This window comes from Aedoeadaptatus ivorii (assembly GCF_030815095.1).
GTDB lineage: Bacteria > Bacillota > Clostridia > Tissierellales > Peptoniphilaceae > Aedoeadaptatus > Aedoeadaptatus ivorii.
Genome location: NZ_JAUSWF010000002.1, coordinates 114,401 through 172,071 on the forward strand (window position 1 = coordinate 114,401; position 57,671 = coordinate 172,071).

A 57,671-nucleotide genomic window follows, 5' to 3' on the forward strand; every position below is an offset into this window, starting at 1 on the left:
TTTTTGTGGAGCTCGGCGCTTTCGAACACGCCGCCGCCGGGGGAATTCACCTCCAAGAGTACGCCTTTTACCGTATCGTCTTCGAGGATGTCATCCAATTCGGCGAGCGTCAACCGGTGGTCATAGGCCATGGTGCCGGCAAAGGGCGTAGAGGGAATATCCATAATGGGACCTTCTACGGCGATCTTTGCGATCTTTGCGTCTGCATTTTCGCCTTCTAAGACCGTGCGGTCGAAACTGCCGATGGAATTGCGGATGGATTCTTCGACTTTCTTCATTTGCTCCTCGCGGTTGATCAGGGAACTGAGACCACTGGAAAGCGCGGAAAGGCCGAGAATCAAAACGGCGATGCCCACGGCGATCCACCGCTTCGTATTCATTTTTTCGAGCATAAATCCTCCTGTTCGGTACAATTGTTTTTTGGGATATAGTATGATACATCTATCGGGAGTAAAACTCTCTTTCTTGATGATAACATAGGAGACGGGAATGAAACAACGCAATTGGAAAAAAGCATTTGGGATCCTGGCGGCATTGAATTTGCTGATACTCGCCGCCGTCCTGTTCCTCGCGCGGCCTACGGGCGAGGTAAAGACCGAAGAAACCATACCCAAAAAGGGAAATATTCAGATCGCGATGGAAGCGGACGCACTTCGAAGCGTCATTGATCGAGGGCTTTCGGAGGCGGGAATCGAAGGAACGGTAGAGGCGGGCGATGGCATTCGCCTGTCGATGCCGGTGGAAGCCTACGGCATCTCCAGCGCGCTTTCGGTGCGCACCGAACCCCGCGCGACAAAAGACGGCCGCATCGAGCTCGCCGTAAAAGAGGCGAAGCTGGGACAAATTCCCCTGCCGCCGGCGGAGACCGTGGCGGTGGCGAGCCGGCTGTTTCAAAAAGACGGCGTAGCATTCGATTCCGCGCGCCGATCAATCGTCACCGACCCCGCTATGTGGGCGATCGGCGGTATTCGAGATCTAAAGGCCATAGAGATGAATGCGGCAGAAGGTCGCTATATTTTTGAGGGAACATTGGGAGAATAAAGCATGGATTCAATCGGCATATACGGCGTAGTTATCGTACTCTTAACCGCCGCCTCGGCATTCTTTTCCTCGTCCGAGACGGCGCTCTTATCGGCAAATCAGATCCGCCTGCGCCAGGCGGCGACCGAAGGCGACAAGAGCAGTCTGATGGTGCTCCGGCTCCTGGAAAAACCCCAGGACATGATCTCGAGCATTTTGATCGGAAACAATATCGTAAATATCGCATCGTCCGCCGTGGCGACGGTGCTCTTTACCCGCCTACTCGGTGCCAGCGGACCCGTGGTGGCGACGGCGGTGATGACGGTGGTCGTCTTGGTCTTCGGCGAGGTGATGCCGAAGACCGTGGCGCAGGAACAGCCGGAACTGGTCAGCAAAAAGATCGCCAAGCCGATCTCTGTGATCTCGGTCATTCTAAAACCCGCGGTGTTCTTGTTGGGCGCCTTCACCACTTGGGTCAATCGCCTGCTCTTTCCCGACGTGGGCGATAAGCCGACCATAACCGAGGAAGAATTTAAGACCCTGGTCGAGGTGGGAGAGGAAGAAGGGGTGCTTGAGAGCGCCGAACGCACGTATATCGACAATGTCCTCGACTTTTCTTCCGCCACCGCATCGGATATGATGAAGCCCCGCACCTCGGTGGTCGCCCTCGACGTAGAGGCGGAGCAGGACGAGATCCTCGCGCTTTTGCGCGAAAACCGGTATAGCCGCGTGCCCGTCTACCGCGATTCCATCGACAATATCATCGGCATCCTCTATATGAAAGACGTGGTGCGCACCCTCGCCACCGGCTCGAAACTCGAACTCGAAGAAATGCTTCGGGATCCATATTTTATCGGAGAGAGCGCCGTGGCGGATCGGATCTTTCGCGAAATGAAGGCGCGCAATCTTTCTATCGCCGTGGTGGTGGACGAATACGCCGGCACCAGCGGCATAATCACCATGGAAGACATCCTCGAGGAACTGGTCGGCAATATCGATGACGAGTATGACCTCGAAAACCGCGCCATGATTCTCTTGGACGCGGGGGTATTTTTGATCGATCCGGAGCTTCGGATCGACGAAGTGAACGACCACTTCCGATTGGATTTGGAAAGCGAAAAATCCGACTCCATCGGCGGCTTTGTGATCGAGCAGTTGGACCGCATTCCCAAAGTGGGCGAGGTGATTCGCTACGGGGACATCGTCTTTACCGTTAACGAAATGCAGGGTCTCAAGCTTACCAAACTGAAGATGGACCTACGAGAGCGCTTGTAGGTAAGCGAAGAAAGGAGCGTGAGCGCGATGTTTGAACGATATATGCAGAGAAAGCTCCCCGACGCGCGAGATGCGGCGGCGCGCAGTCGCATGGGGCGAGAGGCGTCTTTGATCGGGATCGGGACCAATCTCGCCCTGGCGGCATCGAAGATTGTGGTAGGCACGCTTTCCGGCGCCATTTCGATGGTCGCCGACGGGCTTAACAACTCCATGGACCTGTTGAGCTCCCTGATTTCTTTGGGGGGCTTTCATTTCGCCGCCATGCCCGCCGATCGCCGCCATCCCTACGGCCATGCGCGCATGGAGTACTTGGCGTCCTTTGTGGTGAGCCTGATCATCCTCTGGACGGGGGCGAGCCTGTTTTGGGAATCGGGAAAAAGCATACTGCATCCCAAGGCGATGGAGGTACTGCCTGTCGCCTTTGTGGTGCTGTTGCTTTCGATCGGGGCAAAATTTCTCCTCTTCGCCTACAATCTCGCCCTGGGAAAGCGCATGGGCTCCGATCTTTTGATCGCCACCGCCTATGACGCCCGGGGTGATGTGCTCGCCACCTCGACGGTGGTGCTTTCGGTGGGCGTACAAAAGCTGTTCGGCCTCAATATCGACGGCTTTGTGGGCCTGCTCGTGGCAGGAGTGATCCTAAAGAGCGGCTGGGAGAGCCTGACCGATACGGTGGATTCTCTTTTGGGCGAAAAGACCGACCCCGCCCTCATCGAAGAGCTCCTCGCCTTTATCGAGAGCTTTCCCGTCGCCATCGGCGTACACGATTTGATCTACCACGACTACGGCGCACAGAAGCGCTTTTTGACCGTCCACGTGGAGGTCAACAGCGAATGGGACGTGCTCAAGATCCACGAGGACATCGACGAGATCGAGCGGCGACTGGCGGAGGAATTTCAGCTGGATGCCACCATACACATCGACCCCATCCGCATCGACGACCCCCGCAGCAATGCGCTCTATGACTATCTGAAGGGGACCTTGCGAGAAATTCACCCCAAACTCGACCTACACGATTTTCGCATCGTCGACCGAAAGGACGGGTTGAATCTCGTATTTGACGTACTCGTTCCCATGGCGATGGAAGGAAAAGAAGAAGAGATCGACAGAAGGCTGCGTCAAAAGGTCGCCGAAAAGCACCCCGAATACGCGCTGATCACCACCTACGATCCCGACTATCAGGATCTGTTGGGGGCACAGGAATGAACGCGCTTTACAATCCCGACGAGAAAAAGCGGCTCTTGGCGATTTGGTCGAAAGAGGGCGGCCTCAGCGGCAACGCACTGAAATTTTTTGCTTGCCTCTTTATGTTCTTCGACCATATGGCCCAGGGCGGCGTGCTGCGCGATTCCCTGGGGATCGAGGTGGGGGGCCTTTTGCCCTTTCAGTATTACGATTCCCCGGGCCTGTTGGCGGGCAATCTTATGGTGCTCTTCGGGCGCATCGCCTTTCCCATATTCTGCTTCTTTTTGGTGCAGGGTCTCTTTCTCACCCGCGACTATAAAAAACAGCTGATTCGGCTCTTTCTCTTCGGCGTTCTTTCCGAGATCCCCTTCGATTTGGTTGCAAACGGCGGCCTAGAATGGGGACATCAGAATGTGTATTTTACCCTGGTGGCGGGGGCGGCGCTCGTCGTGCTCCTAGAAAGAATTCGGCACACGGATTGGAAACGGCTGCCGAAGATCGTCGCATCGACGGCCGTTTTTTTGGCCATCGCCGCTCTTTCCGCGGTTTGCGGCTTCGACTACGGCGCCTTCGGCATCGGCGCCATACTGCTGTATTACCTGGCGCGTGAAGATCGATTCCGCACCCTCTCGGCGACGCTCTTCGGCTTTTGGTTCGAGGCGCCCCTATTCGGTACGGTATATCTTTCGCTGCCTTTTCTTTGGCTCTATAACGGAAAGCGCGGGCGCGGGCATAAATACGCATTTTATGCCTTTTACCCCCTGCACTTGCTCTTTTTATACCTGCTTTCGTTGATTTTCTAGAAAGGAGATCTATGACTTTTCTCGATCGCTTGCGGGCCATTCGCCCGTACTTTACGCCTTATCGGGGCATTCTCTTTACCGACCTGCTCTGCGCGGGGCTCACCACGGTGTCGGAGATTGCGCTTCCGATCATACTCCGCCACTTGACCAATCTCGGCGTCAAAGACATTGGGCTCATTACGCCGGATTTGATCCTGAGGCTCGCGGGAATCTTTCTGGTCATCAAAATCATAGAGATCGTCGCCGCCTACTATATGACCAATATCGGCCATATGATGGGGGCGAATATCGAAAAGGATATGCGCAGAGACGTCTACAACCATTTGCAGACCCTGAGTGCCTCCTTCTACAACGATATGAAGGTGGGCCAGATTATGAGCCGCATCACCAACGACCTCTTCGACATCACCGAATTTTCGCACCACGCGCCGGAGGAATATTCCATCGGCGTCTTAAAAGTCGTCGCGACCTTCCTAGTCCTCGCCTCGGTGCATTTGCCACTTACCGTATTTTTATACCTTATGATTCCGATCATGCTCATCGCCGCCCGCAAATTCCGGTTGCAGATGCTTTCGGCACAGAGAAAACAGCGGCAGATGATGGGGAATTTGAACGCCACCATCGAAGACTCCATTTCGGGGATTCGCGTCACCAAGAGCTTTGCCAACGAAGGGATCGAACAAGAGCGCTTCGAAAACGAAAATATGCGCTTTTTAGAGACCAAGCGGGAATTCTACAAATCCATGGCGGGCTTTAATGCCGTCACCCGCAACTTCGACGGCATTATGTATTTGATCGTCATCATCGGCGGCGGCTTCTTTATGATGGCCGGCGAGATCCTACCCGGCGATATGGTCGCCTATATTATGTATGTTTCGACCATGGTACAGACCGTGCGCCGGCTGATCGACTTTACCGAGACCTTCCAAAAAGGACTCACCGGCATCGAGCGCTTTCAAGAGATTATGTCCATCGAAAGCGACGTCGTCGATCCGGCGGACGGCGTGGTACTCAAAGACCCCGAAGGCGCCATCGAGTTTCGGGATGTCGACTTCGCCTACGAGGGGAAATTCCCCGTATTGGAGGACTTTTCGCTTTCCATCCGCCCCGGCGAAAACGTGGCACTGGTGGGCCCCAGCGGATCGGGCAAGACCACCATCTGCAATCTGATTCCGCGGTTTTACGACGTGGATGCGGGGGCCGTCACCGTCGACGGCATCGACGTGCGCGAGATTACCCTCAACAGCCTTCGGCGCAATATCGGCATGGTGCAGCAGGATGTGTACCTCTTTAATACCAATATTATGGAAAACATCCGCTACGGCCGGCCCGAAGCCACCGACGCCGAGGTAAGGGAGGCGGCCAAACTCGCCAACGCCTACGACTTTATTATGAACCTCGCCGAGGGATTTGAGACCTTTGTGGGCGAGCGCGGCGTCAAACTGTCCGGCGGGCAGAAACAGCGCATTTCCATCGCGCGGGTATTTTTGAAAAACCCGTCGATCTTGATCCTCGACGAGGCGACCAGCGCACTGGATAACGAGAGCGAGATGATCATTCAAAACTCCCTCGAAGAACTCACTGCCGGGCGCACCACCATCACCATCGCCCACCGCCTCTCGACCGTCGAAAACGCCGACACCATCCTCGTGCTTCAAAAAGACGCGGGCATCGTAGAACAGGGCAACCACCGAGAGCTGATGGCAAAGCAGGGCCTGTATCATCACCTCTACACCAAGGGCGGCGATTTGGAAGCAGGTTTCGAAAATCGGTAAATTTGACAAATATACAATCGTCGGGTATCATAAGTAGATACCCATGGGGACGAAATGGCTTCGACGGGGATTCGGAAGCCGGAGTAGCAAGCCGTTGATGAGTCAGGCAACGTTAAAATGGCTCAAAACTTTAAATGCTAACGACAACAACGTAGCACTGGCAGCGTAAACACGCTACCCACGGAACCGAGAGGTCCACGGCTCGGGGAAGTGTCAATTCAGTGGAGAAACGCGCTCGGTCAAGCTTTGCCCCGAGAACGGAATCTATGAAGCTACCTTATAGACGAGTTTTGTTTTTCCCTCGTGTATAGGGGAAATTTCAGGAAAAACTGAGCTTGGAGAAACTCCGGTGGAAGGATTTTCGGACGCGGGTTCGACCCCCGCCGTCTCCACCAAATCAAAAAGGCCGTGTGGCAATATACTGTCACGCGGCCTTTTTCTATGCTCTCGGTTTCGCTATGCGTTTCGATTTGATATACTGCGCTCTATAAGGAGGTACTTTATGACGGAAGATATGAAAAGAGAATCCAGCTATTCGGTCGCATCTGGCCAAGACTTGCCGTATGTGGTCTTACAGGTGACGCTGAAAGAAAAGTTTATCGGCACCGGATCCGGCAATCTGGTCGAATTGGAAGAGGTCATCAACGAACAGGCGGCAAAAGGCTACCGGCTGCATACCATGACCACCAGCCACGGCGGCAGTACCGGCTTGCTCGGCGGCGATCGAATCCAGGCGACACTGGTGTTCGAGGCGATCCGATAAAGGATGCGCCGCAATCTATAAAAGATATACATTTCGATTGGCGGGATCGCAGATTTGCGGTCTCGTTTTTTTGTGCAGAAAGACAAAAAATTATCATTCCGAAATTTACCGAAAAATAACTGTACCTTAACTTTTGAATGATGGGGATAAAACAAGGAGCAGATACACTGGGAGCCGATGTATAAAGTTGCGGTATACGCAAAATCGGATCCACGCGCGGCGCGATACGACGCGGGGGCATATGAGGAGGAATTATGAAAAACTGGAAGCGAAGCCTCGCGGTAGGCGGATTGGGAATGATGATGTTGTTGACGGCGTGCGGTGGAAGCGGCGCAAAAGAGGCCGAGAAACCGGTGGATCTCTCTTCGATCAGCGTGGAAGAGCTCGAAAAGAAGGCGAAGGAAGAAGGGGAAATCCAATCCATCGGCATGCCCGATGCATGGGCTAACTGGAAGGACACCTGGGATCAGATTTCCGAGAAGTATGCCCTGAAACACACCGATACGGATATGAGTTCCGCCGAAGAGATCGCCTTGTTTGAGCAAGAAAAATCCAATCCCACCAAGGATATCGGCGACGTGGGCCAAAGTTTCGGGCCCGTCGCCGAAGAAAAGGGCGTCTCCGCCAAGTACAAGACCTCGTACTGGGACAAGGTACCCGATTGGGCAAAAGACGACGACGGCGACTGGATTATCGCGTACTACGGCACCATCGCCATCATTACGAATACCACCAAAGTGGCGAATCCGCCCAAATCCTTTGCCGACGTACTGGAAGGGGACTATAAGGTCTCGATCGGCGATGTCAACGCCGCTACCCAGGCACAAAACGCCCTCCTTTCCGCGGCCATCGCCAATGGCGGAGACGAGAAGAATCTGCAACCGGGCTTCGATTATTTCGCCAAGCTCGCAGAGCAGGGCCGTTTGGACCTCTCCGATCCCTCCGTGCAGCGACTGGAGAAGGGCGAGGTGGAAGTCGCCTTCGTATGGGACTTTAACGGTCTAAACTACGCCAAACAAGTGGAAGAAAGCAATCCGAATCTAAAATTCGAAGTCACCATCCCCTCCGACGGGGCGGTGCAATCCGGGTATTCCACGATCATTAACGCCAGGGCGCCCCACCCCCATGCGGCGGCATTGGCGCGGGAATACATTCTTTCCGACCAGGGACAGATCAATTTGGCAAAGGGGTACGCCCGTCCCATTCGCGACGATGTGGAATTGCCGGCGGATGTCAAGGACATGCTCCTGGACGATTCGCTGTATGCCAAGGCACAACCCATTAAGGATATGAAGGCATGGGATGAGGCGGCGAAGGGACTCGGCCAAAAATGGCAGGCCGAAGTCCTTACCAAGGCAAAGAAGTAATGGAGAAACTGATTCTAATCGTACTGGACGGGCTAAATGCACAGACCGCTTTTCGCCATATGGGCTATTTGGAATCCCTCGCCGAGGCGGGTTTGTGTGCCACCTACCGGGTGATCTCCGAGCTGCCGGCGATGTCGCGTCCTCTGTATGAGACCATTCAGACCGGCCTCGCGCCGCGCGAGCACGGCATTACCAACAACGGCATTCCCAAGAGAAGCGGCGAAGAAAATATATTTTCCATTGTGAGACAGGCAGGCGGTGTAACGGCTGCCTGTGCCTATTCGTGGGTCAGCGAGTTGTATCACCATACGCCCTTTCGACCGAGCGAAGATCGATTTTTTGCAGATGGCGAGGGGGAGATCGCATTGGGTTCGTTCTATTGGAACGACAAATATCCCGACGACCATCTCTTTGCCGACGCGCATTATTTTATCAAAACATATGCACCCGAATATCTCCTGCTGCACCCCATGAATGTAGACGATGCGGGCCACGCCTACGGATCGGACGCGGCGGAATATGCCTTTGCGGCGGCAAATGTCGACGTGGCACTCAGCGATTATTTGCCGCTGTGGCGGGAGGCGGGCTATCAGGTCGTCGTGACCGCCGATCACGGCATGAATCCGCTCCGCTTTCACAACGGCGCATCGGATGCGGAGCGGATTGTCCCGCTCTATATCTTTTCGGAAAAAATACTGCCCGGCGATTTTCGCGATCAACAGCGGTCGCAACGGGAGGTGGCGCCCCTCTGCCTGTATCTGTTGGGGCTTTCCCCTTCGAAAAAGATGATCCCCATGGGGTTTGCCCGCCGTTCTATGTAAAAGGAAAGGATCGAAAATGAGAACCGACGCAAAACTTCCGCTCCTATTGTTCCTCCCCTTCGGGGTGTTGGCCCTCTTTTATATTCTCCTGCCTCTATTTTCTATTCTGTGGAAAAGCTTTTTCGACAATGGCGGTGCCTTTATCGGGATGTCCAATTATGGAGAGATTTTTTCGAATCCCTACTATTTTATGGGCATCGCCAATTCCCTGAAAGTATCGTTCTTTAGTGCGCTTATCGGCCTGATTCTCGATTTTATGGGCGCCTATGTGATTTATAACAACGAAGGCGTCTTAAAAAAGGTATTTTTGAATGTCCTCAATATGACGTCGAATTTTCAGGGCATTCAGCTCGCCTTCGCCTTTATGATCATCCTGGGCAATTCCGGCGTGCTGGTGCTCTTGGGCCAGGCTTTGGGTTGGAGCTTTCTCGCCGATTTCGACCTCTACGGCACCAATGGCCTGCTCCTCACCTTTATCCACTTTCAGATTCCTTTGGGCACGCTGCTCTTGTACCCGGCATTCGCCATGATCCAGGACGAATACAAGGAAGCGGCGCAGCTTTTAAAGACCGGTACCCTTCGTTTTTGGCTGTATATCGGCATTCCCATTCTATCGCCGGTGCTCTTCGGCACCTTCTCGATTCTGTTTGCCAACGCATTGGCGGCCTACGCCACCCCCTATGCGCTGTTGGGGAACAACTACCCCCTTATGCCGATTCAAATCTCCTCTATGTTTACGGGGGATATCGTGCAGCAGCCGGGAACCGGGAGTGCCCTTTCGGTGATTATGATATTGATCATGCTCTTGGTAAATGGCTTGGGATTGCTCGCCGGTAGCAATCGAGAGGGGAGGGAAGTCCGTGAAGAAAAACAGTAAACTGCTCGATATCCTCGCCTTTGTGGTGATCGGCTTATTTTTGATACTGCCGCTCTTTATGACCGTGGTGTATAGCTTTTTCAGGGATTTTACCAAGATCATACCACGGGAATTTACCTTCGATTTTTATCGGGAACTGTTTACCGCCACAGAGATATGGCCGGTGTTGATCCGCACCGTCTTGATCTCCGTCCTCCCCGTCTTGATTACCGTAATGATTATGCTCCTCGCCCTATATGCGGCCCGGGTTTACTATCCCAAAGCGGAAGTCATCATGGATGCGGTCTCCAAAATCCCGTACGGGATCCAGGGCGTAATTATGGCGGTTTCCTTGATCGTCTTATACGGCAATTCCGAGAACTTTTACGGCAATCGGATCTTTCTGCTCGTCTGCTCCTACTGCGTGTTAATCTGCCCGTATATGTATCAGGGCGTCAAAAACACCCTGACCGCCATCGATATGACGCCTATGCTCGAGGCGGCGGAAATCCTCGGCGCCTCTTCTCTCCGCACCTTTGTGACCATTATTGTACCCGCCGCCTATCGGGGACTCTTGGCGACGATGCTCCTCTCGGCGGGACTGTTGTTTGCGGACTTTGTGCTCGTAAATATATTGGCGGGTTCCTATTATGAGACCCTGGGCATCTTCCTCAATCGCATGCTCAGCGTTTCCGGTCCCACCGCCGCCGCCATTTCTACGATTATGAGTGTGGTAATGCTGGCGCTTTCCGCCCTGGTCAACCACTTGAACGCACGACAATCGTCCCCGCAAAACGGGAGTAAGGAGAACTAAGATGAGTTATATCGCATTTGAAAACATACAGAAGAGCTATGACGGCACCCACTATGTGCTCAAAGACATCAATCTCGAAATCCAAAAAGGGGAGCTCCTCACCCTCTTGGGCCCCTCCGGTTGCGGAAAATCCACATTGCTGCGTTGTTTGGCGGGATTTAACCGCGTCGATCACGGTACCATCCGCATCGGCGATAAGATCGTCAACGATCTCGCGCCCGGGGAGCGAAATGTGGGGATGGTATTTCAGTCTTATTCGCTCTTTCCCAATATGAACGTAGAAAACAATATCGGCTTCGGGCTGAAAATGCAGAAGATGCCCAAGGAAACCATACGAAAAAAAGTCGCCGAAATGATCGAAATCGTCGGCCTTAAGGGGCGGGAACATTATGCGCCGTCCCAACTTTCCGGCGGGCAAAAACAGAGAGTCGCCCTGGCGCGGGCGCTGGTCACCGAGCCCCGCGTGCTCCTATTGGACGAGCCGCTTTCCGCCATCGATGCGCAGCTGCGAAAGAGCCTGCAAAAATCCATCCGAAACATTCAACAGCAACTGAACATCACCACCATATTCGTCACCCACGACCAGAACGAAGCCATGCTGATGAGCGACCATATCACCATCTTAAACGACGGGAGAATCGAGCAGATCGCCACACCCATCGACCTCTACACGCGGCCCCGTACGGAATTTGTCGCCAACTTCGTCGGCAACTACAATGTCCTGCAGCCACAGGCGTTCGAAACCATGACCGGCGAGACGAGGACGGGCGCCGTCGCCATTCGTCCCGAGGCGATCCAAATCGTGGGCGAAGACACGCCCCAAAAGGACGACTACATTCGCCTGGTGGGGCGGGTGCGCGACCGCATTCCCAAGGGAAATCTGTTGGAGTATTTGGTAGAAAGCAACGGAATCGTCCTGAAAATCGATACCCTCTTTCGCACCCACAATCTCTACGAGCCGGGCGAAGCGGTCGGCGTCGAGTTCGAACGGAGAAATGTGCTGGATCTGGAATAAGTAGGCGACAGAATCCCGAAAAGACCAATGCCGGCCCTACGAGAACTTAACCCGAACACCGCATGGGCATAACAAAACCGAATCCATATGACGGAATTGTAAAATAGTGCTTGCAATCTGTCGGCGACCTTGGTAAACTATATTGTGCTACGGAGAGTTAGCTCAGTTGGTAGAGCGCTACGTTGACATCGTAGAGGTCGCTGGTTCAAGCCCAGTACTGTCCACCATTTGTATAAACGGCTAGTTGCTGCTAACGTTGCAATTTAGCCGTTTTTTCGCGTTTTCATAACTTTGGTTTTTGTTATTTGCGGCTGCTTTTTGCTGGTTTTGCATCGTCTCAGAACATCATGGCGCGCACATCAACGCCGTACAAAAGCAAATGCAGAAAGTGCACCGAGATCAGTTGCGGCGACGATGTGGCCAACGAACCGGGAAAGGACAAAAAGCATGCGGCGCGCACACTACATCACACGGAAACGACCTATTTGAAAGCATAGCTGACCTGCTTATGTAAAAAAAGCTGGGCATTAAGGAATATGAATTTTTGGCCACCCTAGATATGAAGACCAGTGCAATATGCCGTTCTATGGACGGCAAGCACTTTCCTATTGACGAAGCTATGCCGGGCGTAAACTATCCGCCTATGCATCCGAGATGCCGATCGACTACGATCACCTACAGGGAGAACAAAGACGGAAAGACGAGGACAGCGAGAAGCGAAGACGGGAAGAGCTATGATGTGCCTCTCGATATGAATTACGAAGAGTGGCATAAGACCTATGTAGAGAACGATCCGGAATATTTGGCTAAGGAAAAAGCATGGAAGAACCGTCATGGTGACAGAAAGCAATATGAGAATTACATTGAAGCGATAGGAAAAAAGAACGTACCCTCTAGCTTTGATAGCTTCCAAAAATTAAAGTATAATAATACGAAAGAGTGGGAGCAATTAAAGCATTATAAACGTTCAATAAAAAGTGGTGAGTTGACGTCATTTGCAGATTTTAAGTTATATAAAGATGTATCTAAAGAGATAGACGAAAAACTGATAGGGCTAAAGACATCAGATGGTGTTGTGATAAATAAGAAATCTAAGCATTTCATCAATAGGGTGATTGGTTCTGTAGAACAAAAGAGAAATGGAGTGGATATTGAACACGCGATACGAATATTGTCAACCCCCGATGACATTAAGAGGCTCAAACATAGTACGAGGTATAGCATAATGGGTGTTGGGTCTGTGTCTGTTAATCCGAAAACTGGTAAATTGATTCAAGTAAATCCATTAGGAGGTCGCAAGAAAAATGATTAACATCACTGAGCTTCAAAAGAATGAATTGAGTAAGGATATTAACAACCTTGAAGAATTATTGAATAACGGCGACTTGGATAAGTTATTGTTAGCGATTGATGAGTTATTTTTGTCAAATCTCGATGAAAATGACGAGCCCACAGAAAAGGCTATGAAATACCAACGGCTATATGATCAAATATACAACCAAAACTAAAAGCACATCTTACGGTATAGCTGGTGTGCTTTTTTGATGCAGTAAAACAAGGTTGCAACTTACAGGCGTGCACTGTAAGGGGCGAAAGGAGCAGAAAGATGAAGAAGAATTGGAACAAACTGAAGTGATTTTATGACTTAAGAGAAGAAAAGAGCCGGAAAGTGGGCAACGCCTTTGAGCAAGTAGTAATTGTATAGAGGCGAGGCACGTCAATGCAAAATCCTGGGTAAACAGGAACCGGCCGAAGTGCCTCGTTTATGGTTGTAAAAATTATCCAAATCCTCAATCAATTACTTAAAATGGTTGCATAATCATAACACGCGTGTCATAATTCATATAGAAAGTGAGGTGAGAAAGTGATAGAAATCGCTTAGGGGTATGGATCCCAAAAGCAATTAACGGGTGCCAACAAATACAAGTTAAAAGCTTGCGATCATAAAGCTAGAATTGAAATGGCTTAAGGGTGGGGGTTAATTCCCTACCCATAAGAAAGTTCTATCACATGGAAAATGTTAAATCACTTACTCAATCTATTGCTCTTCGTCTCGATTTTGGTGTGCATCGCTTTATTCATTAAAAATGGAAAGTTGCAGGAAGAAAAGAAAAGACTAGAAAAGGAGCTTGAGCGTGAACAACGAAAGAAAGACAAGTGATGCTCAAATTCGAGCGTCAAGAAGATGGGAAGAAGAAAATCCGGAGAAGAAAAGGTATCAGCGCGTCAGGAGCAACGCCCGTACGTTTGCTCGGAAATATGCCAGGTCTCGCGAAGAAGTAGAGGAGCTACTTGGTATTTTTGATGAAGAAAATTCGAACGCCACAAAATAAGAGTCCGGAGGTGCGTCCGGATTTCAAAAAGTACATCCTATCGTCCCTATCAGCCCCCAGTTTAGAGGGGTGCTCGATTATAAACGGCTTCACTAGTGATTTATAGGGGTTTAATGATTGGTTCAGTTTCAGTACTGTCCACCATATTTGAAACGGCGTAAGGTGTGTTCTATGTCGTTTAAGGCGTCCCTTATTCGAAGTGCAGAGGATGCGCCCAAATAAGCGCACAAAAAAACGCCTCCGAAGAGGCGTTTTTGTCGCGTTTACAGTACTTTTTAGTACGGTGCGAAGTTTTGCATATTCCACCATTCTTGTTGGTAGATTTCATATTGGGTACGCAGGGTTTCCAAGTGGGATTGTTCCCATTTTACGAGGATGTCGAAGAGGTGCTTGGATTCTTCGCTTTCGACTTTTGCCTTTGCGTCTTCGTAGAAGGTCACGGAGTCTTTTTCCATGTTCATGCCTACGGAGAATACGGTTACGGCCAAGCGTACCATGTCTTCATCCAATTTGTCCCATTTGAAGATACCGGGAGAAGGAACTTCTTCTTTTAATTTTTCCGGATCGTAGTTGATTGCCTTGCTGTCGTCGATGATTTTTTCGGACAGGGAACGAAGGTATTCGATGTGCTCTTCTTCTTGTCTTGCGAGGTCCAACAGCGCGTCCTTCGTAGAGGAGGAAGCGAATTTGTCGGCTGCGAGTTTGTAGAATTCTGCACCTTCGACTTCGTTCAGCATTGCCTGTCTGAGGATTTCAACTTCATTTCGCATTTACAATCTCCTTCATTTTTTCTCCACCAAACTTCAAGGCTTCCAAGTTGGATTTCATAACTTTTTCGCCCTTCTTACCGTAGAGTTTGTCTACCGCTTTTTCCAAAGCGCCTTGGCTGACCATGCCGGTGATTTCGTTGAATGCGCCGATCATGATCATGTTGAGAACGCGAGGGTTACCGAATTTTTCGGTTAGACCGTTGACCGGGAGCAAGTGCGAGTTGATGTCGCCTCTGGTCGTGTCTTTGTTGACCAGGGAGCTGTTGATGAAAATGTGTCCGTCGGGAACGACATAGGACTCGAATTTGTCCAAGGAAGGTTCGTTCATGGCGATGACGGCGTCGGCTTGTGCGATGTTGGGCGCGCCGATGGGATCATCGGAAAGAATGACGGAGCAGTTTGCCTTACCGCCGCGCATTTCGGGGCCGTAAGAGGGCAACCAGGATACGTTTTTGTCGTCGAACATGCCGGCATAGGTCAACAGTTGGCCGATGCCCATAACACCTTGTCCACCGAAACCGGATACGATAACTCTTTTCGTAGTCATTATAGATCCTCCCCGTTGCGCAGATTTCCTAAGGGATAGTAGGGAATCATGTTGTCTTCTAACCATTTCAATGCTTCTGTCGGAGGCAGACCCCAGTTGGTCGGGCAGGTAGAAAGAACTTCTACGATGCCGAATCCCGTGCCTTCGAGTTGCAGTTTGAAGCATTCCATAATCGCCTTTTTGGCCTTGCGGATGTTTGCGGGCGTGTTGACGGCAACGCGTTCGACGAATTTAGCGCCGTTGATGGTTGCGAGCATTTCGGCGATGCGGATGGGACGTCCGGCCCAAGCTTCGTCGCGGCCGTAGGGGCTGGTGGTAGTCTTTTGGCCGACCAAGGTGGTGGGCGCCATTTGACCGCCGGTCATGCCGTAGATGGCGTTGTTGACGAAGATGGTGGAAATGTGTTCGCCTCTGTGGGCGGCTTGTACGATTTCGCCCGAGCCGATGGAGGCCAAGTCCCCGTCACCTTGGTAGGTGAAGACGAATTTGTCGGGGGTGGAGCGCTTGATACCCGTAGCGACTGCCGGTGCACGGCCGTGTGCAGCTTCGAACATGTCGCAGTTAAAGTATTTGTAAGCGAGTACGGAACATCCTACCGGTGCGATACCGATGGCATTGCCCGTCAGGCCGAGTTCTTCCAGACATTCAGCGACCAATTTGTGCACTACGCCGTGGGTACAACCGGGGCAGTAGTGGGTCGGCATATCGGTGAGTGCTTTGCTTCTGGTGTAGAGTAGTTTTTCCATTTTACGCCTCCAATAGCTTTAAGGCCACTTCTGCGATTTCTTCCGCGGAAGGAATCATACCGCCTTGGCGACCATAGAATTCTACGGGCAGTTTACCGTTAACGGCGAGACGTACGTCTTCGACCATTTGACCTTGGTTCAATTCCACGTCGAGGATGACCTTACAGTCTTTGTTGATCTTTTCGTACGCTTCGCTGGGGAAGGGCCACAGAGTAATGGGGCGGATGAATCCGACTTTGTAGCCTTTTTCCTTGAGGATGTCTCCGGCGGAACGGCAGATACGGCTGGTGGTACCGAAAGCGGTAAATACGATGTCCGCATCTTCTACGTCGATGACTTCGACGCGTTTTTCCTTGTCGGAGATTTCTTTATATTTTGCGATCAGCTTCTTGTTGTGGGCTTCGAGCTCTTCGGGAGAGAGGTAGAGGGAGTTGATGATGTGGGGCTCTCTTTCGCCCTTGGTTCCCATTGCCGCCCAGTCGGAGTGATCGTAGGTGGTGACTTCGTGTTCTTCGAATTCAACCGGTTCCATCATTTGTCCGAGCATACCGTCGCCACAGAGGATAACCGGGGTGCGGTATTTGTCGGCGAGGTCGAAACCGAGGTGAATCAGATTTACCATTTCCTGAATGGATGCCGGTGCGAGGGTGATGGTGCGGTAGTCACCGTTTCCGCCGCCGCGGGTGGATTGGAAATAGTCCGTTTGCGAAGGTTGAATGGATCCGAGACCCGGGCCCCCACGCATCATGTTGACGATCATGCAGGGCAGTTCGGATGCGGCGATATAGCTGATTCCTTCTTGCATCAGAGAAACCCCGGGAGAAGAGGAACTGGTTGCCACGCGGGTTCCGGTACCGGCGGAACCGTAGAGCATATTGATCGCGGCGACTTCGGATTCGGCTTGTAAGAAAGTACCGCCGATCTTCGGCAACTCTCTCGCTAAGTACTCGGGAACTTCGGATTGCGGGGTGATGGGGTATGCAAAGAACGTTTTGCATCCTGCGGCGATCATAGCCGCGCCGACTGCTTCGTTACCTTTGATTAAAACTTTTTCAGACATTCTATGACTCCTTTCACTCTTCTATGCGGTAGACGCTGATTACAGAGTCAGGGCAGATGATCGCACAGCTTTGGCATGCGATACAATCTTCCGGATTTTTCGCATAGGCGGGTCTGTAGCCCTTCGGGTTCAATTCATCGGTTTTGAGAGCCAAAACATCTTTCGGGCAGACCGATACGCAAAGACTGCAGCCTTTGCAGTAATCTTGATCGAAAGTGACTTTTCCTTTTGCCATATTTTTCCTCCTTATAGCATCCATTGATCCCTAAAATAGAGATCGATGGGAAGAATATAGAGATCGGGGAAATGTGCCTGTACTTCGGGCACCAACTCGCGCTTGCAGACCGTACCCAATAGGGGCAGGCCCGTAATGTCGCTGACCTGTTCGGCGAGGTCTAAGCCGCCGATGACGTCTTCGGCCGTGGTGTCTTTGAGGAAATGCGAGGTATTGAACAAGCCGGTAATTTGGGTATGGCTCGTCGCCTGGGTCATTTCCATAAATTCGATCACCTGTTCCGGCGTCTTGGTCTCCGGACGGTTGGAGTTGATGACGAAGATCTGTTCGTATCCCGTTTCCTCCAAGGTGGGGTAGTAGCGGGCGAGGGCACGTGCACCGGAAGGATTGCCGCCGACGTCGATAATGACGCGACCGTGACCGCTAGCGATGGCGGCATCGATGGCCGGGTCCAACGCGGGGATGTCCAAGGTCTTTGCCTTTGTCGCGGTGTAGAGGGCCTTGATGCCGTGTTCCTCGAGAAACGTATCCTTATCCCGAATTCGGAAGTACGTATTGATGATATCGAGGTCGACGATCGTCACCTGTTCTCCCTGTTCTGCGAGCTGTAAGCCTAAGTTGATGGACATTTCTGTCTTACCGCTGCCGAAGTGACCGGTAATGATAAGAATCCTGTGATGCTTCTTCCAATCCATATTTTCTTCCTTTCTTAAAAGAATCGCAGCAAGAAAACGTTTACACTACGGTACAATGTTTTCCGGCTAAGATCAATATACCATAGAATCGGAAAATGGGAAAGCCTTACTAAAGTTTTTTCACTGCAAGGCGCGAAAGTTTGAGGATTCGACAAAATGGATATGAACTAAATTGTCGGAAAGTATATTGGGAAAGGGTTGGACGATGAATCGCAATAAACGAGAATATAACAGAGCTACACGAGAATTATACAGTTTTCCCCGCGGGAAAACCGCCACTAAGGACGAAGGGGAATCCATACAAGCGGTACGCGCCTACCGCCGCCGTCGTCGTTCGGTGACGCTGTGGTTGCCGGCGGCGCAGATGCCGCTTACGATCGGCAGTCTCGTGCTGAAAAGTGCGGTATACGGGACGAAAAAAAGCTTTTCCGTCGCAAAATACGTGCAAAGGATGCACGGGGCCTTTCGCAGACCCGCCCTTGAGGTGAAAGACCTGGATCTTGCGATCCAAAGGACCAATGCGTCGCTCAGAAAACAGCGGAAGGAAACCGATATTGACGGCAGATAGCATGCTTTTTCGCGGCATCGACGACTCGAAGCGCGAACGCCTATTGCGGGAACTGGGCGCCGAACGCAGGCATTACGCCGCAGACAGCTATATTTTTCACCAGGAAGAGGAGAGCGCGGGGGCCTATATTTTGCTCGCGGGCTCGGTGGAGGTGGAGCGGATCTCGGCATCGGGACGGCGGCAGATGATCAACCGCTTTACCGAGCCGGGCACGGTGTTCGGCGAGGTATATACCTTTTTGGAGGATCATCCCTACGATTTCGGCTGCGTAAGCCGCAAGGAATCGGAGGTGTTGTTTTTGCCCAAGACCGCCTTTGACCGGAGAAACGGCGAAATCGCCGACCGATTGGTGCGCAATATGCTCGCAATTATGTCGCAAAAGGCGTATTTTTTGAATCTGAAGATGCTGGTACACAGCGCCGGGAGCATTCGGAAGAAGATTATCCTCTATGTATTGCACGAAAATCCGGAGGGCGAGGGGATGCTTCCCTTAAATCGAGAGGAACTCGCGGAGTATTTGGCGGTGCCGCGGCCGAGCCTTTCCCGCGAACTCGGAAAGATGCAGCGGGAGGGACTGATTCGGACGGAAGGAAAGTATGTGCGGTTCGATCCCGAGGTGTTGGAAGAATTTTTGTAAAAGAGGACAAAGGGTAACATTAGTTACGGTACAGAAAGAAGATTGGTTGTATAATCGAAGCATCGAATGGAGCTATGCAACAAAAGAAACCGGGAGGTAGTATATGTTTTGTTATCAATGCCAAGAGACCGTAAGAAACAAGGGTTGTACCGTAAAGGGCGTCTGTGGAAAGACCGCCGAGGTGGCCGATCTGCAAGACGTTTTGATCTATGTAACCAAGGGATTAGCGCAGGTGTATAATCGCCTGGGCGAAAAGAATGTCGAAGTCGAGGACCGCATCGCCGACAATTTGTTTACGACGATTACCAATGCGAATTTCAACCCCGAAAAGGTAGAGGAATTTATCGTAGATACTTTGGATATGAAAAAGTCGCTCCTCGCTTCTATCGACGATCTCGAAAGCCTGCCGAAAGAGGCCGGATTCGATATGCGCGACGGATTGAGTGAAGCGGCGAAGGCGGAATACATCGGCGTGCTCGCCACCGAAGACGAGGACGTGCGTTCCCTGCGCGAGCTGATTACTTACGGCCTGAAGGGCATGGCGGCCTATATCCGCCACGCCAATGTGCTGGGGTATCGAGACGACGACGTCCACGCCTTTATGGCGGATGCCCTCGAAAAGATCACCGACGACAGCCTAAACGTCGAGGATTTGGTGAATTTGACCCTCCAAACCGGCGAACACGGCGTCAAGGCCATGGCGCTCTTGGACGCAGCCAACACCGGCCGTTACGGCCATCCGGAGATTACCGAGGTCTCGCTCGAACCCAGAGACAATCCGGGCATTTTGATTTCGGGCCACGACCTGGGGGATATGGAAGCGCTGCTGCAACAGACCGAAGGCACCGGCGTAGATGTATACACCCACTCGGAAATGTTGCCCGCGAATTACTACCCCGCCTTTAAGAAGTACGACCACTTCGTCGGCAATTACGGCGGCAGCTGGTGGCACCAACGGGAGGAGTTTAAGAGCTTTAACGGCCCGATTTTGATGACGACCAACTGTATCGTTCCCCCGAAGGACGACAGTTATATCGACCGCTTATATACCACCGGCGTCGCCAGCTATCCCGGCGCGACCTTTATCGAAGGCGAGCTCGGAAAGGACAAGGACTTCTCGGCGCTGATCGAGCAGGCAAAGAACTGCCCGGCGCCCGAAAAGATCGAAGAAGGCACCATCGTCGGCGGCTTTGCCCACAACCAGGTATTTGCCCTGGCGGATAAGGTGGTGGATGCGATCAAAAGCGGCGCTATCTCGAAATTCGTCGTCATGGGCGGCTGCGACGGCCGCCAAAGCGATCGCCTGTACTACGAAGAATTTGCCAAGGCGCTCCCCGATGATACGGTGATCCTCACCGCGGGCTGTGCGAAGTATCGCTACAACAAGTTCCACCTCGGCGACATCGACGGCATTCCCCGCGTATTGGACGCCGGTCAGTGCAACGACTCCTATTCCTTGGCGGTAATCGCCCTAAAGCTCAAGGAGATCTTCGGGCTCGAAGACATCAACGAGCTGCCCATCGTCTATAATATCGCCTGGTACGAACAAAAAGCGGTGATCGTATTCTTGTCGCTGTTGGCTTTGGGCGTAAAGAATATCCACCTCGGACCGACACTGCCGGCATTTTTGAGCGAAAATGTGGTCAAGGTTTTGGTAGAAAACTTCCAAGTTTCCCCCATTACGACGGTAGAAGAAGACATTAAAAAACTCATTACGGCATAAACGCGATTTCAAAAGGCAAGGCGCAAAAGCGCCTTGCCTTTTTTGTGTGCAGGCTATATGCGTGTAAGCACGCCTTCGATATAGGTTTCGATCGTCTGTCGGATCGCATCCTCGCGGCCCGAGGCGTCGACGATCAGATCGCAGCGGCGATTGTCGATGCGCTCCGGCAGAAAACGGCCATTTTCTTTTCGGGCGAGGAGGCGCTGTGTACGCGCCTTCTCTTCGATGACAAAACAGATGCGCTTCGCCCCCATCGCCTGCACTTCCTTTGCGCCCGTATCGTCCAATACGACGACGGCGTGCCTGTTTTTGTCTTGAACCAGCGCATCGAGATCGGTCTTGGGAATGCCGTAGCAGGCGCCGTGGATTTCGGTGGTGGCGAGGAGGGCGCCGGCGCATTTTTTCTTAGAAAAGGCTTCGGCGGAGAGAAAATAATAATCCGCGCCGTCGATCTCGCCCGGGCGCGGCGGCCTCGTGGTGGCGGTGATCAATCGGAAGAAATCCGGTCGTTCGGCGAGGAATTCCGCCTGGGTGGTTTTTCCGGAGCCGGAGGGCCCCTGTATGACAAATAGCATAATCACTTCCTATCTTTCGGTTCCGTATCGCATAGATACCCTCTTTCTGATATGATGGAAACGTCGGCTCATCGTGTACTTTTTCCCGAGATGGGTATACTAGTACAGAACTTTATAAATACAGAAAACATAAGGAGGATACAATGACGATTCGTGTAGGGGTGAACGGTTTCGGCCGCATCGGAAGAGACGTAATTCGAGGTATTCTGTTGCGCGAGGAACTTCCCTTTGAGCTGGTGGCACTCAATGCCAGCGGAGACTGGACGCTGATGGCCCACTTATTCAAATACGACACGGTATATCGCAAATATCCCGGCGACATTCAGGTTGTCGACAAGGGATTCGAAATCGACGGCAAGCTGATTACGATTACGGACCAACGCGATCCCGCGCAAATCCCCTGGAAGGATATGGGCGTGGATTTGGTGATCGACACCACCGGCGCTTTTAAGGACAAAGAAGGCGTACAAAAGCACTTCGACGCCGGCGCGAAAAAGGTCATCGTCACCGCACCCACCAAGGGCGAAGACATTACCATCGTAATGGGCGTAAACCACGATCAATATGATCCCGAAAAGCACCACTTCCTTTCCAATGCTTCTTGCACCACCAACTGCATGGCACCGGTGACCAAGATCATTATGGACAACTTCGGCATCGAAAAGGGCATGATGACTACGGTACACGCCTATACCAACGACCAAAACATCCACGACGCAAAGCATAAAAAAGACTGGAGACGCGCCCGCGCCGCAGCGGAAAATATCATTCCCACCTCCACCGGCGCCGCCAAGGCGGTGGCACAGGTGTTGCCCGAGCTCGAAGGCAAATTGAACGGCTATGCGCTCCGCGTGCCCGTTCCCACCGGCTCCATCACCGATATGGTATTCGAACTCTCCAAGCCCGCGACGGCAGAAGAGATCAACGCCAAAGTGAAAGAAGCGGCGGAAGGTCCCATGAAGGGCTATTTGGAATACACCGAAGATCCCATCGTATCCAGCGACATCATCGCCAATCCCCACGCTTCGATCTTCGATGCGTCCCTGACTTTGGCACAGGACAATTTCGTTAAGGTATTTTCCTGGTATGACAACGAATGGGGATACAGTCAAAGAGTCATCGACTTGGCAAGCTTGGTTGCAGAGAAGATGTAATACGGGTCGAGCTCTTACGGGCTCGATTTTTCTTGGAGGAATCATGAATTTAAAATCTATGGACGTAAAGGGAAAGCGCGTACTCTTGCGGGTGGACTTTAACGTCCCCGTAAAGGACGGAAAAGTAACCGACACCACCCGTATCGAAGCGGCAAAACCCACCATCGACCATCTGCTGAAAGCGGGCGCGGCGGTGATCCTGATGAGCCACCGCGGACGACCCAAGGGAGAATACAAAGAAGAATTCTCGATGGAACCGGTGCGCAAGGCCGCCGAGGAGATTCTCGGACAAACGATCGCGCCGTTTTTCTCGGGGGTCGTGGTAGACGACAATGTGCGCAAGATGGCAAAAGAACTCGCACCCGGCGAGCTCGCCATGCTGGAAAACCTCCGCTTTCGAAAAGAAGAGGAAGCCAACGACGCATCCTTTGCTGAAGAGCTGGCATCCATCGCCGATTTGTATGTAAACGACGCATTCGGCACCGCCCATCGCGCCCATGCGTCCAATGTGGGCATCGCCTCGAAGCTCCCCTCCGCCTTGGGCTTTTTGATGGGAAAAGAAGTGGAAGTGCTTTCGAATCTCGTCGAAAACCCCGAGCGTCCGTTTGTCGCGATCCTGGGCGGCGCCAAGGTATCGGATAAGATCGGCGTCATCGAGAACTTGATCGAAATCGTCGATTCCGTGCTAATCGTCGGCGCCATGGCGAACACCTTTTTGTTGAGCCAAGGCTACGATATGGGCGCCTCTTTGGTAGAAAAAGAGCAGACCGAACTCGCCGAGCGCCTGATGAAAAAGGCGCGAGAAAAGGGCGTGGACCTGCTCCTCCCCGTGGATCTCGTGGTGGCGAAGGGGATCGATCGTCCCGATACGGCTCGCGCGGTAAAGCCGGGGGACATCGCCCCCGACGAAATGGCATTGGACATCGGAGAAGAGACCGTCAAGGCATACGGCATGATCCTCGACGGGGCGAAGAGCGTGGTGTGGAACGGTCCCGCCGGCGTATTCGAAACCGAGCCCTTTGACGCGGGGACCTTCGCTTTGGCGAAGATCCTCGGCGATTTGGACGCCAATGTGGTGATCGGCGGCGGCGATTCCGCGGCGGCGATCACTCGATCCGGGCTGGAAGAGAAGATGAGCCATATTTCCTCCGGCGGCGGGGCGAGCCTGGAATTTTTGGAAGGCAAGAAATTGCCGGGCATCGCCGCCATTGAAGAGGTGTAAGATGAGAAAACTTTTGATCGCAGGAAACTGGAAAATGAACACCACCGTTTCGGAGGGAGAGGCGCTCGCCAAAGCTCTCAGCGCCTACGATTCCGATGCGGTAGAGATGATGGTCGCACCGCCCTTTACCCATTTGGACCGAGTGGGTGCGGTCTTAAAAGACAGCAAAATCGCCATGGGCGCCCAAAATATATCCGCCGACGGATTCGGCGCGCACACCGGGGAGATCGCCGGCGAAATGCTCGCCGATCTGGGCATGCGCTATGTCATCGTGGGCCACAGCGAAGCCAGAGGACGGGGAGAAGACGACGCCCTGATCCGCGAAAAGGCGAAGCGCGCTCTGGAATGCGGCCTCGTGGCGGTGATTTGCTTCGGCGAAAGCGCGGAGATTTACGCCACCGACGAGCGGGTTGCGTTTTTGAAGCGTCAGGTCGCCGAAGCGCTCAAGGGCGCGGATGCCAATGCGGAAGTCGTCCTCGCCTATGAACCCATTTGGGCGATCGGCACCGGAAAGACCGCCGACGGCGACGACGCCGATGCGGTGATCGGAGAAATCCGCGCTTCTCTACCCGAAGGCATGCGCGATTCGGTGCGCATCCTCTACGGCGGGAGCGTAAAGGCCGCCAATGTGGCGTCTTTTGTATCGAAAGAAAATATCGACGGCGTATTGGTGGGTGGCGCGAGCTTAAAGGCCGACGAATTTATGAAGATCGCAGACGAGGCGAGCCATGTCTAAACCGTTTCTGCTCGCCATCTTAGACGGTTACGGCCTCAGCGAACCGGGCCCGTATAATGCCTGTACGACGGCAAAGACCCCGTGCCTCGACGCCTTAATGCAAAATGGCTTTGCCACGCTGGATCCTTCCGGCGAGGCGGTGGGCCTGCCGGCCGGGCAGATGGGAAACTCCGAGGTGGGGCACACCAATATCGGCGCTGGTCGCATCGTCTATCAGGAGCTGACCCGCATTTCGAAAGAGGCGCGGGAAGGAAAGCTCGCCCTGAACCCCGTGGTAGGAGAGGCCATGCGGCGGGCAAAAAAAAGCGCCCTGCATTTGGTGGGACTGGTGAGCACCGGCGGGGTGCATTCCCATAAGGACCACCTGTATGCGCTTTTGCAAATCGCCAAGGACGCGGGCGTAGAAAAAATCTATATCCACGGCATTTTGGACGGTCGCGACGTGGCGCCCACTTCCGCCAAAGAAGAGATCGACGCTTTGCGCGCTTATACCGAACAAATCGGCGCCGGGGAATTGGTGAGCCTGGTGGGCCGCTTTTACGCCATGGACCGCGACAATCGATGGGAGCGGGTACAAAAGGCATACGATCTCTTTGTAAAAGGCGAGGGCGTCGGCTTTACCGACACCGATGTGCTCTTCGATGCGGCCTATGCACGGGGCAATACCGACGAATTCTTCGAACCGGCGGTAAAACTTTCCGGCGGTTTGCCCGTGGGACGCATCGAGGACGACGATGTGTTTTTGTTCTTCAACTTCCGTCCCGACCGGGCGCGGGAGATCGTGCGCGCCTTTGCCGATCCGGATTTCGTAAGCTTTCCGCGGGATCCGAACCCCTCGGTCTATGTGGTCACGATGACCCGCTACGACGAGAGCATTCCCAATACCCATGTCATCTACCCGAAAGAAGTCTTGTCGGACACCTTGGGCGAGGTGCTGGCGAAAAACGGCCTGCGGCAGATGCGCATCGCCGAGACCGAAAAATACGCCCACGTCACCTTCTTTTTAAGCGGCGGCAGAGAGACGCCCTTTCCCGGTGAGACGCGGATTCTGATCCCTTCGCCGAAGGTGGCGACTTATGATCTACAGCCCGAGATGCGGGCGAAGGAAGTGGCGGATCTTTTGATCGAAGGCATCCAAAAGGATTTGGCGGATGTATATGTCGTCAACTTCGCCAATCCCGATATGGTCGGCCACACCGGCATTATGGAAGCGGCCACCAAGGCGGTAGAGGCGGTGGATGCGGCCCTTGCGCGCGTGCTCGAAGCCCTCGAAGAAAAGGGCGGCGAGGCGCTCATTACCGCCGATCATGGCAACTGCGAAGTGATGCGCGATGAAACCGGAAACCCCGTCACCTCCCACTCTACCAATCGCGTAGCGCTCCTGCATGTGGGTAGCGACCGCGCATTGAACGACGGGATTCTCGCCGACATTGCGCCTACGATTTTGGCGGCATTGCACATTCAAAAACCCGAGGCGATGTCGGGACATAGTTTATGGAAATAAGGAGAAGATATGAGCAGTATCATTGAAGTCTACGGAAGAGAAGTCCTCGACAGCCGGGGCAACCCCACCGTCGAGGTAGAAGTACACACATCCATGGGCGGCTTCGGCCGGGCGATCGTGCCCTCCGGCGCGAGCACCGGGGAATACGAAGCGGTGGAACTCAGAGACGGGGGCGAGCGCTACCTGGGTAAGGGCGTAGAAAATGCCGTTCGCAATGTAAACGAAAAAATCTCCCAGGAAATTTTGGGCTTCGACGTACTGGATCAGCTGGGCGTGGACGAAGCGCTCCTCGCCCTCGACGGCACCGAGAACAAGACAGCCCTCGGCGCCAATGCCATCCTCGGGGTCTCCCTCGCCACGGCGCGCGCCGCCGCCGACGAACTGGGCCTGCCGCTGTACCAATACATCGGCGGCATCAGCGCCCGCACCTTGCCCGTTCCCATGATGAACATTCTTAACGGCGGGGAACACGCCGACAACAATGTAGACATTCAGGAATTTATGATTATGCCCGTGGGCGCGGCAAACTTTAAGGAAGGCTTGCGCATGGGCGCCGAAGTCTACCACAGCCTGAAGAAAGTCATCAAGGACAAGGGGCTTTCCACCGGCGTCGGCGACGAAGGCGGATTTGCCCCCAATCTGGGAAGCAACACCGAGGCGCTGGAGCTGATCGAAGAATCGGTGAAGGCGGCGGGTCTTGTGCCCGGCGAGGACATCGTATTTGCGCTGGATGTGGCGGCTTCGGAACTATATGATGCCGAAAAGGACCGCTATGTACTTTCGGGCGAAGGGCGCGAAATGCGCGCCGAGGATATGGTCGCCTGGTACAAGGAAATCACCGATCGATTCCCCGTAAAAAGCATCGAAGACGGCCTGGACGAAAACGACTGGGAGGGTTGGAAGCACCTCACCGAAGTCCTGGGCGATACGGTGCAGTTGGTGGGCGACGATTTGTTCGTCACTAATGTAAAACGGCTGAAAAGGGGTATCGATGAAAGCGTAGGAAATTCGATTCTGATCAAGTTAAACCAAATCGGAACCCTCACGGAGACCATCAATGCGGTCGAGACCGCCAAGCGCGCGTCTATGACGGCCGTGATCAGTCACAGAAGCGGCGAGACGGAAGATTCGACCATCGCCGATCTCGCAGTCGCCTTAAATGCCGGGCAGATTAAGACCGGCGCACCTGCGAGAACCGATCGCGTGGCAAAGTACAACCAGTTGCTGCGCATCGAAGATGAGTTGGGCTATTTGGCGCGTTACGAGGGGAAAGACATATTTAAGAAATAGAGGCAGCTATGATTCTATATTTAATGCGACACGGAAAGGCCGAAGCCGTCGCCGAGCGCGACGAAGACAGAGCTTTGGTGAAAGAAGGCGTCTTTCAGGCGGAGGACACCGCCGAGGCGTTTCTGCGCAGGGAATGGCCCCTGCCCCAAAAGATTATCGTATCGGAATACCGACGTGCCGTAGAGACGGCGGAGGTCGTCGCCCAAAAACTCGGCGTACACGATGTGAAGGTCGTCGATTACAAAGACGCCACCAGATGGCGCAATATGAAGACCTATATCACCGACGAGCCGATTCTTTTTATCGGCCATCAGCCGAGCCTGGGCATGGTCATCGAAGAGATCACCGGCGAATCGGTATCGGTTAAAAAGGCGAGTTTGCACCGCATCGAGTACGATCCCGATCGCGATCGGGGCGAGTATATCGACAAAATCGAAAGGGTGAGAAAGTGAGATACGCACATACCTGTATTCGGGTAAAGGACTTGGAAGCGTCCATCCTCTTTTATCGAGAGGCGCTGGGGTACGAGATCACGCGCGAAAAGGACCACAGCGAAAACGGCTTTAAGCTGGTGTATATGGCCCTTCCCGGCGACAATTCCGAACTGGAGCTCACCTATAATATCGGCCACGACGCCTACGAGATCGGCGACGGCTACGGCCATGTGGCGGTTCTTGCGGACGACTTAGAAGCGGAACACGCCCGCATCAAAGCCGCCGGCTATCCGGTGACCGAACTCAAGGGACTGCCCGGCGAGGCGACGCGATATTTCTTCGTCACCGATCCCGACGGATACAAGACCGAAGTGATTCGGGCACAGTCGGAAATCTAAGAATCGGCAAATGGCCGTCGGTAGCGTATTTTCAAGGAAAATATGGTACAATAAGTCCGCTAAGAGAATATTCTCTTAGCGTTCTTATTGTAGAATAAAGCGCCTTACGGGCAATGTAATGTATATAAATATACGACCGCCGTGATACGCAGTTTAAGAAATAGAATTAAGGGGAGATCGTTTTTGGAAAAGATCGTCGTTGAAAAAAGTCCCGCGCTCAAGGGACGCGTTCGGATCAGCGGAGCAAAAAATGCCGCATTGCCGATCCTCGCAGCTTGTCTGTTGGGTACGGAAGATATTTACTTGGAGGAAGTGCCGGATTTACAGGACGTCAATATTATGTGTAAGGTCCTGGAATCCCTCGGCTCTACCGTGGAAGTGACGGGAAAGGGCAAACTAAAAATCAATTCCGCGAATCTGCGGGAATACAAGACGCCTTTTGAACTGATGAACAAAATGCGTGCGTCGTTTTTGGTAATGGGCCCGCTCCTGGGACGCCTCGGCAAGACCGAAAACTCCCTACCCGGCGGCTGTACCATCGGCGCTCGCCCCATCGACTACCACTTAAAGGGCTTTCGCGCATTGGGCGCGGATATCGTAGAAGACATCGGCAATATCACCGCGTCCTGTGAAAAGCTCGTCGGCGACAAAATCTATCTGGACTTTCCCTCCGTCGGCGCCACGGAAAATATTATGATGGCCGCCGTATTGGCACAAGGGGAGACGGTCATCGAAAACGCCGCGAAAGAGCCGGAAATCGTCGATCTTTCCAACTTTTTGCGCAAACTCGGTGCCAAGGTCACCGGCGCCGGCACTTCCACCATCCGCATCGACGGGGTAGAAAAACTGGGCGGTGCGCGCCACGCCATTATTCCCGACCGGATCGAAGCCGGTACCTTTATGGTCGCCGCCGCCATTACCGGGGGCGATGTTTTGGTGGAAAATGTGATTCCCAATCACATGAAGCCCATTATCGCCAAGCTCAAGGAATCGGGGTGCAAGGTGATCGAAGAAGGGGACAATGTGCGGGTTATCGGAAAGGAAATTCCCGATTCCATCGACATCAAGACCCTGCCGTACCCCGGCTTTCCCACCGATATGCAGGCGCAGTTTATGGCTTATATGACCCAATGTAAGGGCAGCAATGTGGCGATCGAGACCGTATTCGAAAACCGATTTATGCACGTTGAGGAGTTCCGGAAAATGGGCGCCGACATTAAGATCGACGGCAGAAGCGCCGTGGTCGTAGGGCCCAAGAAACTCACCGGGGCACGCGTGCGCGCCAGCGACCTGCGAGCGGGTGCGGCACTGATCTTGGTGGGTCTCGTCGCCGAGGGCAAGACATATATCAACGACATCTACCATATCGATCGGGGCTATGAGGGAATCGAAGACAAATTCCGCGGCCTGGGCGCCAAGGTCTACCGCATCGAGGAAGATGCGTAGGCGATGGCATTGTCGCAATTGTTTTTATATTGCCGAAGAAGGGTATATTCTCTGAAAGTGTTGAACACCCAAACAACCTAACGAAAGAGAAGTGATGCCATTGAACAAAAAACTCATTGCCGCCGTTTTGGCGCTCGCCATGCTCCTGACCGCTTGCGGCGGCGGGGGCGGCGCCTCGTCGGGAAAAGACAAAGATACCCTGACGATCGCCATGGCGGAAGATGCGACCACGATGGATCCTGTGATCCAAAACAACATCTATTCTGAAAACGTGGTGCGACAAATTTTCGATACCCTGATCGCCAGAAAACCCGACGGCGAGATGGAAAACCGCTTGGCGGAATCCATCGAACAACCCGATGAAACCTCGTATGTCGTAAAGCTCCGCTCCGGCGTCAAGTTTTCGAGCGGCGAGGAACTCACATCGGAGGACGTGGCGTTTTCGCTGGATCGGGCGTCGAAATCCGATTCCTACGCCTATATCTTCGAAAAGATCGACCCCGCCAGCTACGATACATCCGATCCCGCGGTGCTGAAGTTTAAGCTCAAAGAACCGGACGTGTCCTTTAAGGCGGCGCTCGCCCACCCGGCGGCGTCTATCGTAAGCAAAAAGGCGGTCGAAGCCGATCCCGACAAGGCCGAGCGGGAACCGGTGGGCACCGGCCCCTTCAAACTGGAGGATTGGTCGAAGCTCAATTCCCTGACGCTTGCCGCCAACGACGAGTACTGGGGCGAAAAGCCCGCTTTCAATAAGATGGTCTTTCGGATCATCCCCGAGGCGAGCAACCGCGTCATCGAACTGGAAAGCGGCCAGGCGGATCTCGCCTTAGAAATCGCCCCCAACGACATCAAAAAGATCGAAGAAAACGACAAGCTCGCCCTCCACAGGAAGATGGACAACTCCGTGCACTTCGCCGGGTTCAATATGACTCGGGCGCCTTTCGACAATCCGAAGGCGAGAGAAGCCGTCTATTCCGCGCTGGATATGCAGGCGATTATCGACTCGGTCTATATGGGCGCGGGCAAAGTCGCCACAGGGCCCATCAACCCGAACTTCGAATACTCCATTTCCGATTCCCTGGAGCCGACAAAGCGGGATATCGAAAAGGCAAAACAACTTTTACAGGAAGCTGGCGTAGAAGAAGGACAGACCGTCAAGCTGTACGTCTCTCAACAACAGGTCCGCAAGGATATGGCGACGATCATCAAGTCCCAGTTGGAAGAAGTCGGCCTGAATGTGGAAATCACCGCATTGGAATGGGGTACCTTCGTCAACGCCTTGGAAGCCAAGGAACACGATATCTTTATTATGAGTTGGGCGCCCTCCGTGGTGGATCCCCACTATACCTTGTTTAGTCCCTACCATACCAAGAATATGGGGGCGGGACCGAACTATATGTACTACAGCAACCCCGAACTCGACGCCCTCATCGACAAGGGCCTCGCGGTGGAAGGGGACGAGCGGGCAGAGGTCTACAAATCGGCACAAGAGCTGATTATGAAAGACAAACCCGTCGTCTATGCACTGTATGGAGAACAGTTGATCGGAACGCAGAAAAATGTTTCCAATTTCGATCCGGATCCCTCCGGCAGCAACGAGTACTATCATATTACGTTCCAATAAAGCAGATTGAGAAAGGCTCCGTTTTTCGGAGTCTTTCTTGCGTATCGACCGGAAAGAGGAGTGCATGACGAAATATATTATCAGACGCCTGCTGTTTATGATTCCCACGCTGTTGGGCGTCAGCTTTATCATCTTCGGTCTTTTGTACCTGACACCGGGCGATGCCGCCACCGCCAAGTTGGGACAGAATGCACCGAAAGAAGCCGTAGAAGCGTATCGGGAGGAGCTGGGGTTAAACGACCCCTTCCTGGTACAATACGGCAATTACATGAAGGGGGCGCTTACGGGCGACTTGGGAAAGAGCTACGCCTCCGGCGCCGACGTGGCGGATACCTTGGCGGAGTATTTTCCCGCCACATTAAAACTGACCGCCTTTTCTCTGGCCATCGCCGTAATTTTCGGGATCCTCTTCGGCATCCTGAGTGCGGTGTATAAGTACAGTTGGATCGACAAGATTTCCATGTTTATCGGCATGATCGGCCTGTCGATGCCGATTTTCTGGTCGGGAATTTTGTTTATTCTGTTGTTTTCGGTAAAACTGCGCTGGCTGCCCTCGTCGGGCCTTTACTCCTTTAAGCACCTGATTTTGCCGGGATTTGCCCTGGGCTTTCAGTCCATGGCGGTGATTATGCGCCAGACCCGCTCTTCTATGCTCGAAGTGCTGGGCAAGGACTATATTCGCACTGCGCGCTCGAAGGGGCTCCGGGAATGGTATGTTATCGTCGTGCACGCGCTGAAAAATGCCATGATTCCCGTGCTCACCAGTGCCGGGCTTTTGACCGGCGCCCTCTTGGGCGGAAGCGTTCTGACCGAGACGATCTTTTCGATCCCCGGCATCGGACGGCATATGGTGCAGTCTATCGGCGCCAGGGATTACCCCATGATCTTGGGAGCGGTGCTGTTGATCTCGTTCTCTTACTGCGTACTGAATCTCGCGATCGATATCCTCTACGGATTTTTGGATCCGCGGGTGCGTAGCCAATACGAATAGGGGGTTTTTGTGGAAAATTCGATATCGAGAAGTAAAGACCTCCGCATGCGTTTTGTAAAGAACAAGATGGCGGTACTGGGACTTTTGATCCTCGCGCTACTGGTTATTATGGCGATCTTTGCGCCCGTCATCGCCACCCACGTGCCCGAAAAGCAGGACCTCGCCAATCGGCTGGCCCTGCCTTCGGCGGCGCATTTTTTCGGGACGGACAATTTTGGGCGCGACATTTTTTCCAATGTCGTCTACGGCGCCCGCATCTCGCTGTTTATAGGCCTTGCCGCCACCACGATTTCGGTGGTCATCGGCACGATTATCGGCGCCGTGGCGGGTTTTTTCGGCGGGCAGGTGGACAATGTGATTATGCGGATCGTCGACGTGTTTTTGTCGATTCCGTCTTTGATCCTCGCCATCGCCATTTCGGCGGTACTGGGCAACGGAATCCGCAATCTGATCCTCGCCGTATCCCTTTCGGGAATTACGGGCTATGCGCGGATCGTGCGGGCGAGCGTCCTTTCGGTAAAGGAACAGGAGTATGTCGAGGCGGCACAGATCGGCGGCGCGGGCAATCTGCGCTTGATCTTTCGCCATATCCTCCCGAACTGCACCGGGCCCATCATCGTGCAGGCGACCCTGGGCGTGGGCACCGCCATTTTACAGGCGGCGAGCCTGAGCTTTATCGGGTTGGGGGTACAGCCGCCGACGCCCGAGTGGGGCGGCATGCTGAGTGCGGGACGGGATTATATCCGCGACTTTCCGCATTTGACGCTATTTCCCGGCCTTGCCATCGCCTTGACTATTTTTTCGCTGAATTTGTTCGGCGACGGCCTGCGCGACACTTTGGATCCGAAGGAAAGGAGCTAATATGGCGAAACTCATGGAATTTAAGGACCTTCACGTTTCCTTTCATACGGACCGGGGCGTGGTGCACGCCGTAAACGGCGTGAGCTTCGACATCGACGAGGGCGAGACCGTCGCAATCGTCGGCGAAAGCGGAAGCGGAAAGAGCGTGACCGCCCTTTCGCTGATGGGGCTTTTGCCCAAACCGGCGGGCACCGTCGACGGGGGCGAGATCCTCTACCGAGGCGAGAATATCTTTTTGATGGACGAAGCGGCGCGGCGGGATTTGCGCAGCCGCGAACTCGCCATGATTTTTCAGGAACCGATGACGAGCCTCAACCCGGCGCTTCGAATCGGCTTTCAGATCGAAGAAGTGTATCGGCGCATTTTGGGGCTATCGAAGGCGGATGCCAAACAGAAGTCTTTGGAGATGTTGGAGATGGTCGAGATCCCCGACGCCAAGGACAAAATGCACGCCTATCCCCACGAGCTCTCCGGCGGGCAGAGACAGCGGGTGATGATCGCCATTGCCCTGGCGTCTTCTCCCAAACTGCTGATCGCCGATGAGCCCACTACGGCGCTGGATGTGACCATTCAGGCGGAGGTCTTGACCTTGATGCGCAATCTGCAAAAAGAGCTCAACACCTCGATCCTCTTGATTACCCACGATTTGGGCGTGGTGGCGCAAATGGCCGACGAGGTGGTGGTCATGTACGGGGGCCGTGTAATGGAAAACACCGATGTGTGTACGCTCTTCGACCACCCTCTGCACCCCTACACCAAGGGTTTGTTGAAGGCGCGGCCCACCCGCGAAAGCAAGGGCAAGAAGCTCTATAACATTCCTGGAAATGTGCCCACCGCCTTCGAAATGGAGGGACACTGCCCCTTCTATTCCCGTTGCAGCGAGCGCATGGAAAAGTGCGCTAAGGCGGTTCCCGCCCTCACCGAAGAGAATCCGGGGCAAGAAGTCGCCTGTTTCTTATACGAGGAGGATGCCCGTGGATAAGATTTTGGAACTGAAAGATGTGACGAAAGAGTTTTCCGTGGGCAAAAAGACCATCTTCGGCGCCGCGCCCAAGACGGTAAGGGCGGTCGATCACGTCAGCTTCAGCTTGGGAAGAAAAGAAACCCTAGGCATCGTCGGCGAGAGCGGAAGCGGCAAATCTACATTGGCGCGCTGTATTTTGGGCCTATATCCCGACGCGCAAGGCGAGGTGCTCTTTGAAGGGAAAAATGTGCTAACGGCAGACAAAAAAGAAATCCGCGCGGTGCGCCGAAAGATTCAGATGATCTTTCAGGATCCGTACAGTTCGCTGAATCCCCGCATGAGTGCCCGAGAGATCGTGATGGAGCCCTTGATCAATCTGGGGAGCGACGACATCCGGCGGCGGGCGGAAGAGACCCTCAAGCTATGCGGTCTTTCTACGCAGCATTTCGAGCGCTATCCCCACGAATTTTCCGGCGGCCAGCGCCAGCGGATCGGCATCGCCCGGGCGTTGGTGGTAGAGCCGGATCTGATCCTCGCCGATGAACCCACATCGGCGCTGGACGTTTCGATCCAGGCGCAGATTATCAATCTCCTGGAGGAATTGCAGGAGGAGCGGGATCTGAGCTATATCTTTATCTCGCACAATATCGCCGTGATACAGCATATTTCCGATCGAATCGGCGTCATGTATAAGGGCGAATTGGTAGAAATCGGCGACGAAGCGCAGGTCTCCGAGGCGCCGCGACATCCCTATACGAAAAAGCTGCTCGCGGCGATCCCGCCGCCGGATCCCCATTGCAGATAAAAAGCATCCCTCGAGGGATGCTTTTTTTGATGCGTATTCAATAGAGCGCCGCGATGTAGCCGTCGCAGCGTTTTTCGGTGCCGCCACAGTAGACACCGTTTTCGCGCACGAGGATCTGTCCCCGTCCCATATCCAGCTCGTCGCCCGGGATGGTGACCGCATGGCCCGAGGCGCGGAGAAAATCGAGGATCTCGGGGGCGTAGGTCGATTCGCACGCAATGCGGTCCTCCCCCGTCCACATAAAGCGCGGCGCGTCCAAGGCGGCCTGGGGATTTGCGCCCGAGACGAGCAGCCGCAGCAGGGTTTGCACATGGCCCTGGGGCTGCATAAATCCGCCCATCACGCCGAAGGCGGCATAGGGCGCGCCGTCTTTGGTCAAAAAGCCGGGGATGATGGTGTGATAGGGGCGTTTGCCGCCGGCGAGGATGTTGTCGTGGCCCGCTTCCAAAGAGAAGTTGAGCAGCCGGTTGTTGAGAGAAATCCCCGTACCCGGGACCACGACGCCGGATCCGAAGCCGTCGTAATTGGATTGGATCATAGATACCATATTGCCCGCTGTATCTCCCACCGCGAAGTAGACGGTCGAGGGGGCGAGGGGGTGGCAGTATTCGACGATCTTGGCCGTATCGGCGATGTCGTTGCGGCGGCGTCGGATAAAGGCGTCTGAGAGCAGGTCTTCACAGCGCACGCGCATATGATCGGGATCGGTGACGAAGCGGGCACAATCGGTCATGGCGCGCTTCACGGCCTCGACGGTGCGGTGGACGCCCAACGGCGTATCGAGGTCGATCTTCCAGGGTTTGAGCATCGCCAGGGCCATAAGCACTGAGATGCCGTGACCGTTGGGGGGCAGTTCGTAAACAGTGGTCCCTTCGAAGTCGAGGGAGAGCGGCTCTACGCGCAGGGTTTGGTGGGCGGCGAGGTCCGCGGCGGAAAGAAATCCGCCGAAAGTCGCCGAAAATTCCGAGATCTTCTCGGCGAGTGTGCCGCGGTAGAAGGCCTCGGATTTGCTTTCTGCGATGGCAATCAGCGTCTCTGCCTGATCGGGATTGGAGAAGATTTCGCCGGGCCGGGGGGCGCGTCCTTCGGGGGCGAAGGTGTGCCAAAAGGCGTCGAAGACCGGGCCGGTGCAGTGCTTGCGCGTTCTAAGTTCCCGCGCCCACAGAGCCGATACCGTGGGTGAGATGACGAAGCCGTCCTTTGCATATCGAATGGCGGGGGCGAGCACCTCCAAAAAGGAAAGGGCGCCGAAGGCTTCGTGCACCGTGCGCCAGGCGTCCACGGCGCCGGGGACGCCGACGGGTTCGATTCCGTAGGGCGGGATCTTATCGAATCCCTTCTTTTGAAGTGCCTCGGGGGAAATAGACGCGGGGCTCTTGCCGCTTCCGTTGAAGCCGTAGAGGGCGCCTCCAAAGGAAAATACGGTAAAGAGATCGGAACCCAAGCCATTGGAGGTGGGCTCCACCACGGTTTGGGCCGCCGCCATGGCGATCGCCGCATCGATCGCGTTTCCGCCTTGCTCTAAAACGGTTCTTCCCGCCTCGGCGGCGAGGGGGGTGGAGGCCAGCGCCATGGCCGGGGCGTAGACCGCGCTTCGTTTCGAAGGATAGGGATAGCTGTGATACAATGGATTCACTCCTTTCTCTATCAGTGTAGACCAGGGGGAACGAATTTTCCAGACCGAGGCACAAAAGCCGTAATTCAAGCCGATTGCCGGCCGTTCTGAATTGCAATCACACGGTGTTTATGGTAGGATAGTAACGTTATTGATATACAATTCAAACAGAGGGGGTGTTAGATTGACCACGTTTTTAAGTATCATAGTGGCGCTGTCGGCGATTGCCTTGATTCTCTCCGTCGTCGTGCAGGAATCGACGCAAGTGGGATTGGGAACCTTGGACGGCAGCGGAGGCGCTTCTGCGGAGTGGGGTGCCAATCGCGGTACCAGCCGCAAGGAAATGCTGAAGCGGATTACCGTCGTGACGTCCGTAGTCTTTTTCATTTCTATTATCGTATTGATCGCTGTAACGCAATAATCAGGAGGAATCATGGATTTTAACATTTTACTCATTGCTCCCGTCGTGGGGGTAATAGCCATCTTGTTCGGTCTGTATAAGTCTTCTTATGTAGGCAAGCAAGAGGCCGGAGACGAACGCATGAAAGAAATTTCCGGCTACATCCACGAAGGGGCCATGGCATTTCTGCAACGGGAATACAAGGCACTCGTCGTATTCGTAATCGCTTTGGCCGTCGTCTTATTCTTCGCCATCAACTGGCAAACCGCCGTCTGCTTTATCGTCGGCGCGATTTTCTCGGTATTGGCGGGCTATGTCGGCATGAACACGGCCACCAAGGCCAATGTGCGCACCGCCAACGCCGCCCACACCAGCGGCATGGCAAAGGCATTGGACATCGCTTTTTCCGGCGGCGCCGTAATGGGCCTGATCGTAGTGGGTCTGGGTATCCTCGGGATCTCCCTGTTCTACCTCTGGTTCGGCAACCCCGAAATCATCACCGGGTTCTCCCTCGGTGCTTCTTCGATCGCATTGTTTGCCCGCGTGGGCGGCGGTATCTATACCAAGGCTGCCGACGTCGGTGCGGACTTGGTGGGTAAGGTCGAAGCGGGCATTCCCGAAGACGACCCCCGTAACCCCGCGGTCATCGCCGACAACGTAGGCGACAATGTCGGCGACGTCGCCGGCATGGGCGCGGACCTCTTCGAATCCTATGTAGGGGCACTGCTCTCGGTCATCACTTTGGGAACCCTGGCATTTCGTGAACAAGGCCTGCAATTCGGCCTCGGCATCGCCGCCATCGGGATTGTGGCATCGATCTTGTCCATGTTCTTTGTAAAGGGCGACAAGAACCCGCAAAAGGCGTTAAACATCGGTACTTACGTCGCATCCGGCGTGACCATCGTGGCAGCGGGCGTTTTGGCCAACGGCATCTTCGGTTCGCTGACCATGTTTTTCCCGGTTATCGTCGGCGTTATCGTAGGGCTCACCATCTCCAAGATTACCGAGCACTACACGGCGGCGGAATATAAGCCGGTACAGAGAATCGCAAAAGAATCCGAAACCGGCGCTTCTACCAATATCATCTCCGGTCTGTCCGTGGGCATGATGTCCACCGTAGGACCGATCATCGTCTTGGCCATCGGCATTATCGCCGCATACGCATTGGGCGGCGGTAAAGAAAACGCCATCTACGGCCTCTACAGCATCGCACTCGCAGCTGTGGGTATGCTCGCGACCACCGCATCCACCATCGCGGTAGACGCATACGGCCCCATCGCCGACAACGCCGGCGGTATCGCCGAAATGTGCGAACTTCCCGAAGAAGTACGCGACATCACCGACTCTTTGGATGCGGTCGGCAACACCACCGCAGCTATCGGTAAGGGATTTGCCATCGGCTCTGCAGCTCTGACCGCGCTGTCTCTGTTCGTATCGTATATTCAGGCGACCGGCCTTGCGGGCATCGACATTTCCAAGCCCTCGGTTATCGCCGGTACCTTTATCGGCGGTATGCTGCCCTTCGCCTTCTCGGCGCTCACCATGAGTGCGGTGGGTAACGCGGCCAGTGCCATGATCGACGAGGTACGTCGTCAATTCAAAGACATCCCCGGCATCATGGAAGGCAAGGCGACCCCGGAATACGCCCGTTGCGTAGATATTTCTACCACCGCGGCCCTTCGCGAAATGATCGTTCCCGGCATTATCGCCGTCGTCGTCCCCATGCTCGTCGGCTTCCTCTTGGGAACCGAGGCACTGGGCGGACTCCAAGCCGGTGCGCTGATTACCGGCGTTCTGATGGCGATCTTTATGAGTAATGCCGGCGGCGCTTGGGACAATGCCAAGAAATATATCGAAGGCGGCGCCCACGGCGGCAAGGGATCCATTGCGCATAAGGCAGCGGTTACCGGCGATACGGTCGGCGACCCCTTCAAGGATACCTCCGGTCCCAGCTTGAACATTTTGATCAAGTTGATCACCATCGTCTCCTTGGTATTCGCACCCCTGTTCGTCGCATTCGGAGGCGTGTTCCTCTAAAATACGACAATAAAAATGCCCTTCGGGGCATTTTTTTATGCACAAAAACGGATTCTCTGATATTGACATTCTTTGACCATTAACGTATAATGATTCTCACGAGAGGGGGTAAATATGGCACGACTCAGCAATGTCATCGAAGAATACATTCGTACGCTGCTTGCAGAGAAAGACGGCAATGTAGAGATCAAGCGCAATGTGCTGGCGCAGCATTTCGGCTGCGCGCCCAGCCAGATCAACTACGTTCTTACCACCCGTTTTACGCCGGTACAGGGGTTTTATGTGGAATCCCGCCGGGGCGGGGGCGGCTATATTCGCATCGTACAGGTGGAAATCGAGGACAACCGGAAGTATGCGGATCTTCTGCAAGAGGAGATCGGCGATAGTTTGACCCGGATCAACGGAGACCGGATCCTCGACGCGTTGGCGGAGGGCGGCTTTCTCGACGAGCGGGAAAAGCGGCTGCTCAAGATCGCCCTTTCCGACCGCGCCCTCGCCGCGGCAGGCGATGTACGCAATCGCCTGCGAGCGGAGATTTTACAGAATGTTTTATTGGGTATCTTCTCTTAAGGAGGTGGAGGTATGCTCTGTGAACACTGCCACGAAAACGAAGCACAAATTACCTACACGACCGTAGAAGGGGATACGACGAAAGAGTTGCATATTTGTCGCAGCTGCTTTCAGGATTTGATCAAAGAAGATTTTCCGACGATGCAGATTCCATCGGTGGAAATCCAGCCCCTCCTCAAAGAACTCTTTCCTCTGTTCGGCTATGGCGACAGAAAAGACGAAGAGCGGGCCTGCGCGCACTGCAACCGCACGCTCAGGGAGTTTCAGGAGACGGGGATCCTCGGCTGTGAACACTGCTATGAGGCGTTTTCCGAGGAGCTGTCTCGGATCCTGCCGCGTATACAGGGGGCCAAGAAGCATGTGGGCCACAAGCCCCGCGCCGCCTTGTTGCGCGACGAGAAGAGCCGAAAGATCCAGACTTTGCAAGAAGAACTGGAGCGCGCCGTCGCCGAAGAGCGTTACGAAGACGCCGCCGACCGACGGGATCGAATCAAGGAATTGCGAGAAGATAAAGATGCACAATGATCAGGTTTTGCTAACGAGCCGAATTCGGCTGGCGAGAAATATCGAAGGCTATCCGTATCCGTCGACGATGGATAGGGAAGCGGCCCGGGCGCTTACGGAAAAGATCATCGACGCGTTCGAGAAGCGCGAAGATACCTGGGTATACCACAAGATTCAGGATATGGCGCCCTTGCAGAGCCTCTATGCGCTGGAAGAGAATCGGATCAGCCCCGAACTGATGAAAAACAAAGAGATCGGTTCGTATCTGGAAGGACCGGACAACGAAATCGTCATGTTGATGGAGGAGGATCACCTGCGCATTCAGGATATGCGCAAGGGATTTTTTTTAGACGAAGAATACGAAAACGTCGCCTCGATCGCGGGCGATCTGGAAGAGCGCTTGCCGGTCTCCTACGATCCCGTACTGGGCTATCTGGCCGCCTGCCCCAGCAATGTGGGCACGGGCCTGCGCGCCGGGTGTATGATGCATCTTCCCGCCTTGGACACATTGGGGATGGAACAGATTCAGCGCTCTATCACCCGCATGGGCTTTGTGCTCAGAGGCATTCGCGGCGAGGGTTCCAAGAGCATCGGGCATATCTACCAGATCAGCAACGAGCGGACCCTGGGCCTTACGGAAGAAGAATTCTTGCGACGGGCCAAATCGATCGTCGCTGAGGTGGCGGCGCTCGAGCGGATAAAGCGCAAAGAGATGTATCTGGATCACTTGATCGAGCTGGAGGATATGGCGCGGCGCAGTTACGGAATTCTGCGCAATGCGCGGATTATCGGCTTTGAAGAAGTGATGTTTCACCTCAGCCATATGAAACTCGGGATCGAACTTTCCGTCTTGGACCCCAAGCGGGACTTCGACCTTTACGATGCGATGATTCGCCTGGGAAAGGCCCATCTTCAAATGGAGCGGGGCAGTTTTCTCGACGATCGGAGCAGCAATATATATCGCGCCAATACGGTGCGGAAGTTTATCAAGGAGGTATTTTAATGGCGATGTTCGGCAAATTTACCGAAAAGAGTCAACGTGCCATGGTCTTCGCCCAATCGGAGGCGCGGGAGCAGGGGCACGCATATATCGGAAGCGAACACATTTTGTTGGGGATCCTCCAGGTACCCGCCGGTGCCTCGGGCATTCTCGCCCAAGTGGGCGTCGACTACGCCCGGGCGAAGGATGCCGTTATGGAGATCGTATCCCCCGAACCGGGGCCGGTGACCTCGCTCACCTATACGCCCCGCACAAAAAAGATTTTCGAATTGGCCTTGGAAGTGGCCAACGAACTGGGACACAATTATATCGGCACGGAACATTTGCTCTTGGGCATTTTGCGCGAAGGCAAAGGCGTCGCCGTATTGGCGCTAAGGAATCTGGGAATCGACGTGACGATGCTCGAGAGAAGCATCGTGATGGCGATTAAAAAGGTCGACCCGCGCGCCCAAGAAGTCGAAGAGGACGTCAACGAATCGGCGCTCGAAGAATTCGGCCACAATCTGAATGAACGCGCCACCGCCGGCAAGATCGACCCGGTGATCGGCAGAAAAGAAGAGATCGAGCGGATCATTCAAGTGCTGGTGCGCCGTACCAAGAACAATCCCGTTTTAATCGGCGAACCCGGCGTCGGGAAAACCGCCATCGCAGAAGGCCTGGCGCAGCGCATCGTCGAAGGAAAGGTGCCGGAGATCATCAAGGACAAAAAGATCTATACCTTGGACGTCTCCGCCCTGATCGCCGGGGCAAAATACCGCGGCGACTTTGAAGAACGGCTGAAGGCAGTGATCGCCGAAGTGGAATCTCGCGAGGACGTCATCCTCTTTATCGACGAGATCCACGTGGTGATCGGTGCCGGCGGCGCGGAAGGGGCGATGGACGCATCGAATATCTTAAAGCCCTCTTTGACCAAGGGCGATCTGCAGATTATCGGCGCGACGACCATCGACGAATACCGCAAGCATATCGAAAAGGACCCCGCCTTTGAACGCCGCTTGATGCCCATTATGGTGGAAGAACCCGATGTGGAAGATTCCATCGAGATCCTCAGGGGCATTCGCGACAAATACGAAGCCCATCACAATGTAAAGATTACCGATGCGGCCATCGAGGCGGCGGTGGAACTTTCGCACCGCTATATCAACGACCGCTTCCTGCCCGACAAGGCGATCGACTTGATCGACGAGGCGGCGAGCCGCTTGCGGGTCGAAAACTTCAACAGTCCCAACTCCCTGAAAGAATTGGAAGAGGCGCTGGCAAAACTCTCTAAAGAGAAGGAAGAAGCGGTCAATTCCCAAAACTTCGAAGAAGCGGCGCGGCTGCGCGATGAAGAAAAGAAGATCGAGGAAGAACTCGAGGGCCAAAAGAAGAACTGGGACCGCGAAAAGCACACCAAGAATATGGTCGTGGACTACGAAGAGATCGCAGAAATCGTAAGCAACTGGAGCGGCATTCCCGTCACCACCATGAACGCCGAGGAGAGTGAACGACTGGTGCGGTTGGAAGAGGAACTCAATAGCGAAGTAATCGGACAGCCCCAAGCGGTCGAAGCGGTATCTCGCGCCATCAAGCGCGCCCGCGTGGGCCTCAAGAGTCCCGATAAGCCCATCGGCAGCTTTATCTTCGTAGGCCCCACCGGTGTCGGTAAGACCTATCTCGCCAAGAGCCTGGCGGAATTCTTGTTCGGCGATGCGGATTCTATGATCCGGATCGATATGAGTGAGTATATGGAAAAACACAGCGTCTCCCGTCTCGTGGGTTCGCCCCCGGGATATGTCGGCTACGACGAGGGCGGACAGCTCACCGAAGCCGTGCGCAGAAAGCCCTATTCCGTGGTGCTCTTCGACGAAATCGAAAAGGCGCACCCCGACGTGTTCAATATCTTGCTGCAAATCTTAGACGACGGACGACTGACCGACGGACAGGGGAGAACGGTGGACTTTAAGAACACGGTCTTGATTATGACCAGCAATGTGGGCGCCACCCTTCTCAAGCGTCAAAACACCATGGGCTTCGGCGCGCCGGATACCGAATCGGCGCGGGGGTACGACAAAATGGTCGAAACCATTCAGTCGAAACTCAAGGAAACCTTCCGCCCCGAGTTTTTGAACCGGATCGACGAGATCATCGTCTTTAAGTACTTGGAAGAAGAACAAGTGCGCGAGATCGTGAAACTGATGCTCCGCGACTTGAAGGAGCGGTTGGAAGACAACGAAATCCACATTCACTTTACCGATGCCGTGGTGGATTATATCGGCGATGAAGGCTTCGACGAAGAATACGGCGCCCGTCCCCTGGTGCGTTCGATTCGAAAGAATATCGAAGACCGCCTCGCCGACGAGATCCTCTTGGGCCATGTCCAAAAGGACCATGAAATTTTTGTGGATGCCAAAGACGGAAAGCTGGTATTTTCCGAGGAGGCGAAGACGCCCCAAACCGTAAGCGATGAAGCATAAGGGCTATGTATGCGAATCCTGCGGCTACAAGAGTTCGGGGTTTTTCAGCCGCTGCCCGTCGTGTAAGACTTGGAACAGCTTTCGGGAAGTCGGAGAAGAGGCGGAGGAGAAACGGTCTACGCGCACAAAAAAAGAGGCGAGACCGCTCGCTAGTGTGGTGGGCGAAACCAAAAAGCGACTTTCCAGCGGCTATAAGGAATTCGACCGCGTGATGGGCGGCGGCATCGTAGAGGACGGGGTGACGATCCTCGCCGCCAAACCCGGTGCGGGAAAATCTACCCTGCTGTTTCAGATCGCCAATGCCCTCGCCAAGGACGGCCTGCGCGTCTTGTACGCTTCGGGCGAAGAGAGCGAGAGCCAGGTGAAGATGCGCGCCGAGCGGATCAGCACGGGAATCAGCGAAAATATCTGGATCTATGCCGGCACCTCTATGGACGATGTGCGCCACTGGATCCGGGAGATCAACCCCGCCGTCATCATATTGGATAGCATTCAGACCTTTACCCTCGATGCTTTTTCCGCGCGGGCGGGAACGCCCACCCAAACCATGGAATGTGCGAATCTCTTGGTGGACTACGCCAAGAACAAAGGCAAGCCCCGGGCGGTGTTTATGGTGGGTCAGCTTACCAAGCAGGATTCCCTTGCCGGCGTGCGGGCGTTAGAACACCTGGTAGATACGGTGCTCTTTATCGACCACGAAATGCAGGAAGAGCTTCGCATTTTGCAGGTGACGAAAAACCGATTCGGTTCCACCGGCGAGATGGGATTTTTCTCGATGACCGAGGCGGGCATGGTCTCGATCGACAACCCTTCCTCACATTTTATGACCGAACGGGCGGAAGGGGGCGAGGTGCCGGGCTCTGCGATGTGCATCGCCAGAGAAGGGACCCGCAGCATTATCGTCGAGATCGAAAGTCTCGTCAGTAAGAGCTTTACGCCCTATCCCCAGCGGATCTCCCAGTGTATGGGCAGAGAACAGCTGGGGGTGCTCCTCTCTATATTGGAAGAGCGGGGCGGTCTGTCGCTGTACGACAAGAATGTCGTGGTAAAAACCACCGGCAATCTGAAGCTCAAAGAAGGGGCTGCGAATCTCGCGGCCATCCTTTCGATCGCATCGGCATTTCGCAACAAGCCCCTTCCACGGGACGTGCTCTTTATCGGCGATGTGGGACTCACCGGAGAGATTAAAAATGTCCCCTCTCTCCAGTCGCGCATTCGCGAAGGGGAGCGGATGGGATTTCGCACCATCTACGTGCCCCTGGGCGCGCGCATCGAAGGGGGAGGAAAAGCGGAGATTCGGCCTCGGCGTCTTTTATCGGAAGTCGTTCGGGAACTCTTGTAAACAAGGAGACGCACAATGGACTATTACGAGAATCTGCTCGGGGTCTTTGCCGGGGGAACGGCGATGATGATCGCCTTGATCGTCGCCATCATCTATATGGTGGCGTGGTGGAAATTGTTCGAAAAAGCGGGGGAAGCGGGGATCGCATCGATCATTCCCATCTACAACACCGTCGTGCTTGCGCGCATCGTCTACGGATCGGGTTGGTTTGCGCTTTTGCTCCTCTTGCCCGGGATCGGTGCGGTCTATGTGCCGATCACGACTTTCTTGTTGATGCGCCGATTTGATCGCAGCGTGCTGTTCAGCTTTTTGGCCATATGGATTCCGTTTTTGGTCCTCGTGCCGGCCTTTGGAGACGATCTGTATTTGGGACCGATCCGTTGATTTCATAAAAATAAGCCATCGAGATTGACTCGATGGCTTATTTTTATGAAAAAGATTATTCGGCGTCTTCTTCTTCTTCCTCGTCGGATTCGGTTTCGTCGACGGTGGGTACGTCGGCTGCTTCTGCTTCTTCCGCATCTTCGTCTTCTTCGATGATTTCTTCGCGGGGTTCTTGGAGGGAAGCGACGGCTTCTTCCGCATCGGTGAGGACTTCGATGTCTTCGATCTTAAAGACATCCAAGTCTTCGACGGTGAGGGTATCGCCGATCTCCATATCTGCGACATTGACAACGGCTTCGGAAGGAAGATTGGTCGGCAGACATTCGACTTCGACTTCTTCCAACAGTTGCAACAATACGGAGGGTTGTACCTTGATATCGTCTCTGCCTTCGAGGACGACGGGAATCATCAACTTGATCTTTTCCTTCAGGTTGACGCCGTAGGCATCGAAGTGCAGGAGTTGGTTTTTGAAGGGGTGCTCTTGAATTTCCTTAAACAGGATCTTCTTGGAGTTGCCGTCCAATTCCGCATCCACCAGAGCGGAGGTACCGGCTACGTCTACGATTTTACGCAACTCGTTGGCCTTGGCGACGATGGCTACCGGCTCTTCGCCTTTGGCATAGTAAATGCCGGGGACCAGACCTTCCGTTCTATTCTTCTTGGCGCCGGCAGTACCGGTGCCTTCGCGTTTTTCTAAATGTAATTTAAGTTCTGTCATTTCGTATCCTCCTTAGTTTACTCGACAATAAATTATATCCTAAAATCAGCGCAATTTCCACGTTTTCGCGCATTTTTCCGAACTAGGAGACGGGTTTCGCGCACAATACGGCCATAGAAATGCCCCCGCTTCCCAAATGAGAGCCGATAATGGGGTTTAAGAGGCCCGTATAGACGGTTTCGATCTCCGTCTTTTCGAGAATCAGCTTTTTCACTTCTTCACAGAGCGCTTCGTTGTCGGCGTGGGACAGATAACAGATTCGGTGTGCGGGATCCGGGTCCTCTCCGGCGGTGCGTGCGAGGGTCTTGGTCGCGTTCTTTGCGCCGCGTACCTTTTCGCGAATGGCGAGGACGCCGTCGTCGCGCATATGGAGGAAGGGCTTAATATTTAAGGCATTTCCCACCAAGGCGCCGACACTCGAAAGGCGCCCGCCGCGGTGTAAGTGGTCCAATTCGGTGACGATGCCGTAGAGCCCGATATGTGCCTTAAAGCTTTCCAGATCGTCGAAATTTTCCGAAAGATCCATGCCCGCCGCTTGATTCGCCTCCGCCCGGGCACAGATCAAATTGCCGCCGGCGGTGCAGGTGCGGGTGTCCAAACAGCGGATGGTGCGCTCGGGGTAGCGCGCCTGTAAGAGTTTTGCCGCCACCTCCGACTGATGAAACTGCATGGATATGCCGCCGCTCATACAGAGGTATAAGACGTCGAGGCCTTTCTCTAAGTATTGTTCGAAATAGTGTTCATAGATCCCCGGGGAAATCTGAGAAGTATAGGCGGGTTGTTCTTTAAGCAGCCGGTAGAATGTCAAGATATCGTCGCGCGTGGTATCGTCGCCGATCTCGAAATCGCGACCGCCGCAAGCGGTCCGCATGGGGATTCTGCGGATATTCGTACTATGAAACAGCTCGGGATATAGGTCCTGAGCGCCGTCTGTCAAAATTTGATAGGATGACATTTTACACCTCGATCCTTTCTCGTCCCCTCCGCTTGTTCGGAGATAGACGTAAATATTATACCACACTTGCTCGCGTAGTTATCTTCGGAAGCGGAGACGGGGAAAATCCACGCATAAAAAGCGTTTGCGCGTTTAACAAATAACAATGGAAAGGAAAAATGCCGGTGTATAGCCGTTTTCGTAGGTACAAATGTGAATATCATGTATAAAAAACAATTCTTGACATGGTTTCCAAAATCTTGTACGCTTGAACATATCTAAAATTATCTATTTGTGTGAAAAGGAGTACAGAGATGAAGATTTCGGGGAACGGCGGAAAACTCGCCATCGGCGCCTTGGCGCTGACTTTGTTGGCGGGATGCGCACAAAAGAACGACACGCAGGCGAACGGAGCGCAAGAGGAAGCAAAGAATGCGCAGACGCAAACCGCCGTCGCCAACGATAAGAAGGCGACCGAGGAAAAGAGCGAAGTCGCGGCGGGCGAGATCGCCAAATTGGGCCTGGGATTCGATACCACGCTCAAGACCACCGATCAGATGGGAGAAAAGGGCGCATCGGCGCAGGCGGACGGGATGGCGGTGGCCGTGGGCTTTGACACCGACGGCAAGATCGTCGATCTCCGTTACGATGTGATTCAACCCAAGGTCGAATTTTCCAATGACGGCGCCTATACCGCCCCGGCGGAGGCCGCCTCTTCGAAATTGGAACAGGGCGCGAGCTACGGCATGAAAGAAGCTTCGGAGATCGAGAAGGAATGGGACGAGCAATCCGCCGCCATTTCCGCCTATGCGATCGGAAAGACGGTAGAGGAGATCGAGGGGATCGCCACCAAGGAAAAAGACGAGCACCACAAGGCGGTACCCGATGTCGCGGATCTCGCGAGCTCGGTGACCATCGACATCGGCGCGTTTCAAAAGCTGGTGCGTGAAGCCTATGACAACGCCCAAGACGCGAGCGGCGGCGAAAAGGTGGGCTTAAAGCTCACCGCCGATACCCAAAAGTCCAAGGGCGTGGAAGGGGAAAAGGGCCCCAAAGCGGCGATTGAAATCTCCGCTGCGGCGGTTGTGATCGATAAAGACGAAAAGATCACCGCCTCGAGAATCGACATCTCCGAGCCGACGGCAGAATTTGACGCCGCCGGGAAAGTGAAACAGGCGGATGCCGAAATTAAAAGCAAGAGGGATTTGGGAGATGCGTATCAGATGAAAGAAGCCTCCGAAATCAAGAAAGAATGGTACGAACAGGCCGACGATTTTGAGGCGTATGTCGGCGGAAAGACCGCAGAGGAAGTTCTCGCCATTCCCACCAAGGAAAAAGACGAGCACCACAAGGCGGTGCCCGATGTAGCGGATCTCGCGAGCTTGGTGACCATCGATATCGGCGACTTGCAAAAACTGGTGCAAGGTGCCGTAGAAAACGCGAGCAAATAATCCCATAGACGCATAAAAAAAGAGCCATCGGCTCTTTTTTTGTCCCCGAAATCGGGCATTCTCTTATTTTTTGCGTCGTTCGCGGCGCAGGCGTTCTTTTTGAATTTGGCGCTCGCCATAGGCGGCGAGTTTGTCTTTTAGATCGTCCAAGAAATCGATCTTCGCCGCTTCGGTGCGCTTTCCGCTTCGATTATAGCGGACGCTGAGGCAGAGGCCGATCATGGCGAGGTTCACCAACTGGAAGGTGCCGCCGTAGCTGATAAAGGGGAGGGGAATGCCCGTAACGGGCATCAGTCCTAAGGTCATCCCCGCGTTTTCCCACACGTGGATAAACAAGATGCTGAGAAAGCCCATGACCATCAGCCGACCTGTCGTATCCCGCGCGATCTTTGAGAGGGCGAGCAGACGGTAAAACAAGAGACCGTAGAGGGCGAGCACAACGCTGCCGCCCAAAAACCCCAGCTCTTCGACCAAGACCGGAAAGATAAAGTCCGTTTCTTTGGTGGGGATAAAATTGTACTGCGTCTGCGGGCCTTCGTAGAGGCCGCGGCCGAAGAACTTGCCGTTTCCGATGGCGATGCGCCCTTCGTAGGCCTGATACCCGCTCCCCGAGGTATTGGCGCCCGGACGTAGAAAGTCGAGGATTCGATTTTTCTGGTACTCGTCCAGACGGGCATAGAAAAAGGGCAGCGATAGGATCGCGGCACCGGCGGCGCCGATAAAATACTTCCAATCCAGATCGGCGAAAAACAACATAATGCCGATAAAAAATAGATAGACCATGGCGGTCCCGAAGTCCGGCTGCAGGAGAATCAATCCCACGGGAAAGCCGGCAAAGACGAGGGCCTTGATAAGTTCCTTGGGATGATTGATGACCTCGGCGTGGGTTTCGAGATAGGCGGCAAAGCAGATCACCAGAAAGACCTTTACGAATTCCGCCGGCTGAAAGTTCACCGGTCCCAAGGAGAGCCAGCTCTTTGCGCCCCAAGTGGTGTCGCCGTGACCGAAGAGAAGCGTCGCCACCAAAAGCAAGATACTCAGGCCGTATAAGAACGGGTAGTAGCGCTTCCAAATGCGGTAATCCAACACCATAAGCCCCATAAGAGCGGCAAAGCCCAAGGCGGTCGCCACCCCCTGCTTTAATAAGTAGGATCCGCTCCCGTAGGTTTTGGTCGCCGAGGATAGGACGAGAAAGCCCAGGGCGGTGATGGCGAGGACAGAGAAGATCAGCGTAAGATCCACATCCCGCTTTTTGGGCACGAAGTCGGCGATGCGTTGTGCCTTAATTTTCAAATTTTTAACGGGTATACCTTTTCGCATGTATACCTCCTTCTAAAGGTTATGATAGTATAAGTATACAACAACGAAGGGGGCTTGTGATGGATCTCGAAGAAATCAAAAACAAAGCGGGTTTTCATGACCTCGCCCATATCCCCCTTACGGTACTTACGGAAATGGAAGTGATCCTCGCCGCGCGAAGGGAGGCCGGGGAGCGACTGGATATTGAACCCGAGGACGACCGAAGTCGCTACGACTTTCGGGCGGTGTTCCCCGCGGGCAGGTCAGTCTATGTCGCCTTTGAGCAGATTCCCTTCGAGAGAAAATTGTCGGCGCCCCGGGCGGGCTACGGTCGCCTGGCGGGGATCTCGCGCGATGTCGATTACCATCTGCTTCTTAAACACAAAATCGAAGTCCTGCAGGCGCTTTTAGAAGAAGCGGACCCCACGATCCGCTGTCATCGGCAGATCGATACCGGTCCCCTATACGAGCGGGGGTTTGCCGCGCGCACCGGGCGTGGATTTATCGGAAGAAACGGCAACTTTATTCACCGCGAATTGGGAAGTTATGTTACCATAGGACTTCTGCTCGTGGATCGGGATTGCGATGGGGCGGCGGAGATCGAAACGTGTCGCTGCGGAAGCTGTATGCGCTGTGTCCGCGCCTGCCCCGGCGGCGCCATAGACCCTTCGGGACGGCTATCGCCCACGCGGTGCCGCTCGTGGCTCTCCCAAAAACGGGGACCGCTCAGCGAACGGGAACGGGAGATCCTCGCCGATTCCCTCTACGGCTGCGACATCTGCCAGGCGGTATGTCCCTTCAATGCCGACATTCCCGCGCGGTTTCAGACGAAAAACCCCCGCACATACATTCCCCTCGACGAGGTGGAGGCACAGAGCAATCGTACCTTTCGAGAAAATTTCGGACATATGAGCGGCGCGTGGCGCGGCGCGCGACAATGGAAGAAAAACGCCGAGTACATTCGGGCGTATTTCAAAGACAGGAAGAGGTAGAGAATCTATGCGAATCGATAAGCAAACGGCAGAAAAAGTATATGCGCGATTGGAAGCGATGTTTCCCGACGCGCGGGCGGAGCTCGATTATACTACGCCCTATGAGCTTTTGGTGGCGACGATTCTCTCTGCCCAATGCACCGATGTACGGGTGAACAAAGTGACGAAGGTGTTGTTCGAAAAATACAACACCCCCGAGCGCATGGTCGCACTCGATCAAAAGACGCTCGAAGGCTATATCAAAAGTTGCGGCGTCTACCGGAATAAGGCAAAGAACATCCTTGGCGCATCCCGCGCCATATTAGAAGACTGGGGCGGCGAGATTCCCCCCACCATCGAGGGCCTGATGACGCTTCCCGGCGTGGGCCGAAAGACCGCCAATGTGGTGGCATCGAATGTATTGGGGATTCCCGCCATCGCCGTGGATACCCACGTGTTTCGCGTATCCAACCGCATCGGCCTCGCAGAGAGCGACAAGGTGGAAAAGACCGAGGCGCAACTGATGGAAATCTGGCCCGAAGAGAAGTGGAGCAAGGGACACCATCTGCTGATCTTTTTGGGCCGGCGCATCTGTAAGGCGAGAACGCCCCTCTGCAGCGAATGCGATTTGAAGCCGTATTGCGAATATTATAAGAGGAACGGGAAAGCCCATGAATGAAAACTATAAAAACTATCGAAAAAATAAGCGCGCCGCCTTGAAGCGAAAAAAGCACATAAAGCACGGGGTCCTCTTGGTAACGGCGGTCTTGTTGTTTGTCATTGCCGTTATTTCTGTCCCCGCTTTTGGAAGAATCAGCCCCGGCCTTACCTATAAGGGCGTGTCTTTGGGGACAAAAAGCGAAAGTGGCGCAAAGACAGCGCTGAAAAATGCCGCGGCGACCTTCGATGAACGGGAGATCACCCTTCGCGCCGGTTCGCGCGCTGTGCGCACCGACGCGCACGCACTGGGCCTTTCCTACGATCCCGGCGCGGTGGCGGCGGCCGCGATGAAACTGAGCCGGGATATGAGGCCGTGGGAGCGGATCGGCGCCTGTTTTGCCAAGCGCGAAGTGGCGATGCCCCTTGCGGTCAATGAAAAGAAGCTCGCGCGCACGCTCTTTTCCTTTGACGGCACGTTATATGATTTGCCCCTCCCCGCCCGTCCGGTGGCGGACAATGGGGATGCGGTGCGAATCGAAAAGGGGGAGGCGGGAGAAGTTCCCGATGTGAAAGCGGCCAAAGACGCCCTCGCACTTTATGACGGCGCGCCCGTTAAAATCGAAACCACCGCACAGGAGCCGGCGCTGAGTGCCGAGGCACTTTCGGGGATTGACGGCGTGCTCGCTATGGTGCGCTCCGACTATACAGATTCCGACCGCGACCGCAAGGCAAATGTGGAAAACGGCGCCTCGTATTTTCGGCGCATTGTGCTCTCGCCGGAAGAAAAAATCTCTTTTCTGCAGGAGATCGGGGGCGTCACCGAAGCCCACGGATTTCGAAAGGGAGAGATCGTAGAAAACGGAAGAATGGCATCGGGCATCGGAGGCGGCGTCTGCCAAGTTTCCACCGCGCTTTACAATGCGGCGGAAGAGGCGGGGCTTACGGTGCTTACGAAATTCAACCATTCCCGCCCCGTTCCCTATGCCGAGGAAGGGCTGGATTGCGCAGTGGTGGACGGCTACAAGGATTTGATCTTCAAAAATTCGTACAAGACGCCGGTATATATCGAAATGCGGGCAGACGGCAAGGAACTGGTGTGTAAGATTTACGGGCCCAAGGCGGAAAAGCCCTATGCCATCGAACTCGCTACCGAGCGCGTGGCGACCATTCCCGCAGGGGAACAGCGGGAGCTTTCTTCTCAGCTAAAGGCGGGAGAAGAAAGGGTAGAGGTGCCCGCCGTAGACGGATCGGTGTATAAGACATATCGAATTTTCAAAGAGGGCGGACGGGAAGTGCGGCGCGAACTCGCATTTACTTCCCGCTATGTGCCTTCGGCGGGGAAAATACTGGTAGGGGAAAATTAATACGATTTTCCCCTTGTTTTATATTGCGCCTCATGATAATATAATAAATTGCATAATAATAAAACGAAGCATGGAAATGACGGCAGCAGCAATGGAAGACGATGTATATGTAAGCTTTTTTTGGCGGGGCAACTCTGTACGAATACTTACACATACATTTTTTGTTTTCCGAGGAATTTGTGAGGGGTGAGGAATTCAGATGGTACATCCTGTTCAATACGGCAAACGGGAGAGAATGAGCTATTCGAGGATCGACGATGTGTTGGAGATCCCCAATCTGTTGGAGGTGCAGACCTCTTCGTTTCAGTGGCTGATCGACGAAGGTCTGAAAGAGGTATTTCGAGATATTTCGCCCATCGAGGACTTCGCGGGCAATCTGATTCTCGAATTCGTAGACTATTACGTATCCGACGATAAGAAATACGACTTCGAAGAAGCCAAACAGAAGGATACCAATTATTCGGCGCCTTTGAAGGTAAAGGTCCGCCTGATCAACACGGAAATCGGCGATGTAAAGGAACAGGAAGTATTTATGGGGGATCTGCCCCTGATGAGCGACACCGGCACCTTCGTCATCAACGGGGCGGAACGGGTCGTCGTCAGTCAACTGGTTCGCTCCCCCGGCGCCTATTATAAGGAAGAACTCGACAAGACGGGCAAGAGCCTGTTTTCTTCGACCCTGATCCCCAACCGCGGTGCGTGGTTGGAATTCGAGACCGACGCCCAGGGCGTGATCAATGTACGCATCGACAGAACCCGCAAAATCCCCATCACGATTTTACTCCGCGCCATCGGCATCGAATCCAATCTGGAAATCACCCGCTTAATGGGAGAGACCGAGGAGCTTTTAAAGGTATTCGAAAAGGACCAAACCAGCAACAAGCAGGAAGCCCTTCTGGAAATCTACAAGAAGCTGCGTCCCGGCGAGCCGCCGACGGTAGAATCCGCCCAGTCTCTGTTCGAGAATATGTTCTTCGATGCCCGCCGCTACGATATGGCGAAGGTGGGCCGCTATAAGTTCAACAAGAAGCTGGCACTTCGCGAACGTCTCGAAAATCGCGTAGTCGCTGAAGACGTAATCGACGGCGAGACCGGCGAGATCCTGGCGAAGGCGGGGGATCGGGTGGATCGCGCGGCGGCAATCGAGATCGAAAACGCCGGCATCAATCGCGTAGAAATCCTCGTCGACGACATCAACGACCCGGGCGAAAAGCGCAAGCTCGTGCTCCTGGGCAACAATTTTGTGAATCCCGCGGCATTGGATTTGGATTTGGACTTTGAAGCCCTGGGCTTTAAGGAAAAAATCTACCTGCCTCGCCTTAAGGAACTCCTCGAGGAATACGAAGGCGAAGAACTGATCGCGCGGATCAAGTTACACTATAAGGAACTGACGCCGAAGCACATTTTAATCGACGATATTTTGGCGGCGGTCAACTACGAATTCAATCTGTTCCACGGCATCGGAAATACCGACGACATCGACCACTTGGGCAATCGCCGCATCCGTTCTGTGGGAGAGCTGTTGCAGAACCAATTTCGCATCGGCCTGACCCGCATGGAACGGGTGATTCGCGAGCGCATGGCGGTACAGGACCCGGATGCGTCCACGCCGCAGTCCTTGATCAACATTCGTCCGGTGACGGCGGCGATCAAGGAATTTTTCGGCTCTTCGCAGCTGTCTCAGTTTATGGACCAAAACAACCCGCTGTCGGAGCTGACCCACAAGCGCCGTCTGTCGGCATTGGGACCAGGCGGTCTTTCTAGGGACCGCGCCGGCATGGAGGTACGGGACGTCCACAATTCCCACTACGGCCGGATGTGCCCCATCGAGACGCCGGAAGGTCCGAATATCGGGTTGATTACCTCGCTTACGACCTATGCCCGCATCAATGAATACGGCTTTATCGAGGCGCCCTACCGCAAGGTAAAAAAGGGTGAAGGCGTCGTGACCTCCGAGATCGAGTACATCACCGCCGATATCGAGGACGAAAATATCATCGCCCAGGCGGACGAAAAGATCGACGAAAACGGACACTTCGTAAACGAGCGGGTTATCGGCCGGGGACACGAAGGGGTCGTGGATATCTTCCACCGCGAAGACATTACCTATATGGACGTCTCGCCGCAACAGATCGTCGCGGTAGGGACCAGCATGATTCCGTTTTTGGAAAACGACGACGCGAACCGTGCGTTGATGGGCTCGAACATGCAGCGGCAGGCAGTGCCCCTCTTAAAAACCGAAGCGCCCATCGTGGCGACGGGCATCGAGTACAAGACGGCCCGGGACTCCGGCGTCTGCGTGATTTCCACCTGCGACGGCACCATTTCTAAAGTGAGCAGCAGCTCCATTACCGTGACGCCCGACGACGGCACGGACGATGTGGTCTTTACGCTCCATAAATTCGAAAAGGCGAACCAAGGCACCACCATTAATCAGCGGCCCATCGTCAAGACCGGACAAAAGGTAGAACGCGGCGAAATCATCGCCGACGGACCCTCCACCGATTTGGGCGAGATGGCCTTGGGGAAAAATATCCTGATCGCCTTTATGAACTGGGAAGGCTATAACTACGAGGACGCGATGCTGATCAACGAAGAGCTGGTCATCGACGACGTTCTCACCTCCCTCCACATCGAAGAATATGAATCCGAGGCACGCGATACAAAGCTCGGACCGGAAGAGATTACCCGCGATATTTCCAATGTGGACGACGATATGCTCAAAGATCTCGACGAGCGGGGCATTATCCGCGTTGGCGCCGAGGTAAACCCCGGCGACATTTTGGTGGGCAAGGTGACGCCCAAGGGCGAAACCGAGCTCTCGGCGGAAGAGCGGCTCTTGCGGGCGATCTTCGGCGAAAAGGCGCGGGAAGTGCGTGACACCTCTCTGCGCCTGCCCCACGGGGAAGCGGGGATTGTCGTAGACGTCAAGACCTTCAGCCGCGCGGACGGCGACGAACTGCAACCCGGCGTAAACGAAATGGTGCGGGTATATATCGCCACCAAGCGCAAGATTCAGGTGGGCGACAAGATGTGCGGTCGCCACGGCAACAAGGGCGTCATCTCTCGGGTACTGCCCAAGGAAGATATGCCCTACATGCCCGACGGCCGTCCCATTCAGATCGTACTGAACCCCCTCGGGGTTCCCTCCCGTATGAATTTGGGACAAGTTCTCGAGGTCCACTTGGGCCTTGCGGCGAAACAACTGAACTGGCACGTGGCGACGCCGGTATTCGACGGCGCCAACGAGCAGGATATCTTTGACACCTTGGAAGAAGCGGGTTTTTCCGCCGACGGCAAGGTACAACTCCGCGACGGACGCACCGGAGAGGAGTTTAACAACCCGGTCACCGTAGGCTATATGTATATGTTGAAACTGCACCACTTGGTCGACGAAAAGATTCACTCCCGTTCCACCGGGCCCTACTCTCTCGTCACCCAGCAACCCCTCGGCGGCCGCGCCCAATTCGGCGGGCAACGGTTCGGGGAGATGGAGGTTTGGGCGCTGGAGGCATACGGCGCCAGCCATACCCTGCAGGAGATGCTCACGGTAAAATCCGACGACATCGTCGGCCGGGTCAAGACCTACGAGGCCATCGTCAAGGGCGAAAACATTCCCCAGCCGGGCATTCCCGAATCCTTTAAGGTATTGATCAAGGAACTCGAAGCCCTCGCTCTGGAGATCAAGGTACTGGACGAAAACGAAGAAGAAGTGGATCTCAGCCACGACGACGAAGAACTGAACCACTTGGACAATATGGATGGCAAGATCGAAGGAGAAGACGCAGGGGAATTGATCGAAGGCAAGAGAAGCGCAAAACCGCTTGCGGGCATCCGCAAGATTTCCGGCGACGCGATCCCCCAAGGCTTTACAGAGGATGCGGATGAAGAATAATCCGTCCCACGAAGTCGCACTGCATATAGGAAAGGAGAGAGTGCTCCTTGAGCAATAACGAACTATTTCATTCCATTAAAATCGGATTGGCCTCGTCGGCAAAAATCAGATCCTGGTCGTACGGGGAGGTAAAAAAACCCGAGACCATCAACTACAGAACCTTAAAACCCGAAAAAGAAGGTCTGTTCTGCGAAAAGATCTTCGGTCCCACCAAGGACTGGGAGTGTTCCTGCGGAAAATATAAAAGAGTCCGCTATAAAGGCGTCGTCTGCGAAAAATGTGGCGTCGAAGTCACCAAGGCGAAGGTGCGCCGGGAACGTATGGGCCATATCGAACTGGCCGCTCCGGTTTCCCATATCTGGTACTTTAAGGGCATCCCCTCCCGCATGGGCCTGATTTTAGACATCAGCCCCCGGGCGCTGGAGAAGGTATTGTACTTTGCTTCGTATATCGTAACCAAGGTAGAGCCGGGCGAAACCCATCTCTACGAAAAGCAGCTTTTGACCGAGACCGAATACCGCGAATACCGCAAGGAATTCGGCGACAAGTTCGAGGCGAAGATGGGCGCCGAGGCGATCCGCGACATTTTGCGCCGTACGGATCTCGATGCCATCGCCAAGGAATTGCGCGAGCAGATGGAAGATGCCACCGGACAAAAGCGGGTGCGCATTACCCGTCGACTCGAAGTTATCGAGGCATTCCGCAAATCGGGCAATAAGACCGAGTGGATGATCCTCGACTGCATCCCGGTTATTCCGCCGGAGCTGCGCCCCATGGTGCAACTCGACGGCGGGCGCTTTGCCACCTCGGACTTAAACGACCTGTATAGACGGGTCATTAACCGAAACAACCGGCTGCGCAAGCTGATGGACATCGGCGCACCGGAAATCATCGTACGAAACGAAAAGCGTATGCTGCAAGAATCCGTAGACGCATTGATCGACAACGGCAGACGGGGCCGCCCCGTCACCGGCGCCGGCAATCGGCCGCTCAAGAGCCTTTCGGAGATGCTCAAAGGGAAGCAAGGGCGCTTTCGTCAAAACCTCCTCGGAAAGCGCG

The 57,671-nt window shown here is 54.2% G+C and carries 56 protein-coding genes, 1 tRNA gene and 1 other RNA gene (2 of these 58 running past the window's edge); 46 read left to right on the plus strand and 12 right to left on the minus strand.

What is annotated here, in order from left to right; all coding sequences use genetic code 11:
• Window positions 1-392, minus strand: the beginning of a protein-coding gene (gene sppA / locus QO008_RS02320) for a signal peptide peptidase SppA (protein ID WP_307383991.1). The gene continues 625 nt to the left of window position 1, outside the view; 392 of the gene's 1,017 nt are visible here — the first part of the coding sequence; the start codon lies at window positions 390-392; the stop codon falls past the left edge of the window.
• Between the two features lie 97 nt (window positions 393-489).
• On the opposite strand from sppA, the gene QO008_RS02325 reads away from it, so the two are divergent.
• The 16 genes from QO008_RS02325 (at window position 490) to QO008_RS02400 (ending at window position 14,027) form a co-directional block, all read left to right on the plus strand.
• On the plus strand, window positions 490-1,041 hold the full coding sequence (locus QO008_RS02325) for a DUF2140 family protein (RefSeq protein WP_307383994.1): 552 nt from the start codon (window positions 490-492) through the stop codon (window positions 1,039-1,041).
• Between the two features lie 3 nt (window positions 1,042-1,044).
• On the plus strand, window positions 1,045-2,295 hold the full coding sequence (locus tag QO008_RS02330) for a hemolysin family protein (protein ID WP_126464832.1): 1,251 nt from the start codon (window positions 1,045-1,047) through the stop codon (window positions 2,293-2,295).
• A gap of 27 nt (window positions 2,296-2,322) precedes the next feature.
• A complete protein-coding gene (locus tag QO008_RS02335) occupies window positions 2,323-3,501 on the plus strand; it encodes a cation diffusion facilitator family transporter (RefSeq protein ID WP_126464833.1) in 1,179 nt (392 codons plus the stop codon).
• Window positions 3,498-4,283 (plus strand): TraX family protein, encoded by a 786-nt coding sequence (locus QO008_RS02340; RefSeq protein ID WP_126464834.1) that lies wholly within the window; start codon window positions 3,498-3,500, stop codon window positions 4,281-4,283. The genes QO008_RS02335 and QO008_RS02340 overlap by 4 nt, the downstream gene beginning before the upstream one ends.
• Window positions 4,284-4,294: 11 nt before the next feature.
• A complete protein-coding gene (locus QO008_RS02345) occupies window positions 4,295-6,058 on the plus strand; it encodes an ABC transporter ATP-binding protein (protein WP_307384002.1) in 1,764 nt (587 codons plus the stop codon).
• 45 nt (window positions 6,059-6,103) lie between these two features.
• Window positions 6,104-6,453, plus strand: a transfer-messenger RNA (tmRNA) gene (ssrA, locus tag QO008_RS02350).
• Between the two features lie 107 nt (window positions 6,454-6,560).
• Complete coding sequence (locus QO008_RS02355; RefSeq protein ID WP_307384005.1) at window positions 6,561-6,821, plus strand: DUF4177 domain-containing protein; 261 nt, start codon at window positions 6,561-6,563, stop codon at window positions 6,819-6,821.
• 254 nt (window positions 6,822-7,075) lie between these two features.
• Window positions 7,076-8,188 (plus strand): ABC transporter substrate-binding protein, encoded by a 1,113-nt coding sequence (locus QO008_RS02360; RefSeq protein ID WP_126464837.1) that lies wholly within the window; start codon window positions 7,076-7,078, stop codon window positions 8,186-8,188.
• Window positions 8,188-9,009: an alkaline phosphatase family protein gene (locus tag QO008_RS02365; RefSeq protein ID WP_307384008.1), complete on the plus strand. Its 822-nt coding sequence runs from the start codon at window positions 8,188-8,190 to the stop codon at window positions 9,007-9,009. Before QO008_RS02360 ends, QO008_RS02365 begins: the two co-directional genes overlap by 1 nt.
• Window positions 9,010-9,025: 16 nt before the next feature.
• Entirely contained in the window at window positions 9,026-9,886 is an 861-nt protein-coding gene (locus tag QO008_RS02370) for an ABC transporter permease (protein ID WP_126464839.1), read from the plus strand.
• Window positions 9,870-10,679, plus strand: coding sequence for an ABC transporter permease (locus tag QO008_RS02375; RefSeq protein WP_164715178.1), 810 nt, complete (start codon window positions 9,870-9,872; stop codon window positions 10,677-10,679). Before QO008_RS02370 ends, QO008_RS02375 begins: the two co-directional genes overlap by 17 nt.
• A gap of 1 nt (window position 10,680) precedes the next feature.
• Complete coding sequence (locus QO008_RS02380; protein ID WP_126464841.1) at window positions 10,681-11,694, plus strand: ABC transporter ATP-binding protein; 1,014 nt, start codon at window positions 10,681-10,683, stop codon at window positions 11,692-11,694.
• A 151-nt stretch (window positions 11,695-11,845) separates the two neighbouring features.
• Window positions 11,846-11,921: transfer RNA gene (locus tag QO008_RS02385), tRNA-Val, on the plus strand.
• A 299-nt stretch (window positions 11,922-12,220) separates the two neighbouring features.
• Window positions 12,221-13,006, plus strand: a complete 786-nt coding sequence (locus QO008_RS02390; RefSeq protein WP_269471190.1) for a minor capsid protein — start codon at window positions 12,221-12,223, stop codon at window positions 13,004-13,006.
• The gene (locus QO008_RS02395; protein ID WP_126464843.1) at window positions 12,999-13,202 is read left to right on the plus strand and encodes a hypothetical protein; all 204 of its coding nucleotides are present in this window, start codon (window positions 12,999-13,001) and stop codon (window positions 13,200-13,202) included. Before QO008_RS02390 ends, QO008_RS02395 begins: the two co-directional genes overlap by 8 nt.
• Before the next feature lie 627 nt (window positions 13,203-13,829).
• Window positions 13,830-14,027, plus strand: a complete 198-nt coding sequence (locus QO008_RS02400) for a hypothetical protein (RefSeq protein ID WP_126464844.1) — start codon at window positions 13,830-13,832, stop codon at window positions 14,025-14,027.
• Between the two features lie 275 nt (window positions 14,028-14,302).
• On the opposite strand, the gene QO008_RS02405 is transcribed toward QO008_RS02400, so the two are convergent.
• The 6 genes from QO008_RS02405 to QO008_RS02430 are packed head-to-tail and all read right to left on the minus strand — an operon-like array spanning window position 14,303 to window position 18,080.
• Window positions 14,303-14,797 (minus strand): ferritin-like domain-containing protein, encoded by a 495-nt coding sequence (locus tag QO008_RS02405; protein WP_126464845.1) that lies wholly within the window; start codon window positions 14,795-14,797, stop codon window positions 14,303-14,305.
• Complete coding sequence (locus QO008_RS02410; RefSeq protein ID WP_126464846.1) at window positions 14,787-15,344, minus strand: 2-oxoacid:acceptor oxidoreductase family protein; 558 nt, start codon at window positions 15,342-15,344, stop codon at window positions 14,787-14,789. Before QO008_RS02410 ends, QO008_RS02405 begins: the two co-directional genes overlap by 11 nt.
• Entirely contained in the window at window positions 15,344-16,090 is a 747-nt protein-coding gene (locus QO008_RS02415; RefSeq protein WP_126464847.1) for a thiamine pyrophosphate-dependent enzyme, read from the minus strand. Before QO008_RS02415 ends, QO008_RS02410 begins: the two co-directional genes overlap by 1 nt.
• Window position 16,091: 1 nt before the next feature.
• Window positions 16,092-17,150, minus strand: coding sequence for a 3-methyl-2-oxobutanoate dehydrogenase subunit VorB (locus tag QO008_RS02420; protein ID WP_126464848.1), 1,059 nt, complete (start codon window positions 17,148-17,150; stop codon window positions 16,092-16,094).
• 13 nt (window positions 17,151-17,163) lie between these two features.
• Window positions 17,164-17,385, minus strand: coding sequence for a 4Fe-4S dicluster domain-containing protein (locus tag QO008_RS02425; RefSeq protein ID WP_126464849.1), 222 nt, complete (start codon window positions 17,383-17,385; stop codon window positions 17,164-17,166).
• An 11-nt stretch (window positions 17,386-17,396) separates the two neighbouring features.
• The gene (locus tag QO008_RS02430; protein ID WP_126464850.1) at window positions 17,397-18,080 is read right to left on the minus strand and encodes a nucleotide-binding protein; all 684 of its coding nucleotides are present in this window, start codon (window positions 18,078-18,080) and stop codon (window positions 17,397-17,399) included.
• A gap of 205 nt (window positions 18,081-18,285) precedes the next feature.
• On the opposite strand from QO008_RS02430, the gene QO008_RS02435 reads away from it, so the two are divergent.
• The 3 genes from QO008_RS02435 (at window position 18,286) to hcp (ending at window position 21,008) form a co-directional block, all read left to right on the plus strand.
• A complete protein-coding gene (locus tag QO008_RS02435; protein WP_307384015.1) occupies window positions 18,286-18,648 on the plus strand; it encodes a hypothetical protein in 363 nt (120 codons plus the stop codon).
• A complete protein-coding gene (locus tag QO008_RS02440; RefSeq protein ID WP_307384018.1) occupies window positions 18,635-19,285 on the plus strand; it encodes a Crp/Fnr family transcriptional regulator in 651 nt (216 codons plus the stop codon). Before QO008_RS02435 ends, QO008_RS02440 begins: the two co-directional genes overlap by 14 nt.
• A 103-nt stretch (window positions 19,286-19,388) precedes the next feature.
• Window positions 19,389-21,008, plus strand: coding sequence for a hydroxylamine reductase (gene hcp, locus QO008_RS02445; protein WP_307384021.1), 1,620 nt, complete (start codon window positions 19,389-19,391; stop codon window positions 21,006-21,008).
• A gap of 53 nt (window positions 21,009-21,061) precedes the next feature.
• On the opposite strand, the gene QO008_RS02450 is transcribed toward hcp, so the two are convergent.
• On the minus strand, window positions 21,062-21,583 hold the full coding sequence (locus QO008_RS02450; RefSeq protein ID WP_307384023.1) for a guanylate kinase: 522 nt from the start codon (window positions 21,581-21,583) through the stop codon (window positions 21,062-21,064).
• A 143-nt stretch (window positions 21,584-21,726) separates the two neighbouring features.
• Here QO008_RS02450 and gap point away from each other — a divergent pair, with 143 nt between their 5' ends.
• From gap to QO008_RS02515, 13 genes are all read left to right on the plus strand, one after another.
• Window positions 21,727-22,737: a type I glyceraldehyde-3-phosphate dehydrogenase gene (gene gap / locus QO008_RS02455; RefSeq protein ID WP_126464855.1), complete on the plus strand. Its 1,011-nt coding sequence runs from the start codon at window positions 21,727-21,729 to the stop codon at window positions 22,735-22,737.
• Between the two features lie 43 nt (window positions 22,738-22,780).
• Window positions 22,781-23,959: a phosphoglycerate kinase gene (locus QO008_RS02460; protein ID WP_307384029.1), complete on the plus strand. Its 1,179-nt coding sequence runs from the start codon at window positions 22,781-22,783 to the stop codon at window positions 23,957-23,959.
• Between the two features lies 1 nt (window position 23,960).
• The gene (tpiA, locus tag QO008_RS02465; protein ID WP_126464857.1) at window positions 23,961-24,695 is read left to right on the plus strand and encodes a triose-phosphate isomerase; all 735 of its coding nucleotides are present in this window, start codon (window positions 23,961-23,963) and stop codon (window positions 24,693-24,695) included.
• Window positions 24,688-26,199, plus strand: a complete 1,512-nt coding sequence (gene gpmI, locus QO008_RS02470) for a 2,3-bisphosphoglycerate-independent phosphoglycerate mutase (protein ID WP_307384032.1) — start codon at window positions 24,688-24,690, stop codon at window positions 26,197-26,199. The genes tpiA and gpmI overlap by 8 nt, the downstream gene beginning before the upstream one ends.
• Before the next feature lie 9 nt (window positions 26,200-26,208).
• Window positions 26,209-27,489 carry a phosphopyruvate hydratase gene (eno, locus tag QO008_RS02475; RefSeq protein ID WP_307384034.1) on the plus strand — a complete coding sequence of 427 codons (1,281 nt, stop codon included), beginning with the start codon at window positions 26,209-26,211 and terminating at the stop codon, window positions 27,487-27,489.
• Between the two features lie 8 nt (window positions 27,490-27,497).
• Window positions 27,498-27,941, plus strand: coding sequence for a SixA phosphatase family protein (locus QO008_RS02480; protein ID WP_126464860.1), 444 nt, complete (start codon window positions 27,498-27,500; stop codon window positions 27,939-27,941).
• Window positions 27,938-28,321, plus strand: coding sequence for a lactoylglutathione lyase (gene gloA / locus QO008_RS02485; protein ID WP_307384037.1), 384 nt, complete (start codon window positions 27,938-27,940; stop codon window positions 28,319-28,321). Before QO008_RS02480 ends, gloA begins: the two co-directional genes overlap by 4 nt.
• Window positions 28,322-28,504: 183 nt before the next feature.
• Window positions 28,505-29,767 carry a UDP-N-acetylglucosamine 1-carboxyvinyltransferase gene (gene murA / locus QO008_RS02490; RefSeq protein ID WP_126464862.1) on the plus strand — a complete coding sequence of 421 codons (1,263 nt, stop codon included), beginning with the start codon at window positions 28,505-28,507 and terminating at the stop codon, window positions 29,765-29,767.
• Window positions 29,768-29,861: 94 nt separating this feature from the next.
• Window positions 29,862-31,391: an ABC transporter substrate-binding protein gene (locus QO008_RS02495; protein ID WP_307384042.1), complete on the plus strand. Its 1,530-nt coding sequence runs from the start codon at window positions 29,862-29,864 to the stop codon at window positions 31,389-31,391.
• Window positions 31,392-31,455: 64 nt separating this feature from the next.
• Window positions 31,456-32,382, plus strand: a complete 927-nt coding sequence (locus tag QO008_RS02500) for an ABC transporter permease (RefSeq protein ID WP_126464864.1) — start codon at window positions 31,456-31,458, stop codon at window positions 32,380-32,382.
• A gap of 9 nt (window positions 32,383-32,391) precedes the next feature.
• Window positions 32,392-33,243 (plus strand): nickel transporter permease, encoded by an 852-nt coding sequence (gene nikC / locus QO008_RS02505; protein ID WP_269471181.1) that lies wholly within the window; start codon window positions 32,392-32,394, stop codon window positions 33,241-33,243.
• Between the two features lies 1 nt (window position 33,244).
• Complete coding sequence (locus tag QO008_RS02510; RefSeq protein WP_126464865.1) at window positions 33,245-34,225, plus strand: ABC transporter ATP-binding protein; 981 nt, start codon at window positions 33,245-33,247, stop codon at window positions 34,223-34,225.
• Window positions 34,212-35,012: an ATP-binding cassette domain-containing protein gene (locus QO008_RS02515; protein WP_126464866.1), complete on the plus strand. Its 801-nt coding sequence runs from the start codon at window positions 34,212-34,214 to the stop codon at window positions 35,010-35,012. Before QO008_RS02510 ends, QO008_RS02515 begins: the two co-directional genes overlap by 14 nt.
• 37 nt (window positions 35,013-35,049) lie before the next feature.
• On the opposite strand, the gene QO008_RS02520 is transcribed toward QO008_RS02515, so the two are convergent.
• A complete protein-coding gene (locus QO008_RS02520) occupies window positions 35,050-36,639 on the minus strand; it encodes a gamma-glutamyltransferase family protein (RefSeq protein ID WP_407653955.1) in 1,590 nt (529 codons plus the stop codon).
• Window positions 36,640-36,811: 172 nt separating this feature from the next.
• Here QO008_RS02520 and secG point away from each other — a divergent pair, with 172 nt between their 5' ends.
• The 8 genes from secG (at window position 36,812) to QO008_RS02560 (ending at window position 45,320) form a co-directional block, all read left to right on the plus strand.
• Window positions 36,812-37,048: a preprotein translocase subunit SecG gene (gene secG / locus QO008_RS02525; protein WP_126464867.1), complete on the plus strand. Its 237-nt coding sequence runs from the start codon at window positions 36,812-36,814 to the stop codon at window positions 37,046-37,048.
• A 12-nt stretch (window positions 37,049-37,060) separates the two neighbouring features.
• Complete coding sequence (locus QO008_RS02530) at window positions 37,061-39,064, plus strand: sodium-translocating pyrophosphatase (protein ID WP_126464868.1); 2,004 nt, start codon at window positions 37,061-37,063, stop codon at window positions 39,062-39,064.
• Between the two features lie 114 nt (window positions 39,065-39,178).
• The gene (locus QO008_RS02535) at window positions 39,179-39,634 is read left to right on the plus strand and encodes a CtsR family transcriptional regulator (protein WP_126464869.1); all 456 of its coding nucleotides are present in this window, start codon (window positions 39,179-39,181) and stop codon (window positions 39,632-39,634) included.
• 12 nt (window positions 39,635-39,646) lie between these two features.
• Window positions 39,647-40,159 (plus strand): UvrB/UvrC motif-containing protein, encoded by a 513-nt coding sequence (locus QO008_RS02540; RefSeq protein ID WP_126464870.1) that lies wholly within the window; start codon window positions 39,647-39,649, stop codon window positions 40,157-40,159.
• Complete coding sequence (locus QO008_RS02545; RefSeq protein WP_307384056.1) at window positions 40,149-41,141, plus strand: hypothetical protein; 993 nt, start codon at window positions 40,149-40,151, stop codon at window positions 41,139-41,141. Before QO008_RS02540 ends, QO008_RS02545 begins: the two co-directional genes overlap by 11 nt.
• Entirely contained in the window at window positions 41,141-43,594 is a 2,454-nt protein-coding gene (locus tag QO008_RS02550) for an ATP-dependent Clp protease ATP-binding subunit (protein ID WP_307384058.1), read from the plus strand. Before QO008_RS02545 ends, QO008_RS02550 begins: the two co-directional genes overlap by 1 nt.
• Window positions 43,584-44,936, plus strand: coding sequence for a DNA repair protein RadA (gene radA / locus QO008_RS02555; protein ID WP_307384061.1), 1,353 nt, complete (start codon window positions 43,584-43,586; stop codon window positions 44,934-44,936). The genes QO008_RS02550 and radA overlap by 11 nt, the downstream gene beginning before the upstream one ends.
• Before the next feature lie 15 nt (window positions 44,937-44,951).
• Window positions 44,952-45,320: a DUF5684 domain-containing protein gene (locus tag QO008_RS02560; RefSeq protein ID WP_307384063.1), complete on the plus strand. Its 369-nt coding sequence runs from the start codon at window positions 44,952-44,954 to the stop codon at window positions 45,318-45,320.
• 55 nt (window positions 45,321-45,375) lie between these two features.
• Here the strand turns inward: QO008_RS02560 and QO008_RS02565 are convergent, their stop codons facing one another.
• A complete protein-coding gene (locus QO008_RS02565; RefSeq protein ID WP_307384065.1) occupies window positions 45,376-46,038 on the minus strand; it encodes a 50S ribosomal protein L25 in 663 nt (220 codons plus the stop codon).
• Window positions 46,039-46,120: 82 nt separating this feature from the next.
• Window positions 46,121-46,993: a DegV family protein gene (locus QO008_RS02570; RefSeq protein WP_126464876.1), complete on the minus strand. Its 873-nt coding sequence runs from the start codon at window positions 46,991-46,993 to the stop codon at window positions 46,121-46,123.
• Between the two features lie 293 nt (window positions 46,994-47,286).
• On the opposite strand from QO008_RS02570, the gene QO008_RS02575 reads away from it, so the two are divergent.
• A complete protein-coding gene (locus tag QO008_RS02575; RefSeq protein WP_307384073.1) occupies window positions 47,287-48,423 on the plus strand; it encodes a hypothetical protein in 1,137 nt (378 codons plus the stop codon).
• A 63-nt stretch (window positions 48,424-48,486) separates the two neighbouring features.
• On the opposite strand, the gene rodA is transcribed toward QO008_RS02575, so the two are convergent.
• On the minus strand, window positions 48,487-49,743 hold the full coding sequence (rodA, locus tag QO008_RS02580; protein ID WP_307384076.1) for a rod shape-determining protein RodA: 1,257 nt from the start codon (window positions 49,741-49,743) through the stop codon (window positions 48,487-48,489).
• A 59-nt stretch (window positions 49,744-49,802) separates the two neighbouring features.
• Here rodA and QO008_RS02585 point away from each other — a divergent pair, with 59 nt between their 5' ends.
• The 5 genes from QO008_RS02585 to rpoC form a co-directional block, all read left to right on the plus strand.
• The gene (locus QO008_RS02585) at window positions 49,803-50,714 is read left to right on the plus strand and encodes an epoxyqueuosine reductase (protein WP_307384078.1); all 912 of its coding nucleotides are present in this window, start codon (window positions 49,803-49,805) and stop codon (window positions 50,712-50,714) included.
• Between the two features lie 7 nt (window positions 50,715-50,721).
• Window positions 50,722-51,372 carry an endonuclease III gene (gene nth, locus QO008_RS02590; protein WP_126464880.1) on the plus strand — a complete coding sequence of 217 codons (651 nt, stop codon included), beginning with the start codon at window positions 50,722-50,724 and terminating at the stop codon, window positions 51,370-51,372.
• Window positions 51,365-52,717 (plus strand): VanW family protein, encoded by a 1,353-nt coding sequence (locus QO008_RS02595; protein ID WP_307384082.1) that lies wholly within the window; start codon window positions 51,365-51,367, stop codon window positions 52,715-52,717. The genes nth and QO008_RS02595 overlap by 8 nt, the downstream gene beginning before the upstream one ends.
• 199 nt (window positions 52,718-52,916) lie before the next feature.
• The gene (gene rpoB / locus QO008_RS02600; RefSeq protein WP_307384086.1) at window positions 52,917-56,612 is read left to right on the plus strand and encodes a DNA-directed RNA polymerase subunit beta; all 3,696 of its coding nucleotides are present in this window, start codon (window positions 52,917-52,919) and stop codon (window positions 56,610-56,612) included.
• Window positions 56,613-56,659: 47 nt separating this feature from the next.
• Window positions 56,660-57,671, plus strand: the start of a protein-coding gene (gene rpoC / locus QO008_RS02605; RefSeq protein WP_307384090.1) for a DNA-directed RNA polymerase subunit beta'. It continues 2,525 nt past the right edge of the window; 1,012 of the gene's 3,537 nt are visible here — the first part of the coding sequence; its start codon is at window positions 56,660-56,662; the stop codon falls past the right edge of the window.

Coding starts and splice junctions, on each gene's coding strand:
- rpoB (WP_307384086.1), top strand. CDS start 52,917: ATGGTACATCCTGTTCAATACGGCAAACGGGAGAGAATGAGCTATTCG.
- QO008_RS02570 (WP_126464876.1), bottom strand. CDS start 46,993: ATGTCATCCTATCAAATTTTGACAGACGGCGCTCAGGACCTATATCCC.
- QO008_RS02370 (WP_126464839.1), top strand. CDS start 9,026: ATGAGAACCGACGCAAAACTTCCGCTCCTATTGTTCCTCCCCTTCGGG.
- QO008_RS02480 (WP_126464860.1), top strand. CDS start 27,498: ATGATTCTATATTTAATGCGACACGGAAAGGCCGAAGCCGTCGCCGAG.
- radA (WP_307384061.1), top strand. CDS start 43,584: ATGAAGCATAAGGGCTATGTATGCGAATCCTGCGGCTACAAGAGTTCG.
- QO008_RS02355 (WP_307384005.1), top strand. CDS start 6,561: ATGACGGAAGATATGAAAAGAGAATCCAGCTATTCGGTCGCATCTGGC.
- QO008_RS02575 (WP_307384073.1), top strand. CDS start 47,287: ATGAAGATTTCGGGGAACGGCGGAAAACTCGCCATCGGCGCCTTGGCG.
- QO008_RS02415 (WP_126464847.1), bottom strand. CDS start 16,090: ATGGAAAAACTACTCTACACCAGAAGCAAAGCACTCACCGATATGCCG.
- QO008_RS02550 (WP_307384058.1), top strand. CDS start 41,141: ATGGCGATGTTCGGCAAATTTACCGAAAAGAGTCAACGTGCCATGGTC.
- tpiA (WP_126464857.1), top strand. CDS start 23,961: ATGAGAAAACTTTTGATCGCAGGAAACTGGAAAATGAACACCACCGTT.
- QO008_RS02515 (WP_126464866.1), top strand. CDS start 34,212: ATGCCCGTGGATAAGATTTTGGAACTGAAAGATGTGACGAAAGAGTTT.
- QO008_RS02380 (WP_126464841.1), top strand. CDS start 10,681: ATGAGTTATATCGCATTTGAAAACATACAGAAGAGCTATGACGGCACC.
- QO008_RS02345 (WP_307384002.1), top strand. CDS start 4,295: ATGACTTTTCTCGATCGCTTGCGGGCCATTCGCCCGTACTTTACGCCT.
- nth (WP_126464880.1), top strand. CDS start 50,722: ATGCGAATCGATAAGCAAACGGCAGAAAAAGTATATGCGCGATTGGAA.
- QO008_RS02530 (WP_126464868.1), top strand. CDS start 37,061: ATGGATTTTAACATTTTACTCATTGCTCCCGTCGTGGGGGTAATAGCC.
- QO008_RS02545 (WP_307384056.1), top strand. CDS start 40,149: ATGCACAATGATCAGGTTTTGCTAACGAGCCGAATTCGGCTGGCGAGA.
- QO008_RS02420 (WP_126464848.1), bottom strand. CDS start 17,150: ATGTCTGAAAAAGTTTTAATCAAAGGTAACGAAGCAGTCGGCGCGGCT.
- QO008_RS02360 (WP_126464837.1), top strand. CDS start 7,076: ATGAAAAACTGGAAGCGAAGCCTCGCGGTAGGCGGATTGGGAATGATG.
- QO008_RS02365 (WP_307384008.1), top strand. CDS start 8,188: ATGGAGAAACTGATTCTAATCGTACTGGACGGGCTAAATGCACAGACC.
- QO008_RS02560 (WP_307384063.1), top strand. CDS start 44,952: ATGGACTATTACGAGAATCTGCTCGGGGTCTTTGCCGGGGGAACGGCG.
- hcp (WP_307384021.1), top strand. CDS start 19,389: ATGTTTTGTTATCAATGCCAAGAGACCGTAAGAAACAAGGGTTGTACC.
- QO008_RS02330 (WP_126464832.1), top strand. CDS start 1,045: ATGGATTCAATCGGCATATACGGCGTAGTTATCGTACTCTTAACCGCC.
- QO008_RS02435 (WP_307384015.1), top strand. CDS start 18,286: ATGAATCGCAATAAACGAGAATATAACAGAGCTACACGAGAATTATAC.
- QO008_RS02510 (WP_126464865.1), top strand. CDS start 33,245: ATGGCGAAACTCATGGAATTTAAGGACCTTCACGTTTCCTTTCATACG.
- QO008_RS02410 (WP_126464846.1), bottom strand. CDS start 15,344: ATGACTACGAAAAGAGTTATCGTATCCGGTTTCGGTGGACAAGGTGTT.
- QO008_RS02450 (WP_307384023.1), bottom strand. CDS start 21,583: ATGCTATTTGTCATACAGGGGCCCTCCGGCTCCGGAAAAACCACCCAG.
- QO008_RS02585 (WP_307384078.1), top strand. CDS start 49,803: ATGGATCTCGAAGAAATCAAAAACAAAGCGGGTTTTCATGACCTCGCC.
- QO008_RS02460 (WP_307384029.1), top strand. CDS start 22,781: ATGAATTTAAAATCTATGGACGTAAAGGGAAAGCGCGTACTCTTGCGG.
- QO008_RS02395 (WP_126464843.1), top strand. CDS start 12,999: ATGATTAACATCACTGAGCTTCAAAAGAATGAATTGAGTAAGGATATT.
- QO008_RS02335 (WP_126464833.1), top strand. CDS start 2,323: ATGTTTGAACGATATATGCAGAGAAAGCTCCCCGACGCGCGAGATGCG.
- QO008_RS02595 (WP_307384082.1), top strand. CDS start 51,365: ATGAATGAAAACTATAAAAACTATCGAAAAAATAAGCGCGCCGCCTTG.
- QO008_RS02325 (WP_307383994.1), top strand. CDS start 490: ATGAAACAACGCAATTGGAAAAAAGCATTTGGGATCCTGGCGGCATTG.
- QO008_RS02535 (WP_126464869.1), top strand. CDS start 39,179: ATGGCACGACTCAGCAATGTCATCGAAGAATACATTCGTACGCTGCTT.
- eno (WP_307384034.1), top strand. CDS start 26,209: ATGAGCAGTATCATTGAAGTCTACGGAAGAGAAGTCCTCGACAGCCGG.
- gap (WP_126464855.1), top strand. CDS start 21,727: ATGACGATTCGTGTAGGGGTGAACGGTTTCGGCCGCATCGGAAGAGAC.
- rodA (WP_307384076.1), bottom strand. CDS start 49,743: ATGCGAAAAGGTATACCCGTTAAAAATTTGAAAATTAAGGCACAACGC.
- QO008_RS02540 (WP_126464870.1), top strand. CDS start 39,647: ATGCTCTGTGAACACTGCCACGAAAACGAAGCACAAATTACCTACACG.
- QO008_RS02565 (WP_307384065.1), bottom strand. CDS start 46,038: ATGACAGAACTTAAATTACATTTAGAAAAACGCGAAGGCACCGGTACT.
- QO008_RS02425 (WP_126464849.1), bottom strand. CDS start 17,385: ATGGCAAAAGGAAAAGTCACTTTCGATCAAGATTACTGCAAAGGCTGC.
- QO008_RS02405 (WP_126464845.1), bottom strand. CDS start 14,797: ATGCGAAATGAAGTTGAAATCCTCAGACAGGCAATGCTGAACGAAGTC.
- gpmI (WP_307384032.1), top strand. CDS start 24,688: ATGTCTAAACCGTTTCTGCTCGCCATCTTAGACGGTTACGGCCTCAGC.
- QO008_RS02430 (WP_126464850.1), bottom strand. CDS start 18,080: ATGGATTGGAAGAAGCATCACAGGATTCTTATCATTACCGGTCACTTC.
- QO008_RS02500 (WP_126464864.1), top strand. CDS start 31,456: ATGACGAAATATATTATCAGACGCCTGCTGTTTATGATTCCCACGCTG.
- QO008_RS02495 (WP_307384042.1), top strand. CDS start 29,862: ATGCCATTGAACAAAAAACTCATTGCCGCCGTTTTGGCGCTCGCCATG.
- QO008_RS02340 (WP_126464834.1), top strand. CDS start 3,498: ATGAACGCGCTTTACAATCCCGACGAGAAAAAGCGGCTCTTGGCGATT.